The organism is Microbacterium gallinarum (genome assembly GCF_014837165.1).
Classification (GTDB): domain Bacteria; phylum Actinomycetota; class Actinomycetes; order Actinomycetales; family Microbacteriaceae; genus Microbacterium; species Microbacterium gallinarum.
In genome coordinates this window covers 270820-327196 of the sequence record NZ_JACSPM010000004.1, presented here as the reverse complement: position 1 = coordinate 327196, position 56377 = coordinate 270820, and the positions used below count along the sequence as shown (strand labels likewise).

The window sequence follows — 56377 nt, the reverse complement described above, 5'->3', positions numbered from 1 at the left end:
GGCCGTCCGGCGCGTGGTGCACGTCGGCGGCGCCGGCCGGACCACCTGGGAGCACGACATAGCGGATGTCCGGACCCACCGCGAGGGCGAAGTTCGTCGGGAGCGTCCAGGGCGTCGTCGTCCACGCCAGCGCCCGGACGCCGGTGAGTCCGAGCGCCTCGGCCTTCATCCCGACGAGGGGGAAGGTCACGGTGACCGACGGGTCCTGGCGCATCTTGTAGACGTCGTCGTCCATGCGCAGCTCGTGGGTCGACAGCGGCGTCTCGTCGCGCCAGCAGTACGGCAGCACGCGGTGCCCCTCGTACGCGAGGCCCTTGTCGTGCAGCGTCTTGAACGCCCACAGCACCGACTCCATGTAGGACGGGTCGAGCGTCTTGTAGCCGCGCTCGAAGTCGACCCAGCGCGCCTGACGCGTGACGTAGTCCTCCCATTCGCGCGTGTAGGCGAGGACCGACTCGCGGGCCTTCGCGTTGAACGCCGCGACGCCCATCTCCTCGATCTGGGTCTTCTCGGTGATGCCGAGCTGCTTCATCGCCTCGAGCTCCGCGGGCAGGCCGTGCGTGTCCCACCCGAACACGCGGTCGACCCTCTTGCCCAGCATCGTCTGGAAGCGCGGGAACAGGTCCTTCGCGTAGCCGGTGAGCAGGTGGCCGTAGTGCGGCAGACCGTTCGCGAACGGCGGGCCGTCGTAGAACACCCACTCCTGCGCGCCTTTACGCTGCGCGATGGATGCGCGGAAGGTGTCGTCCGCCTGCCAGAACGCGAGCGTGTCGCGCTCGATCTCGGGGAAGCGCGGGCTCGGCACGACGGAGTCGGCGGCGGGTCCGAACGAGGACTTGGGGTAGGTCATGTCACTCCAGCAGGTTGCGATGCTTCCTGCGAGGACGACCCTTGCGAGCCGCGGTACCACCCCGCGTGACCCCCGCCGAACGGCGGGGACCCACTCTCACTGCGGCTGTGACGGGCCTGACCCGCTCGGTTCTAGTGGGGACCGGAGTCCTGTTCTTCCGAGAGCTCCCCGGTGATGGCCGGATCGATGCTGCTGCGAAGAGTCTACGCGGGTGCCGCACCCTGCGCACGCGGCGGCAGCGAGCGAGCCGCAGCGAGCAGCTCTCGCGTGAACGGATGCCGCGCCCCGGCGAACACCTCCGCGGTCGCACCCTGCTCGACCACGACACCGTCCTTCATCACGACGACCTCGTCCGCCACGGCCGCCACCACATCGAGGTCGTGCGAGACGAAGACGAGCGTCAGCCCGCGGTCGCGCTGCAGTCGGGCGAGCAGGGCGAGGACCCGCTCGCGCACGAGGGGATCGAGAGCCGAGACCGGCTCGTCGAGCACGAGCACCTCGGGGTCGGGCGCCAGAGCGCGGGCGATGGCGACGCGCTGGCGCTGCCCGCCCGAGAGCTCCGACGGGCGTCGCCGGGCCAGCGCCGGGTCGAGCTCGACCTCGGCGAGCAGCGCGAGCGCCTGCTGTCGCCGGGCGGCGCGCGGCACACCGCCCGCCTCGAGCGCCTCGGCGATCGACCGGCCGATGCGCCAGCGGGGGTCGAGGGCGCCGGCAGGGTTCTGGTGCACGAGCTGGATGCGGCGCAGCGCCGCCGCCGTCGGGATCTCACCGTCGAGGAGCACCTCGCCAGAGTCCGGACGCTCGATGCCCACGATCATGCGGGCGACGGTCGTCTTGCCCGACCCCGACTCCCCCACGATGCCCAGGGTGCGCCCTCGCGGCACGGCGAAGCTCACGTCGACGGCCGCCGGAACGTCGAACGCCTTGGACAGCCCGCTCACGCTGAGCCGCGTGGGCGAGACGTCGCCCGACGTCGGCCGCGGCTCGTGCGCGGCGGCGGCGACCAGACTGCGCGTGTACGGATGCTGCGGGTCCTCGAACACCGCCTCGGTCGCGCCGCGCTCGACGACGCGCCCGCCACGCATCACGAGCACGCCGTCGGCGACCCCGCGCACGGCCGAGAAATCGTGGCTGATGAACACGACGGCGACGCCGCGGTCGGCGATGGCGCGCAGGAGGACGAGGATGCGCGCCTGCACGGTGGCGTCGAGCGCGGTCGTGGCCTCGTCCGCGACCAGGATCGCCGGCGCGCCGGCCAGCGCCGAAGCGATGAGCGCCCGCTGCCGCAGCCCGCCGGACAGCTCATGCGGATACTGCCGCGCCCGCCGGGCGGGGTCGGGCATCGCGACCTCGCTGAGGAGGGCGTGGACGCGATCGCGGAGCACGGGGCGCGGCATCCGCTCGCCGTGCAGTCGGAGGGGCTCGGCGACCTCGGCCTCCACGCGGCGCAGCGGGTCGAGCGACACCAGGGCATCCTGCGAGACGAGGGCGATGCGGGATCCGCGCAGCCGGCGCCAGGCCCGTTCGCTCAGGGCGCGCGCGTCGACGCCGTCGATGTCGAGCGCGTCGGCGCGCACCGTGGCTCCTGCCGGGGACAGTCCGAGCAGCGCGCGGGCGGTGAGGGACTTGCCCGCGCCGGACTCGCCGATGATCGCAACGCACTCCCCCGGGGCCACCGCGACGTCGAGATCGTCGACGGCTCGCAGGTCGCCGATCGAGACGCTCAGCCCGCGCACGGTCAGTCCGGTCATCGTGTGCGCCCCTCCGCCCGGGCTCGCAGGACGCGACCCACGATCGTCGCGGCGATCACCGTGAGCGTGATCGCCGCACCCGGGAACGCCGACACCCACCATGCCTGACCGATGACGTTGCGCCCGCCGGCGAGCATCAGCCCCCACTCGGGGCTCGGTTCGGTCGGCCCCAGGCCGAGGAAGCTGAGCCCGGCCGCCGCGAGGATGCTCGAGCCGATGCCGATGGTGGCGAGCACGCTCAGCGCGCCCACGACGCCGGGGACGACGTGACGAGTGAACGCCAGCGGCGCCGAGACGCCGAGGATGCGCGCCGCTTCGACGTGCTCGGCCAGCCGGAGCGAGCGGGTCTGCACCCTCGCCAGACGGATGTATATCGGGACGGCGGCGAGCGTCACAGCGATCGCGACGTTCACCGGCCCCGGCCCGAGCACGGCGACCACGACGAGGGCGATGAGGAACTCGGGGAACGCCAGCAGGATGTCGGTGGCGCGCATGGCGACGGCGTCCACGACGCGCGGCGCCACACCCGACAGCGCGCCGACCGTCAGGCCGACCGCGAACGCCAGGGCTGTCGCCAGCACGCCGATGCCGACCGATCGGCCCGTGCCGTAGACGACGCGCGAGTAGACGTCGCGTCCGCTCTGGTCGGTGCCGAAGAAGTGCTCGGCGCTGGGCGGCAGCAGAGTCGCGCGCACGTCGGTCTGGAGAGGGTCGTGCGTGGCGAAGAGCTGGGGCGCGACGGCCAGCGCGGCGATCGCCACGAGCACGACGAGCGCGGCGAGCATGCCGACCCGGCGGGACGCGCTCATGCGACCACCTGCTCTCGCGCGACGCCGGCGCCCGGTGCGCGCCGCAGCCGCGGGTCGAGGAGCGGATAGGTGAGTTCGACGACGAGGTTGACGATGACGAAGACGACCGCGCTCAGAAGGATGATGCCCGTGATCACGGGGAGGTCGCGGTCGGTGATGGCCGCGAGGGTGACGCGGCCGAGCCCCGGGCGGGCGAAGACGGTCTCGACGAGCACCGCACCGCCGAGAAGGGACCCGACGAGATAGGCGGCGAGCGTGAGGGCGCCGGTGGCCCCGTGCCGGAGCGTGTGGTGGAGGGTGAGCCACGTCGGCCCGGCACCGCGGGCGCGCACGGTGGTGGCGAACGGCTGACGCTCGGCGGCTTCGATGCCGTCGCGGAGGACCTGGCCGAGCAGCGCCGCGATCGGCAGGGCGAGCGTGACGGCCGGGAGCACGATGGTCGCAGGATTCCGCGAGCCGGCGACGGGGAACCACCCGAGCCCGAACGCGAAGACGCTCAGCAGGAGCAGCCCGATCCAGAACACCGGCGACGAGAGGACCACCAGCTCGACGCCGGCGACCACGCCGCGCGACGCCCGGCCGCGCGCGAGCAGTGCCACGGCGAACGCCACCGCGACGGCGATCAGCAGCGCGAGCGCGGAGAGCTGCAGTGTCGCGCCGAGCTGACGGCCGATGACCTCGGTCACCGGCATCCGCAGCTGATACGACTCGCCGAGATCGCCGCGCAGCAGCTGACCGAGATAGCCGATGTACTGCTCCAGCGGCGGGCGGTCGAGGCCGAGCTCGGCACGGATCCCGTCCTTCACCGCGTCGCTCACCTGCGCCTGCGGGCCGAGCATGACCTCGACGGGGTCGCCCGGGATGATCCGAAGCGCGAGAAAGGCGACGGTCGCGGCTCCCCACAGCACGATGACGATGGATGCCGCGATCCCCGCGGCTCGCGCCGCGAGGCGCGCGAGACCCTCCCGCCGTGCCGTCATCTCGTGCTGCGCCCTGCCCTTCCCGGGCGCCGGGTCAGCCGACGCTGACGTCGTAGAACAGCGGGCGCCCGTACAGATCGTAGGCGAGCCCCTCCACCGTGTCGCCGACGGCGGTGATGAGCGACGGGCTGTACAGCGGGACGATCGCGACGTGCACGGCGTTCCACTGCTGCACCTCGCCGTAGATCTCGCCGCGCTCGGCGGTGTCGGCTGTCGCCACACCGCGCTCGAGGAGCGCATCGAGGTCGGCGTCGCTCACCTGCGAGGCGTTCTGGAAGCCCTCGGTGTGGAGGTGGCTGCGCAGCAGATCGGGATCCACCCCGGAGAAGCCCCAGTCGGTGAGGTCGAAGGTCTTCGGCCCGTACTGCTCGTTGTACGCGCCGGGCTCGAGCACCTCGCGCACGACCTCGAAGCCGACGGCCTTGAGGTCGGACTGGATCGCATTGGCGAGTGCGGCTCGGTCGTCCGGCACGGGCGTCCACGCGATCCAACGGGCCGAGAGGCGCTCGCCGTCCTTCGTGCGGTAGCCCTCGGCGTCGCGCGCCGTCCACCCGGCCTCGTCGAGGAGCGTCTCGGCCGCGCTGGCGTCGAACGGCCACGAGCCCTCCAGCGACGCGTCGTACGTCGGGGTCGTGGATCCGAGCACCGACCATGCGCGGGGGAACTGGCCGAAGAAGATCTCGTCGACGGCCGTGTCGATGTCGATGGCCTGCGCGAACGCCTGTCGCACCTTCTGGTCGGCGAAGACGCCGTGCTTCTCGTTCAAGTACAGCGAGTACGGAAGACCCGGGTACTCCTTCGAGTCGACGGTGAGCGAGTCGTCCAGGTCGGCGGCCAGGTTCGGGGGCAGCTGGCTGGCCAGGTCGGCCTCGCCGCTCTCGACGACTCCCACCCGGACGGATGCCTCGGGAAGGATCTCGACGCGCAGCGTCTCGAACTGCGCCGCGCCGGAGTCATGCGGCCCCCACGCGTAGTCGTCGTTGCGCGTGTAGACGATCTCCTGGTCCGGCGTGTACTCGGTGAGCTCGAACGGACCGGTGCCGACCGTGATGCCGGGACCGCCCGCCTTGAGCTGATCGGCCGACGCCTCGAGGACCGCCGGCGAGTAGAACCCGAGCAGTGCAGTGCTCGCCGCCTGCAGGAACGGCGAGTACGGCTGGGTGAACGAGACGCGCACCGTGTGCTCGTCGACGACCTCGGTGCCCGCATAGAACTCGCCGCCGAGCATGCTGGCCGCCTGGGCCGATGCGGTCTCAGGGTCGGCGATGCGGTCGAAGTTCGCCTTCACCGCCGCCGCGTCGAAGGGCTCGCCGTCGTGGAATGTCACGTCGTCGCGAAGGGTGAAGACGTAGGAGGCGCCGTCGTCCTCGATCTCCCAGCTCTCGGCGAGCCACGGTGAGAATGAGCCGTCGGCCTCCTGGAACACCAGCGAGTCCAGCGCGGCGCGCTGCACCATCGACGACACGTCGAGCTGGCTCGTCTGGGGATCCATGTGGCCGGCCGACAGGTTCGCGCCCTCGATCGCCCACACCACCTCACCGCCGCCGTCGCCGGCGTCGGTCGTGGCGGCCGCGCACGAGCTGAGCACGAGCGCGGCGATGAGCGGAGCGGCGGCGACGGCCAGGCGTCGGCGCAAGGGGGAAACGGGCATGGCTGACCTCGGGAAGTCTGAGACGGGGATGTCTCTACGCTATCGGTTTGTGGACGCGGTCGATAAACGCTCCCCTCGCCCCGATTGTTCCCGCGCCTCGCGACGGCGGCTCCCGCACGTCGGCACAGCCCTTCGATAGCGTCGTCGCATGGCCCGTCCCCCGGCGTATCCGCAGCCCCCGCGCGTCTCCGCGCCCGATCTCCCCCGCGAGCTCACCGACGTCATCGGACTCGAGCGGCGCGCAGATCATCTGCAGGCGAGCATCGGCGGATTGGACGGGGAGGTGGATGCCTCGCACGCCGCGCTCACCGAGTGCACGGTCGCCGCGGCATCCGTCGATCGTCTCGACCTCACCGGAGCGACCCTGGTGGATGTGGAGTTCGACGCGCTGCGCGCGACGAGTGTGCACGGCGCCGACGCGCGACTCCGGCGCGTGCGGCTGACCGGCGGTCGCATCGGGACCCTCGATCTGGGAGCGGCCGGCATGGACGAGGTCGAACTGCGCGGCATCCGCATCGACTATCTCTCCCTCGGCGGGGCGAAGGTCGAAGACCTGCTCGTGGCCGACTGCACGATCGAGACCCTCGACCTGCCGCAGGCCACCCTCACACGCGTGCGCTTCGAGAACACCCGGGCCGGTGAGGTCGACACCCGCGGGATGCGCGCGGACAGCGTGGACTTCCGAGGGCTCGACGCCGCGGCGTACCTCGACGTGGCATCGCTGCGCCGGGTGACGCTGACCCCGTGGCAGGTCGAGCAGCTCGCGCCGGCGTTCGCCGCGGCGCTCGCCATCGACGTCCAGGACTGAGCCGCCGGGCTCGGCCGGCCGACCCGGTAGAATCGTGCGGCAACCCACACTCAGGCACGCTCACACAGTGCCGCACATATCGAACGAGGAGACCCCTATGGCCGACGCGCTGATTCCCGACAAGCCCGCACTCGAGGGTCTCGAAGACAAGTGGGACGCCGCCTGGACAGAGCAGGGCACGTACCTGTTCGACCGCATCCGCGCCGCCGAAGTCGGCCGTGCCGGCATCTTCTCGGTCGACACTCCCCCGCCCACGGCGTCGGGGAGCCTCCACATCGGCCACGTGTTCAGCTACACGCACACCGACGTGAAGGTGCGCTTCGAGCGCATGCGCGGCAAGACCGTCTTCTACCCGATGGGCTGGGACGACAACGGCCTGCCGACCGAGCGGCGCGTGCAGAACTACTACGGCGTCCGCTGCGATCCGTCGCTGCCGTACGACCCCGACTTCACGCCGCCGTTCGAGGGCGGTGACAACAAGAGCAGCCGCGCCGCCGACCAGGTGCCGGTGAGCCGCCGCAACTTCATCGAGCTCTGCGAGAAGCTCACCGTCGAGGACGAGAAGCACTTCGAGGCGCTGTGGCGCTCGCTCGGACTCAGCGTCGACTGGACGCAGACCTACCGCACCATCTCGGACGATACCCTGCGCACCAGTCAGTTGGCGTTCCTGCGCAATCTGGAGCGCGGCGAGGCCTACCAGGCGATGGCCCCGACGCTGTGGGACATCGACTTCCGCTCGGCGATCGCCCAAGCCGAGCTCGAGGACCGCGATCAGCCCGCCGCCTATCACCGGGTCGCCTTCCACAAGGCCGACGGCTCGGGCGACGTCCACATCGAGACGACGCGTCCGGAGCTGCTCCCGGCGTGCGTCGCCCTCGTGGCGCACCCCGACGACGAGCGCTACCAGCCGCTCTTCGGCACCACCGTGCGCACCCCGCTGTTCGACGTCGAGGTGCCCGTGCTCGCGCACCCGCTCGCCCAGCAGGACAAGGGCTCCGGCATCGCGATGATCTGCACCTTCGGCGACGTGACCGACATCATCTGGTGGCGCGAGCTCGACCTGCCCAACCGCACGATCCTGGGCCAGGACGGCCGCGTCATGGCCGAGGCCCCCGACGTGATCGCGTCGGATGCAGCCAAGGCCGCGTACGCGGAGTTGGCGGGCAAGACGGTGTTCAGCGCGAAGAAGCGCATCGTCGAGCTGCTGCAGGAGTCAGGCGAGATGGAGGGAGCGCCCCAGCCCTTCACCCACGCCGTCAAGTTCTACGAGAAGGGCGACCGCCCGCTCGAGATCGTGTCGACCCGTCAGTGGTACATCCGCAACGGCGCGCGCGACGAGGCTCTCCGCGACAAGCTCATCGCGCTCGGGCGGGAGGTCTCATGGCACCCCGACTTCATGCGCGTGCGGTTCGAGAACTGGACCAATGGGCTCACCGGCGACTGGCTCGTGTCGCGCCAGCGATTCTTCGGCGTGCCCATCCCGGTCTGGTACGGGCTCGACGAGAACGGCGACCGCGACTACACCCGGGTTCTCACGCCCGACGCCGCCTCGCTCCCCATCGACCCGACCACCGACGTGCCGTCCGGCTACACCGAGGACCAGCGCGGCGTACCGGGCGGCTTCGACGGCGAGGCCGACATCTTCGACACGTGGGCGACCTCCTCGCTGACGCCGCAGCTCGCCGGCGGCTGGGAGCGCGATCCCGAGCTGTGGAACCTCGTGGCGCCATTCGACGTGCGCCCCCAGGGCCAGGACATCATCCGCACGTGGCTCTTCTCGACGATGCTGCGCAGCGCGCTGGAGGACGACTGCGCGCCGTGGACGGATGCCGCGATCTCGGGGTTCATCGTCGACCCCGACCGCAAGAAGATGTCGAAGTCGAAGGGCAACGTCGTCACGCCCGCCGACATCCTCGCCCAGCACGGCTCCGACGCCGTCCGCTACTGGGCGGCATCGAGCCGCCTCGGCACCGACGCCGCCTTCGACCCGCAGAACCCGACGCAGATCAAGATCGGACGGCGTCTCGCGATCAAGGTGCTCAACGCGGCCAAGTTCGTGCTCTCGTTCCCGGTTCCCGAAGGGGCACAGGTCACGCACGCGCTGGACGCGTCCATGCTCACCACGCTCGACGGCGTTGTGCGCGATGCGACCAAGGCGCTGGAGTCGTTCGACCACGCCCGCGCCCTCGAGGTGACGGAATCGTTCTTCTGGACGTTCTGCGACGACTACCTCGAGCTGGTCAAGGAGCGCGCGTACAACCAGACCGATGTGGGCCAGGCGTCCGCGGCGCTCGCGCTGCGCACCGCCCTGTCGACCATGCTGCGGCTCTTCGCGCCGGTGATCGCGTTCGCCGCCGAAGAGGCGTGGTCGTGGTTCAACGAGGGGTCCGTGCACACCTCGTCGTGGCCCGAGCCGCTCGGGACCCAGGGCGACACCGCCGTGCTGAAGGTCGTCGGCGAGGCGCTGATCGGCATCCGCCGCGCGAAGACCGAGGCGAAGGCCTCGCAGAAGACGCCCGTCACGCGCGTCGCGATCGCCGGGCCCCCGGCATCCCTCGACGCCCTCCGCCTCGCCGAAGGCGACCTCAAGGCGGTCGGCCGCATCGCCGAGATCGTCTACGCCGAGGCCGACGAGCTCGCCGTCACCGACATCGAACTCGCCCCCCAGGAGGCCTGACATGCAGCTCGGCACACGCTGGACGTCGGGCGACGAGCCCCCCAAGTCCGTCCCGGCTGCGCTGCGGACCGGGATCGAGGCGGTCGACGCCACGATCCCGGTCGATCAGCTCGGTCAGCCGCGCCCCCGATGGACGCTGACCTGGCTCGAGGGGAGGCCGATCGCCGAGCTCGACACCGGCATCATCGTGTCGCTCGACGACAACGGTCAGGCCGTCGCGCGCAACGACCCCGAGGACGGCTTCGGCTGATCGGCGCTCACTCCTCGGGCTCGCTGTGCTTCGACGCCTCGAGGAGCAGCTTCGACGCGACGAGTGCGGCGAGCAGCGTCGCCACCGCGGCGATCACATAGGGCAGACGCAGGTCGTAGCGCGCCACCCAGCCGCCGAGCAGCGTGGCGAACGGGAACAGCCCCCACGTGAACGTGCGGATGATCCCGAGCACCCGGCCGAACAGGTGGCCCGGCACGATGGCTTGGCGCAGGGCGCCCCACGGCACGTTCCACACCGAGACCGCACACGCCATGAGGCCGTAGGCGATCGTGCCGGTCACGACCTCGGGTGCCGCCCACACAGCGGCGAGGGATGCCGCGGCCACGATGTTCGCGCCGAGCATGACCGGACCGCGGCCGAAGCGCTCGACCAGCGTGGACGCGACGAGCGAGCCGGCGAGGGCGCCGAGTCCGATACCGGCGGTCACGAGACCGATGGCGGCCGGCGCGACGGCGAGCTCGTCGAGGAAATAGAGGATGGTGGGGGCCTGGGCGAATGAGAATGCCGAGCCGACGACCGAGGTGAAGACCACCATCGACCGCAGGAAGCGGTGGTGCCACAGGTAGGAGATCGCCTCGCGGGCGGAGACGCTCACACCGGGCGTCGACGGGGCGGCCGCCCCAGCCTGCTCGGCAGCCTGCTCGGCGAGGCCTTCGGCTGCAGCGAGCGGTTCGCCGGCGACGACGGCAGCCGCCGGCTCCGGGGCGTCCTGCCGCTGTGCAGCCGGGGCGTCGCGCAGCGGACGGGCGGCCGACAGCGGCAGCATCACGGCGAGGGCGATGGGGATCAGGTAGCCGGCCGCGCCCACCCAGAGCGGGAGCGCCAGTGATACGGCGAACAGCACGCCGCCGATCGGCGTGGCGATGAAGTTGTCGATCGTGATCTGCGCGGCCTGCAGGAATCCGTTCGCGCGGTCGAGGGAGCGCCGCTCGACGAGCGACGGGACGATCGCGTTCGTGGCGTTGTCGAACAGCGTTTCGCCGAAGCCGAACACGAGGGTCGCGGCGAAGAGCCACCAGATGTCGAGCGCGCCCGTGACCGTGAGGACCGCGAGCCCGACGGCCGCCAGACCGCGCAGTGCGTTGGCGAGCGCCATGATGCGCCGGCGGTCGTAGCGGTCGACGATCATCCCGGCGGGCAGGCCGAACACGAGCCACGGCACGAACGCCAGCGCACCGAGTGCGGCGATCGCGAGGGGGTCGCGGGTGAGCGTCGTGGCGATGAGCGGAACGGCTACGCGGCCCACTCCGTCGGCGAGGTTGCTGAAGGCTGCCGCCGTCCAGAGCTTGCCGAAGTCGGCGCCCAGCCGGGGCTTCGCGGCGGGTCGGCCGCCCGATGAGGCGACGGGCTGAGGGGGCCGGCCCTTGCGCCCGGCCCCCTCGGTCTGGTCCGCGGTGCCCACGGTGTCGGTCATCGCGGGAGCATCCCCACGGCGCCCATGGCCAGGGCGTCCGAGCGGGTGTCGCCGGCGGCGGTCTGCGCGACACGGGGGCCGTCGGTCGTGCCGCGACGCTCGACGCGGGTCGCGACGAAGCGGTCGAGGCCGGCGGCGGTGGTCAGCAGCATCCGCTCGAATCCGGTGGCGCGGACGACGGCGTGCGATGCAGTGAGAGCGGTCATGACTGTCCTCCAATTTCGGGGAGCGGGAAGAGGTCGGCGCGGATGGTGACCGGCCGCACGTTCTCGCCGCTCTGATTGCGGTAGTTGTCCACGGCCTCATCGATCAGGGCCATGATCTTGAGCGCGAGCTCCTTGCTCTGCTCGGGCGTGAGCCGGGCGGTGGCGGTGGAGATCAGCGTCCCCTCCTGCCACATCGCGTCTTCACCGCCGATGCCGCGGTTGACGAACTCGAGGAGCTGGTCGTTGCGGTTGCGCAGGAACTCGGTCATCACGACCTGCGTGGCCGCGCGGCCGGCGGGGGTCGTCATGGCGTCGGGGCTCGCGAACGAGACTCCGCCGATGGGACGCTCCCACCAGCGCTCGCGGCCCGTGCCGCGGTCGGCGGCCTCCTGGATGAGGTCGTGCTTGGCGAGCGCGCGCAGGTGATAGCTGGTGGCGCCGCTCGACTCCCCCAGCCGCTCGGCCAGGGAGCTCGCGGTCTGCGGGCCGTACTGGCTGAGGATGTCGTAGATCTTGACGCGAAGCGGGTGCGCCAGCGCCCGAAGAGCACCTGAGTCGAGAACACGGTCCTCGTTGTGGCGCTGCTCGGCCCGGGCCATGGCCTCGGCCTGGTCGCTGGTCTCGTTCTCTGCCATGCGTTCAGAGTAGCCATGCAAAGACTTCTTTGCAAGTGTTTCTTTGCAACGGACTATTTGCAAAGGAATGGCGGCATCGGCAGTCGTCCTGACTAGGCTGTACGCCATGCCCAACGAGAACCCGCTGCTCTCTCCCGCCACGCTCCCCTACGGTCTGCCTGACTACACGGCGATCCGGCCGGAGCACTACCTGCCCGCCTTCCAGGCGGCGTTCGAGGAGCACACGCGCGAGATCGCGAACATCACGCGGGTGCGCTCGGTGCCGACCTTCGAGAACACCCTCCTGCCGCTCGAGGAGAGCGGAAGGCTTCTCGGCGACGTGGCCCGCACGTTCTACACGGTGTCGTCCGCCGACGCGACGCCCGACATCCAGGCGATCGAGGAGGAGCTCGCCCCGCTGATGTCGGCGCATCAGGACTCGATCCAGCTCGACGCGCAGCTCTACTGGCGCATCAAGACCGTGCACGATCAGCTCGACTCCCTCGGCCTCGGGCCTGAGCAGCGCTATCTCGTCGAGCGCCACTTCCGCGAGATGACCCATGCCGGTGCCGCGCTCGACGACGCCGCCAAGGAACGCCTCACCGCTCTCAACCAGCGCCTGTCGACCCTGACGACGTCGTTCGAGAAGAACCTCCTGAACGACACGAACGACCTCGCCGTGGTCTTCGACAGCGTCGCGGAGCTCGACGGTCTCACCGAGGGTGAGCTCTCGGCAGCCGCCCAGGCTGCTGCGGACCGAGGACTCGAGGGCAAGTGGGTCGTGACCCTGACGCTGTTCACGGGGCATCCGTATCTCTCCTCACTGACCGACCGCGACAGCCGCAGGCGGATCCTCGATGCCTCGCGCGCGCGCGGATCGCGCGGCAACGATCACGACAACCGCGCCGTGCTGCTCGAGATCGTGCGCCTGCGTGCCGAGCGCGCCGCGCTGCTCGGCTACGACACCCACGCCGCGTACATCACCTCCGACGAGACCGCCGGATCACCCGAGGCCGTACACGACCTGCTCCGCCGGCTCGCTGTGCCGGCAGCGCGCAACGTCGCCAAGGAGCAGGCCGCCCTCCAGGCGATCGTCGACGCCGAGCTCGAGCCGTTCACGCTCGCGGCGCACGACTGGGCGTTCTACACCGAGAAGGTGCGCGCCGCCGAGTACGACCTCGATCGCAGCGCGCTGCGCCCCTGGTTCGAGGCCGAGCGGGTGCTGCAGGACGGCGTGTTCCGCGCCGCCACCGATCTCTACGGCGTGACGTTCGCAGAACGGCCCGACATCCCCGCCTACCACCCCGACGCGCGTGTCTTCGAGCTGCACAACGCCGACGGCAGCGAGCTGGGGCTGTTCATCCTCGACCTCTACACGCGCGACACCAAGCGCGGCGGCGCGTGGATGAACTCCATCGTCTCGCAGTCGGCCCTGCGCGGCACGCGGCCCATCGTGGTGAACAACCTGAACGTTCCCAAGCCGGCGCCCGGCACGCCGTCTCTGCTGACCCTCGACGAGGTCACGACGCTCTTCCACGAGTTCGGACACGCCCTCCACGGGCTGTTCGCGACCGTGACGTACCCGCACTTCGCCGGCACGAACGTGTTCCGCGACTTCGTCGAGTTCCCCAGCCAGGTCAACGAGATGTGGATCTACTGGCCCGAGATCCTCGACGCCTACGCCCGCCACGTCGACACCGACGAGCCGCTGCCTGCGGAGGTCGTCGAGAAGCTGCACGCGTCAGAGGCGTTCAACCAGGGCTTCGCGACCAGTGAGTACCTGGCCGCGTCCTGGATCGACCAGGCGTGGCACTCGCTGACGTCGGAGCAGGCGACGGCCGACATCGATGTGGCGTCTTTCGAGGCAGCCGCCCTTGCCGACATCGGCCTCGACAACCCCGCTGTGCCGACGCGCTACTCGTCGACGTACTTCGCGCACGTGTTCTCCGGCGGGTACAGCGCGGGCTACTACTCCTACATCTGGAGCGAGGTGCTCGACGCCGACACGGTCGAGTGGTTCCGTGAGAACGGCGGCCTGACGCGCGACAACGGCGACCGGTTCCGTCAGCGCCTGCTCGGGGTCGGCGGGTCGAAGGATCCGCTCGAGGCCTACCGCGACTTCCGTGGGCGGGATGCCGACATCCGGCCTCTCCTCGAGCGCCGCGGCCTCGTCGCCTGAGACGCGGCAGCCCGCCCGCCTACCGGCGCACCCCAGCGGACAGCCGGCACCAGCGGTCAGTCCGGGTGCGCCGTGACCCATGCGGCTGCCGCCGCGCGGGAGGAGACCCCGAGCTTCTGCCGGGCGTTCGCCACGTGACGGTGGACGGTGTGGACGCTGAGGAACAGCTCGTCGGCGATCTGCGCGTCGGTGCGGCCTCGGGCGACGAGCAGCAGGACCTGACGCTCGCGGGCCGAGATCGGACCCTCGCCGCGCGGTGCGCCGCCGCTCTCCCCCGGTGATCGCATCGCTGCGAGCTCCGACGGATCGACGCCGGCGAAGGCGAGCGCGTGCTGCAGCAGAGCGCGGCTGTCGCCGTGCCAGGGGTGGTGCGCGGTGCCGTCGAGGATGCGGAGCTCCGCGCCGGGGATCGCCGCCGCCGTGCCGGCCCCGAGCGGGAGCGGGATCGCGCGATCGCCGCGGCGGTGCATCACGAGGGTCGGCGCACGCACCGCACCGGCGGCCGCGCTCGCGTCGATGGCGTAGACCTCGGCCAGCGCGGCCGCGGCGGCCTCGGACGAGCCGCTCGCCCGCTGATGTCGCAGGTAGGCGTGCTGCTCGTCGGGCGTCGCATCGGGGAAGAACACGTCCGACATGACCCTGCCGCCCACACCCCAGCTCCTCCGCACGAGATCGACGAGCGCGTCGCGGTCGGCCTGCGGGGCGATGTCGGTGCCGCGCAGGTAGGCGCCAGAGAGGATCATGCGATCCACGCGGTCGGGATGCCGCGCGGCCAACTCGATCGCGACGGGAGCGCCCGACGACCCCGCCAGCACGGTCGCCGCGTCGACGCCCGCGGCGTCGAGCACGGCGGTGAGTGCGTCGACATGGCGCGCGACTGTGATCGCACCCCGCGGCGACCGCGTGAGGCCGGTGCCGGGCGGGTCCATCCGGATCACCCGCCGACTGCCCGCCAGCGTCTCGATGAAGTGGCGGATCGGCTCGTACTCGAGGTCGTGGACGAGGTGACTCATCCACCAGCCGCCGAGCAGGAGCGGCTCTCCCTCTCCGAGTTCGGTCCAGGCGACATCGTCGGATCCCGACCATGCGTGCCGGGTCGTCGAGGTGCCGTCCACGTGTTCAGTATGGAACACGCGCCCCGTGCCCGCGGCGCATGCGGAGAGCGTGCAGACCCTGATGGCGCAGCGCGATCCAGGTCGCATCCGCCCTCGCCACGATCTCGCCCGCCGCATCCGTCAGCGCGACCGAGGTCTCGTAGCGCCGTCCTTCGTGCGCGCGGGTCCAGCTGTGGACGACCAGCTGCTCCCCCACCCGCGGACGCCGCTCGACCTCCGCCGTCATGGTGCCGAGCAGGCACAGCTCGCGATCGCGCAGGGCCGCCGCGGGATAGCTCGCGCAGTCCATCGCCGCCCACACGGCGGGGAACGGAGCGGCACCGCCCACAGAGTCGCGGCTCCCCACGATCCACGGTGCGGCCAGCAGCTCGGGACGACCCGGCGCGAATCCGGGTGTGACGTGCATGCCGTCGGCGCGACGTGGCCCGCAGACCACGCAGTCGGAGAGCGGATGCCGCAGCCCGGCGAGCGGGTGCGCGTCGCGAGCCGCCAGCGCCTCGTTGAAGGAGGGCGGGGCGGGGATGCCGGTTTCGGCCAGGGCACCCGGACGAGCCTCGGCGACGACCCGGCGCCCGGCATGGATGAGGATCCCGCCCCCACCGTCGCGACGCGCGACGAGCAGACGCCGGAGCGGGATCGGACGCCGCAGCACGACGGTGACCACATCGGCGTCGACGTGCCGGGCGATCGTGCCGGCGGCGAATCCGCCATTCGCAGAGCGACGAGGTCCGTTCAGTCGGGCGTCCAATGAGAACACACTGTCGGGCAGCGCCGCAGGCGGGCCAGCAGAGGGCCTCAGCCCCTCGGCGGTGCCCGCGACGGGGCGGCCGAAGACCGCCGCAGCACGGTGGGTGGAGAACACGAGTCCAGTCATGGCTCGAGTCAACCGGCGAGGACGCCCTCGTCGCGTCGCGCGAATCGGCCAACTGTCCGATGGCCGGAATCGGCCATCGAGACTCGCTCGCCGACTACCGCGATGCTCAGCGCAGGCCGAGCTCCTGAGCGAAAGACCGCACGCGTGCGGCCATGGCGGCGGGTACCTCCGCGACCGTGAAGTGGCCGCCTTCCTCGAGCCGCTCGAACATGCGGAGATCCCGGTAGAAGGAGCGGGCGAGGGACTCGGGGTAGTCGCCTTCGTGACGCTGGATGAAGACCGCGGCCGGAACCTCCACCGGATCGATCGCTGCGGCCTGGTCGGCTCCCTCGTAGTACGGGCGGGCGCTGCCGCCAGGGTGTCGGGCCGGGTCGCCTGCGCATGACCGTACGCGCCGTGCTCATCATGATCCGCCGAGATGCGCGCGAAGAACGCGCGTTCGTCGGGATCGGTGAGCTCGGCACGCTCGGCTAACGACGGGAAGTGCGCGTGCGTCGCGATGACACCGGCCACGACCTCAGGATGCCGCGACGCGATGAGGTCGTTGACGTTCGCCGAGACGTCCTCGCCGTAGGTGAGTACGAGCGGTAGCCCAGCACCTCGGTCATCAGGCGGTGCATCGTCGACGCGAGTCGCCTCTCGTCGATGGTGCCGTCGCGGTACGGGCTCGAGAACGCGAAACCCGGAATGCTCGGAACGACGACGTGGAAGTCGGGCAGCAGCTTCGCGAAATCGAGCTGCAGGGCGAAGGTGTGGGGCCAGCCGTGCATCACCAGCAGCGCGGGCGCATCCGCGCGCGACGACGGCAGGTGCGCGAAGTGGATGTCGGCATCACCGATCGCGACGACGAACTGCGGATGCGTGTTCAGCCACGCCTCACGGGCCCGCCAGTCGAATGTGCGCCATGACTGCACCAGTGCGGACAGATACGCGGCCGACATGCCCGACCACGGCTTGCGAGGCGAGTCGGGCAGCAGACGGGTCCGGTCGAGCCGTTCGTGCAGGTCTGCGAGCACGGCGTCATCGACCCGGATGCGGAAAGGGGCGGGCTGCGCGGTCACGCGTGCGACGTTACCGACGGCCGACGACACCCGGGGTGCGCCGCGTACGGCTGCGTCGGCCGTGACGGGTCAGGCGCTCTTGCGCTTCTCGCGCAGCACCAGCGTCGGGGGCGCGCCCTCGTCGACGGAGGCGCGCGTGACGATCACCTTGTCGACATCGTCGGTGGAGGGGATCTCGAACATGATCGGTCCCAGCACGTCTTCGAGGATCGCGCGGAGTCCGCGGGCGCCGGTCTTGCGCTCCACCGCCAGTTCGGCGATCGCCTCGAGCGCCTCGGAGTCGAACTCGAGGGTCACGCCGTCGAGCTCGAACATGCGGTGGTACTGCTTGACCAGGGCGTTCTTCGGCTCGGTGAGGATCTCCATGAGCGCCTCGCGGTCGAGCGGCGACACCGACGCGACTACGGGAAGACGGCCGATGAACTCGGGGATCAGCCCGAACTTGTGCAGGTCTTCGGGGCGCACCTCGCTGAAGAGGCTCAGGTCGTCGCCCTTGTTGTGCAGGGGTGCGCCGAAGCCGATGCCGTGCTTGCCGACGCGCGCGGAGATGATGTCTTCCAGGCCCGCGAACGCACCGGCGACGATGAACAGCACGTTCGTCGTGTCGATCTGGATGAACTCCTGGTGCGGATGCTTGCGGCCGCCCTGCGGCGGAACCGAAGCGACCGTGCCCTCGAGGATCTTGAGCAGCGCCTGCTGCACGCCTTCACCCGAGACGTCGCGCGTGATCGACGGGTTCTCGGCCTTGCGGGCGATCTTGTCGACCTCATCGATGTAGATAATGCCGGTCTCAGCGCGCTTCGTGTCGAAGTCGGCGGCCTGCAGGAGCTTGAGGAGGATGTTCTCGACGTCTTCGCCGACGTAGCCCGCCTCGGTGAGCGCGGTGGCATCGGCGACCGCGAACGGCACGTTGAGGCGCTTCGCGAGGGTCTGAGCGAGGTACGTCTTGCCGCAGCCCGTCGGCCCGAGCAGCAGGATGTTGCTCTTGGCGATCTCGATCTCGTCGGCGCGCTGCTCGGCGGACTGGATCGTGCCGTGCGCGCGCACGCGCTTGTAGTGGTTGTACACCGCGACGGAGAGCGCGCGCTTGGCGGCCTGCTGCCCGACGACGTACTCCTCGAGGAAACCGAAGATCTCACGCGGCTTCGGGAGGTCGAAGTCGGTCACCACGCCCGAGGACGACTCGGCCATGCGCTCTTCGATGATCTCGTTGCACAGCTCGACGCACTCGTCGCAGATGTAGACGCCGGGGCCGGCGATCAACTGCTGCACCTGCTTCTGGCTCTTGCCGCAGAAGGAGCACTTGAACAGGTCGGCGCTCTCACCGATGCGTGCCATGCGGCTCCTCCTCGTCGCGCCGGGGCAGACCCCTGGCTGTCCTCCGAGCCTAATCGTTCGAGCCGACATGCGGCGGGATTGCGACACGCGTTGTGAAGTATGCGGCGTCCGCCCACAGCGAAGCCCCGCCGCCCCGCGGTGCGGGGAGACGGGGCTGCGCGGCATCCGCTCTACTTCGTCAGTGCGGCGGGGGTGCGCTTGCGGGTCGTGAGGACCTGGTCGACCAGACCGTACGCGAGCGCCTCCTCGGCACCCAGGATCTTGTCGCGGTCGATGTCCTTGTTGACCTCTGCGACGGTCTTGTTCGAGTGCTTCGACAGCGTCTCCTCGAGCCAGGTGCGCATGCGCATGATCTCCTGAGCCTGGATCTCGATGTCGCTCGCCTGGCCGTGCCCCGCCTCGCCCATCGCGGGCTGGTGGATCAGGATGCGGGCGTTCGGCAGCGCGAGACGCTTGCCGGGCGCGCCGGCCGCGAGGAGCACGGCGGCCGCGGAGGCCGCCTGGCCGAGCACCACAGTCTGGATCTGCGGCGAGACGTACTGCATCGTGTCGTAGATCGCCGTCATGGCCGTGAACGAGCCGCCGGGCGAGTTGATGTACATGATGATGTCGCGGTCGGGGTCCTGGCTCTCGAGCACGAGCAGCTGCGCCATGACATCGTCGGCCGACGCGTCGTCGACCTGCACGCCGAGGAAGATGACGCGGTCCTCGAAGAGCTTGTTGTACGGGTCCTGGCGCTTGTAGCCGTAGGCCGTGCGCTCCTCGAACTGCGGCAGGACGTAGCGGCTGCCGGGCATCTGGAGCCCCTGCGGGGCGCTGGGTCCGAAGGTGGGGGTCTGCATTGCGGGTTCTCTCTCTTTCGCCTTCGGTGCGCTCAGTTGGCGGTTCCGCCGCCGCCGATGACGTCGGTCGCGGACTCGCGGATGTGGTCGACGAAACCGTACTCGAGGGCCTCGTCGGCGCTGAACCAGCGGTCGCGGTCGCCGTCGGCGTTGATCTGCTCGACGGACTTGCCCGTCTGCGCCGCCGTGATCTCGGCGAGGCGCTTCTTCATGTCGAGGATCAGCTGCGCCTGGGTCTGGATGTCGCTCGCCGTGCCTCCGAAGCCGCCGTGGGGCTGGTGCAGCAGCACGCGCGCGTTCGGCGTGATGTAGCGCTTGCCCTTGGTGCCGGCGGTGAGGAGCAGCTGTCCCATCGAGGCGGCCATGCCGATGCCGACGGTGACGATGTCGTTCGGCACGAACTGCATCGTGTCGTAGATCGCCATGCCGGCAGTGATCGATCCGCCGGGCGAGTTGATGTAGAGGTAGATGTCCTTCTCGGAGTCCTCGGCGGCGAGCAGGAGGATCTTCGCGCAGATCTCGTTCGCGTTCTCGTCTCGCACCTCCGACCCGAGCCAGATGATGCGGTCCTTCAGCAGCCTGTCGAAGACGCTCGTCGCGACAAGTGGTTCGGCCATGTGTACTCCTGATTCCGTGGTCGTGCCATCGAATCTACCGGCGCGCCGCGGGCGACCCGCCCGTGTTCGCCCTGGGCAGATCAGTCCTGCGGGTCGACGAGATCGCGCGCGTACGCGGCGACGGAGCGGGTGTAGCGCGGCAGATGCGGCGCGAGTGCCGTGAGAGCGACGGATGCTGCGCGCACGGCCGCCCCCGATGACACCAGTGCGAGGGCGTAGAAGGCCGCGGCCGCATCGCGCAGCGGCGCGCCGGGATCCCGCTCGTACTCCGCACGCAGCAGGTCGAGCGCCTCGTCGAGCTTGCCGAGGTTGCGGATCGTGCTCGCGAGCTGGATGACCGCCTGCGTGCGCAGGTCGTCGTCGAGGCCCGCCTCGAGCGCAGCCCGGTACAGCGGCTCGGCCTCGGCCTCGAGCCCCGCCGAGTCTCGCACGCCGGCCCGCTCGAACAGCGCACGCCCGTCGTTCTCACCCCGCTCGGCGGCCAGCTCGTCGATCACCCGCACGCGCTCCGCGTCGTCCAGCCCATCGTCGGCCCATACCGCGGCCACGCGGTCTTCCCAGTCGGTCATCGTCGTCCTCCTCTGACGGAGAAGGGGACGGATGCCGCGGCATCCGTCCCCCGTTTCACTGCGATGCAGTGATCACTCCTTGTCGGCAGCGGCCTTCTTCTTGGCCGGTGCCTTCTTCTTGGCGGGCTTCTCGGCCTCTTCGGCCTCGATCACGGCGTCGGCGTCGGCCGCGGCATCCGCGATCTCCTGCGCCTCCTCGGCGACCTCGTCCTCGGCCTCAGCCTCGTCCTCGACGGCGACGAAGCCGGTGAGGTCGACGGTCTTGCCGTTCGTGTCGACGACGGTGACCTTGCCGAGGGCGACCGCGAGGGCCTTGTTGCGAGCGACCTCACCGATCATCGCGGGCAGCTGGTTCCCCTGCTGCAGCGCGTTGACGAAGTCCTGCGGGGCCATGCCGTACTGGGCCGCCGACTGCACGAGGTACTGCGTGAGCTCGTCCTGCGAGACCTGAACGTTGACCTGCTCGGCGATCTTGTCGAGGAGCATCTGCGTCTTGAACTGCTTCTCGCTGGCCTCGGCGACCTCGGCACGGTGCACGTCGTCCTCGAGGCGACCCTCGCCCTCGAGGTGGGTGTGCACCTCGTCCTCGATGAGCTGGGCGGGAACCGGGATCTCGACCTGCTCGAGCAGCTGCTCGATGAGCTTGTCGCGCGCGGCCGAGCCCTGGGTGAACACCGACTGCTCGCCGACGCGGTCCTTGAGGCTGTCGCGCAGCTCGCCGATGGTGTCGAACTCGCTGGCGATCTGGGCGAAGTCGTCGTCGGCCTCGGGCAGCTCGCGCTCCTTGACGGACTTCACGACGACCGCGACCTCGGCCTCCTCGCCGGCGTGGTCGCCGCCGACGAGCTTCGAGCGGAAGGTGGTCTCCTCACCGGCGGTCAGCGAGTCGATGGCCTCGTCGATGCCCTCGAGCAGCTCGCCCGAGCCGACCTCGTACGAGACGCCCTCGGCGCGGTCGATCTCGGCGCCGTCGATCGTGGCGACGAGGTCGAGCTCGACGAAGTCGCCCGTGGCGGCGGGGCGGTCGACGGTCACGAGCGTGCCGAAGCGGCTGCGCAGACGGTCGAGCTCCTCATCGATGGCGCTCTCGTCGACCTCGATCGCGTCGACCTCGACGGTGGTGCCCTCGAACGCGGGCAGCTCGAAGTCGGGGCGGACATCCACCTCGACCTCGACTTTGAGGTCGCCCGAGAAGTCCTTCTCGGCCGGCCACTCGGTGACCTCGGCGCTCGGACGGCCGAGGACGCGGAGCTCGTTGGCCTCGACGGCCTGGCGGTAGAACGTGTCGAGACCCTCGCTGACGGCGTGCTCGAGCACCGCGCCGCGCCCGATGCGCTGGTCGATGATCGGCGCGGGCACCTTGCCCTTGCGGAAACCGGGGATCTGGACGTCCTGAGCGATGTGCTCGTACGCGTGCGCGATCGACGGCTTGAGCTCGTCGGGCGTGACCGTGATGTGCAGCTTCACCCGGGTCGGGCTGAGCTTCTCGACGGTGCTGTTCACCATGCTTGTTCGTTCTCCTCTATCGGACCGCGCGCGCATGCGCGGCTGAAGGTCTGGGTCGGAATTCTGTGAGGGGCCGTGATGTCGGGGCGACAGGATTTGAACCTGCGGCCTCCCGCTCCCAAAGCGGGCGCTCTACCAAGCTGAGCTACGCCCCGGGCGGGTTCGCACGCACGCGTGCGCCATTCGGCCCCGAGAAGTCTAGCCGACCCGCCCGGCCGTCGCCTGCGCGGGCCCCTCTGCTACATCCGCTCGACCCACTCGGCGCGCCAGTCGGGCGCGGGGAAGGGCTTCGTCCAGTACGCCGTCTCCTGCGCGATCCGCCCGTCGCGCAGCTCGAAGATGAAGACCGACTGGTACGGATCGCCGTCGCCGTAGTCGAGGTCGGCCTGGGCGACCCACAGATCGCCGTCGCCGATCAGCCGCCGCAGCGAGATCGTCGGCAGCTGCGGGAATCGCGTGTACACCGCGCGGCGATTGTCGCCGCCCAGGATGCGCTCCCCCGACTGCGGCCACTCCATCACCGCGTCCTCGTGGAACAGGTCGTCCATTCCGCCGACGTCGCCCGCATTCAGCGTGGCGATGAGCGCTTCGACGACCTCTCGGCCCGTGCGTGCCATGATCGGCTCCCTCCGCTCTGCCGCGCGTCGGGCTGACCTGGGGAGCGGGATGACGGCCACCATGTACTACGATTGGTCGGTGCCCGTCAGCGGGCGCACGGGGATGTAGCTCAATGGTAGAGCCTCAGTCTTCCAAACTGATGGTGCGGGTTCGATTCCCGTCATCCCCTCCACAGCCCATTGCACGGATACCCCACGACCCGCACCTAGCCTGAGGGCGAAGGAGCTGGCGGCCGACACCCGAGACGGCTGACACCGCCGCGCCCGAGGCAGGGGCGGGGTGACCGCCCCGCCGCGGCCCAGCACGCACCGGCTCTCGCCTGCATCGGGTGATTTCCGCCGACCCGCTACCGGGCGGCGTGCGCGAAGGGCAGAATCCGACTCAGGACTCGATCGGACGGAACGTGAGGGAGCACCGATGAGTACGCCCACCTCGCCTGCAGGCGCGCCCAAGCCCCGCCGACTCCCGCGCCGACCGGCGTCGAGCCTCACCGAGAAGTGGACGCGGATCGACGGCGTCGACGTGTTCTTCCGCGAGTCGCCGAATCCCCCCGCCGACGCGCGCGTCATGACCCACGTGCACGGCTTCGGGCTCTCGGGGCGGTACCTTCTGCCGACAGCCGAGCGTCTCGCCGGCGAGTTCCACACCTTCGTCCCCGACCTGCCCGGGTTCGGCCGCAGCGGCAAGCGGCGCGACATGCTCGACATCCCCGATCTCGCCCATGCGGCGGCCGATTTCCTGGACGACCGCGGCGTCGAGAAGTCGACGCTCGTGGGCAACTCGATGGGCTGCCCGGTGATCATCGAGTTCGCGCATCACTACCCCGAGCGGATCGACCGAGCGGTGCTCGTCTCACCCGCCGGCGGGCTCTTCAATCAGCCGCTCCGACGTGCGATCGCGCAATTGTCGAAGGATGCTCCGCGGGAGCCGACCCGGATGGCACGGGTCGCCGTGCCCGACTACGTCCGCTTCGGCGTGCCGAGCACCATGCGGATGTTCCGCGCGCTGACGCAGTACCCGTCGCTGCAGCGCCTGCTCGAGATGCGCATCCCGACGCTGGTCGTGCTGGGGCAGCGCGACCCGCTGCTCCCCCACGCGCACCGCGTCGACGAGGTCGCCAGTCAGACCGACAGCCACGTGCTGGTCGTCCTGCTCGAGGGCGCCGCGCACGCCATCAACTTCAGCCATCCCGGGCAGCTCGCGCACGTCATCACGCTCTTCATGGACGACAAGCCGATCGAGAACGACCCCTCATGGCCCGGCCACGTGCGCCTGTACGAGGTCCACCGCGGCAAGCATCATCCGCCGCCGCGCCCGACCGAGTGAGGTGGGTCAGACGGGCCGCGCGTCGAGATGCTCCTCGATGTGGGCGAGATAGTGCGCGGCATTGGCGATCAGGCCCGCACGCTCCTCGTCGCTGAGCTCACGGCGCACCTTCGCCGGGACGCCGGCGACGAGCGACCCGTCGGGGATCTCCGAGCCTTCGAGCACCACGGCACCGCCGGCGATGAGGCAGCCGCGGCCGATCCGAGCACCGTTGAGCACCACCGCGCCCATGCCGATCAGCGAGCCGTCGCCGATCGTGCAGCCGTGCACGACGGCGTTGTGCCCTACCGAGACGTCCTCGCCGATCACGACGGGCTTTCCCGCGTCGACGTGCACCGAGACGTTGTCCTGCAGGTTGCTGCGCGCCCCCACCGTGATGGTGTCGCCGTCGGCACGCAGCACGGCGTTGTACCAGACGCTCGCGCCCGGTCCGAGGGTGACGCCCCCGATGACACGGGCGCCGGTGGCGATGAACGATGTGGCGTCGAGCGTGGGCGTCCTGCCCGCCGCGCTGAGCACTGATGCTCCGGAAGCGATCGTCATGATCCGACTCTATTGGGCCAGGGCGTTCCGGATCGCCTCGGAGTACCACGGGGCGAGAGTGTCGGCGAAGGTCACCGTGAGGTGATCCTGGTCTCGGTAGATGTTCGCACCGCCCACGACAGGACCGCACAGCTCGTCGCCGCAGAACACGTCCGTGAAGTCGAGGAGCGTGACGTCCTCGCGCTGGTCAGCAGCGTCGCGGAGCGGGTCGTCCGCCACGAGCACATCGGAGCGCAGTCCGTCGCACTCCGCGGCATCCCGCGTGCGAAGGCACTTGTTCGGGTCGGTCTCCCAGACGGGGTTGTCGACGACGGTGATCACCGGGACGCCCTGGTCGAGCATCGCGTCCCACGCGTCGACGTAGCCCGCGACCGCCGCGTCGTACGACGAGTCGAAGCCGGCGGATGAGTACGGGGTCGTCGCGATCGCCGCCGTGAACACGGCATCGAGGCCGGCGTCGGCCATCGCCGCGGTGACGCCCTCCCGCCACTCCGTGCACGCCGCACCGAAGGCACCGGGAGTGGAGAGCGGCGTGGAGTTCCACGGGCACGCGCCCTTGAACCACGTGACGAGCTGCCAGCCCTCTTCCTCGGCGATGCGCTGGAAGGTCGACAGCAGCTGGTACGCATGGCTGTCGCCGACGAGGGCGACGCGCGGTGCGTCGGGGTCGTCGGACCCGAAGGTGCACGAGACCGGGCGGGCGTCGGTGAGCTGCACGAAGCACTGCGCGTCGGCCGGGCGGTCGATGCCGGCGAATCCGGGCGCGGGGAGGATCGTGTCGCCGAAGTCGGCGTCGGCGCACGACGCGTCGAGCACCGCGGCCGCGCCGAAGCACGGCGGCGGGTCCTCCTGGAGCTGCTGGATGTCGCGCACGCCCGCGCTGTAGGCCGGCGCGTTCACGAACCACGCGGTCGCCGCGACGACCGCCACGAGGAGCATCGCACCGAGAGAACTCCACAGCGTGACGCGCGCGGGCCGTGACGTCAGCACCTTCCAGCTGCGGGCGGGGTCTTCGACGAACTTCTTGGTGAGCCACGCGAGCACGAAGCAGAGGATCAGCAACGCGACACGGTGGTAGATCGTGAGGCCCCAGAACGGCACCGACGGCGCGATGATGATGAGCGGCCAGTGCCAGAGGTACAGCGAGTAGGAGATGTCGCCGACGAACTGCGCCGGACGGATCGCCAGGATCCGGGTGGGGTACCACCAGCGCTCGGTGTTCGACGCGGCCAGCACCGCGGCTGCGCCGAGGGTCGGAATGGCGGCCATGTACCCCGGGAACGGCGTCTGCCCGTCGAACGTGAAGATCGCGTAGACGAGGACGAGCACGCCGCCCCAGCCGAGCACGAAGCTCCCGATCGCGTTGCGGACGCGGAGCAGGGGCACCAGAGCGATGAGTGCGCCGACGCCGAACTGCCACATCCGTCCGAAGGTGACGAAGTACGCCGGGGCCGGGTTCGTGATCGTGAAGACGACGCAGAACACGAACGAGACGACCGTCACGATCGCGAGGGCCGTGATGACGGCCCGGCGGCGGGCGCCGCGGAAGAACTTCACCCCGATCCATGCCGCAAGCAGCATGATCAGCGGCCACATGACGTAGAACTGCTCTTCGAGCGACAGCGACCAGTAGTGCTGCACGGTCGTCGGGTCGCCCGAGTGGTTGAGGTAGTCGGCGCTGTTGAGCGCGAGGAACCAGTTCTCGACGTAGAACGTCGACGCGAGGATCTCCTGCACCTCGTTCGGCAGCGCCGAGGTCGGTGTGAGGTACGGCGACATCGCGACGATCGCGCAGAAGAGCAGGACGAGGAGGGATGCCGGCAGCAGGCGCCGCGCGCGGCGCGCCCAGAACTGGCCGAGTCGCACACTGCCCGTGGCCGCCAGCTCGCGCATCAGGTGCCCGGTGATCAGGAAGCCCGAGATCACGAAGAAGATGTCGACGCCCACGTAGCCGCCGGTGACCCGGCCCGGCCAGAAGTGGTACAGCACGACGGCGAGCACGGCGATCGCGCGGAGCCCCTGCACGTGCGGGATGAACCGCGACGGCTCGGCGTGCTCGGGAGAGCGGTCGCTCGGCTCGCGGGTCACGGTGGCGGCGGGCGCACGCAGATTCTGCGGCCCGAGGTCGTGATCAGCGGAAGGCACCTATCGACGTTAGCCGGTGACGGCTGACAATCCGGCATGACAGGACGGCGTCTGCGACACCGGTTAGCCGAGCCTTGTCTTGCTTGCGGAATGCCAGGCGCTGAGTAGCGTTGCAGCCACCGGAGGACGCACGCCGATCGAGGCGTCCCTCCCGAAGATGGAGGCCACCGCTATGACCAAGACGAACACCACCCCCGCCACCGCTGCCGACCCCACCGTGGCCGCCGCCAGCGCCCAGTTCCTCACCCCCGTCGTGCTCGGGCTGCAAGCCCTCGCCGTCAACGGCAAGCAGGCCCACTGGAACGTTCGCGGCGCGAACTTCATCGCCATCCACGAACTCCTCGACACGCTCGTCGCCAACGCGCAGGCGGGGGCCGACCAGGCCGCCGAGCGGATCGTCGCCCTCGGCCTCCCGGTCGACGCGCGCGTCAGCACGATCGCCGGGAAGACCTCGACCGAAGTTCCGGCGGGTTTCACGCAGTGGGAGGCGCTGATCCGCAACGTGATCTCCGACATGGACGCCGTGATCGCCGACACGCAGGCCGCGATCGACGGTCTCGACGAGTTCGACCTCACGAGCCAGGACGTCGCGATCGGCATCAAGGAGACGCTGGAGAAGGACCGCTGGTTCCTCTTCGCGCACCTCGCCGAGTGACCACGCCCGCTCCCTGCCGAGCGCAGTGAGACGAAACGCCCCGGACCTCGACGAGGTCCCGGGGCGTTTCGCGTCTCGCCGGGGCTAGGGCCGCTGCAGGAACGCGAGCACGGCGAGCACGCGTCGATGCTCGGTGCCGGACTCCTCGAGCCCGAGCTTGGCGAAGATCGCGCTGATGTTCTTCTCGACGGCCCCCACTCCGATGAAGAGCCGCTCCGCGATGCTCGCGTTGCTGCGTCCCTCCGCCATCAGTGTGAGCACGTCCCGCTCGCGAGGGGTGAGCGTGCCCAGCGGGTCGGGTCGTGCCGCGATCAGGCCCTGCACGACGAGCGGGTCGAGCACGGTGCCGCGCTCGCGCACCCGGCGCACGGCGTCGGTGAACTCCTCGAGCGACGTCACCCTGTCCTTCAGCAGGTAGCCGACTCCCCCGTCGCCGCCCGCGAGCAGCTCGCGTGCGTACACGCCCTCGACGTACTGGCTGAGCACGAGGATGCCGACCTGCGGCAGAGCCGCGCGCAGCGTCAGCGCGGCACGGATGCCCTCGTCGCGGAACGCCGGAGGCAGCCGCACGTCGAGGATCGCGACATCCGCGTCGGCATCGCGCACCCGCGGGACGATGTCGTCGGCATCGCCCCATGCACCGGCGGTGACGTAGCCGGCCTCGTCGAAGAGTCGCACCAGCCCCTCGCGCAGCAGGACCGAGTCCTCGATGAGGACGACGCGCACCGGCCTGCTCTCACTGCCTGATGCCATGCCCTCAGCATAGGGAGCGCTCACGATGCGACGGGAGTCAGCGGCACGTGCGCGCCGATGGAAGTCGGGCCGCCCGCCGGGCTGTCGACGACGAGCATGCCGCGGAGGCCCGCGACCCGCTCGCGCAGACCCTCCAGCCCGTGGCCCGCCACGTACGACGCGCCGCCGCGGCCGTTGTCGACCACCCAGACGTCGAGCATCGACGGCGCACCCGACACCGACGAGCGCAGCGCCGCCTTGAGGGTCACGGCACTCGCGCCGGAGTGCTTGACGACGTTCGTGAACAGCTCGGCCACGACGAAGTAGACCGTGCGGGCGACCTCGGGGCTCGTGACGACGTCGATGGCCGGATCGATGTCGGTGTGCACCACGAGAGGGGTGGTGGCGGCCACAGCGGAAAGCGCGGCGGCGAGCCCGCGGTCCTGCAGCAGCGGCGGAGCCACCCCGCTCGAGAGGGCGCGCAGCTCGTCGAGGGCCGCCTTCGCGTGACCGCGCGCCTCGCGCGCGAGCTCGGCCGCGGCATCCGCATCGCCCGATTCGGCACGACGCTCGAGGGCCGCGAGATCCAGCTGCAGGCGCACCAGGCGCTGCTGGGGTCCGTCGTGGATGTCGCGTTCGAGGCGGCGCAGGGCGACGTCCTCGGCGTGCACGGCGGCGCCGCGGGCCGCGGCCTCGGCGCGCACCTCGGCGGCGAGATCGTCCGACCGCCAGCGACCGAGCATGCCCTGCGCCACGGCGTGGTGACCGCGGGCGAGGCCGCCGAGCACCCAGGGCATCGTGAACGTGAAGACGATGCCGGCGATCAGGTACAGCGTGACCTCGACAGCCCATGCCGACCAACCGCCGAACATCCACGGCAGCGCGTCGGCGACGTAACGGCCCCAGTCGCCGCCGTTGTCGCGCGGGATGAACCCGCCCCAGATCCAGTAGGTGAGGCCGCCGAGCCCGACGCTGAGCCAGACCGTCGTCAGCACGAAGGAGATCGTGCTGATCACCGGGTTCACGATCATGCCGTGCACGAGGTACAGCCAGTAGTGGGCGTTGCGGATCGGCCGCGTGAGCGTCATCCAGAATCCACCGGTGCCCGGCTTGTCGCGGTTCCACTCCGGCTCGGCGATCGGGGGCAAGCCGGTGAGCCGCAGGAGCCCTCGATCGGCAAGGCCGAACCCGCGGGCGACGTACAGCGTGCCCACGACGATCGGCAGCCCGACGATGACGACGAGCAGCCCGACCCCGGTCCAGAAGAGCGACGCGAGCAGGCTGACCGAGACCATCGCCAGCACGAAGACGGTCAGCAGGTAGATGGCGCTGCCGGGTGTGCGGGTCCAGGCGCGACCGTAGTCCGCCCAGAAGCCCTCCCTCGTCGCGCCGGAGGCAGCGGTGACTCCGTCAGTGGTCATCGTGGTCATCGGAATCTCCCTCGGGACGTCGCAGGTCGGGCTCGTGGCCCGGTTCGACGACCAGGAACTGTCCCATCATGCCCTGGTCCTCGTGCCACAGCAGGTGGCAGTGATACATGTACGGAGTGGTCGGGTCGGCGTAGTCCTCGAACCGCACGAGCAGGCGGTACTCGCGGCCCTGCTCGAGAGCGATCGTGTCCTTCCAGCCCGACAGCCGCGCAGGCGGCGCCTCGCCGTCCACGTCCAGCACCCGGAACTGCGTGTCGTGCACGTGGAACGAGTGCGGCAGCGGGTTGCTGTTGCGCACCGTCCACACCTCGCTCGTGTCGACAGTGGCGACGACGTCCGCACGACCGAGGTCCATCTGGCGGTCGTTGATGCTGTGCCCCGACATCTCGAAGGCGCGGCGGGCTGCGGCATCCGACTCGTCCGCCTCCGGAAGATCGGCCAGCGTCGCCGGCAGCCCAGGAGACGGCGTGAGGGATGCCGCAGCCCGCAGCTCGAGGACGTCGAACGACGCATCGCCGGCGTGAAGAGCGGGGTCGGGCGCCTGCGATTGCAGGACGACGCGCTCGCCGGGCGACACCGCCACCACGATCTCGGCGCGCTCCCCCGGTGACAGCGGCACGCTCGTCGAGACGGCGGGTGCCTCGAGGAGGCCGCCGTCGGTGCCGATGAGGGCGAACTCGCGACCGTCCGCGAACGTGAAGTCGTACATGCGCGCACTGGACCCGTTCAGCAGGCGCAGGCGCACGTGCTCTGTCGTCACGTCGAGGTACGGCGCGACGGTGCCGTTCACGAGGATCGTGTCGCCGAGCACGCCGTCGAACTGCATGCCGATGCTTCCGGAGAAGGCGCCGTCGGCGCTGAAGGACCGATCCTGCACGATGACCGGGATGTCGTCCACGCCGTACTCGCGCGGCAGCGGCAGGGCCGCCTCCTCCTCATCCTTGATGAGGAACATCCCCGCGAGGCCGGCATCGACCTGCTCGCGAGTGCGCCCGTGGAGGTGCGGGTGGTACCAGAGGGAGGCGGCGGGCTGGTCGACGGTCCACTCCGGCTGCCAGGTCGCCCCGGCAGCGATCGGCGTGTGCGGCCCGCCGTCCATCGCGGCGGGGAGATGCATGCCGTGCCAGTGGACGGTCGTGCTCTCGGCGAGGCCGTTCGTGACCTCCACCCGCACGTCTTCGCCGCGCGACGCGACGAGTGTCGGTCCGAGATACGACCCGTTGTAGCCCAGCGTGGGCGTCTCGCTCCCCGGGAGGAACGAGGTGCGTCCCTCGGCGGCGTCGAGCTCGAAGACCCGCACGCCGTCCTCGATCGTCGACGGCGCGAGGTCGGGGATGTGCAGCGGGCGGTCGAACGTGAGCTCGCCCGCCGCGGGCGGCGTGGCGCGCGCGCTGTTCGCGCCGAACCAGATCGCACCGGCGGCGATCATCACGATCACGGCCGCGAGCGGAACGGCGACGAGGATCGCCAGCAGCCGCCGCCGGCGGCGCTGCGGAACGGCGGTCGAGGGCGCGGGGGGCGGCGGCGGAGGGGGCGGCGAGGGCGGAGCGGAAACCATGCCTCCAGCCTCGCCAGAGCGCGCGGATGGCGGCATCCGACCCCCTCCCGGACCGCGACGGGGGCTGTCCCCCGGATCCGAGGGCGGGCCGCCTACGCGAGGTGGGTCAGCCGTCCGCCGAGGAGGGTGGCGACGACCGCCATGTCGCGCAGCTGCTCGTGGTCCGCCCCGAGCGGGTCGTGCGCGCACACGGCGAGGTCGGCGCGCGCGCCCGGCTCGATCCGGGCGGGGGCGGCCGAGCCGCCGTGGGTGGACGCGCCGAGGGCGACCTCGGCCGGCACGCGCTGCGCAGCCTGCCACGGCTCGCGACCGTCTCGCGTGCGGAAGACCGCCGCCGCCATGGCCGCCCACGGGTCGAGCGGCGACACGGGCGCGTCCGATCCGAAGAGCAGGTTCGCGCCGGAATCGGCGAGCGACCGCAGCGGATAGGGCTGCGCCGTCTGGTCGGCCCAGATCGTGTCGGTGAGGTCGCGATCGTCGATCGCGTGCTCGGGCTGGACGCTCACTCCGACGCCCAGCCGGGCGAACCGCGGGATGTCGGCGTGCGCGACCAGCTGCGCGTGCTCGATCGTGCCCCAGGCGCCGGTCGCCGCGAACGCGTCGAGGGCCGCCGAGTTCGCGACGTCGCCGATCGCGTGGATCGCCGAGGCGATCCCGGCTCCGGTCGCGCGGGTCATGAGGTCGACGAGCGTCGCGCTGTCGACCGTGAGCATCCCATGGTTGTGCGGGTCTCCCGGGTAGGCGTGCGAGGTCGCCGCCGTGCGGGTTCCGAGGGAGCCGTCGGTGATCACCTTGAGCGGTCCGACACGGGCGAGATCGGATGCCGCGCCCCGCGCCGCATCGCCCGTCTGCAGTCCCTCGGCGACGGCGCGGTCGAGGAACTCCGGGTAGATCCCGAACTCCACGCGCAGCGTGTCGAAACCCCGGGCGATCCGGCGTGTCCAGGCCTCCTCGTTCCACGCCATGTCGAGGTCGACCAGTCCGACGACGCCGCGGGCGGCGGCATCCCGGGCCATCTTCTCGACCAGCGGGTCCGCGACGTGCGCCGGCACGGCATTGAGGCGTCGCGAGATCTCGAACGCCGGGTCCTCGCGCAGGATGCCGGTGCCGTCCGGCTCGAAGCCCTCGCGCCGCAGCGCCGCCGTGTTGAGCCACACGCTGTGGACGTCGGCATTGATCAGGTAGGTCGGCACCTCGCCGGTCGCGGCGTCGAGCGTCTGGAGCGTGGGAAGGTCGCCCCACAGCGCGTCACGGAACCCCGTGCCGACGCGTCGGCCGTCGGGCAGTGCGGCCGCGGCGCCCATGATCGCGGCTGCGTGAGCAGCCGAGGTCGCTCCGCCGAGGGGCTCTCGCTGCGCGGCCAGCGCCCACTGCACGACATGCACGTGGTGGTCCCACAGCCCGGGGATCAGCCACGCCCCGCGGGCGTCGAGCACGTTGCCGTCCCGGGCCAGCGCGCCCGCGGGCGCGATGTCGACGACGAACCCGTCGGCGAGGTGCACATCGACCGGCTCGTCGAGGAAGGGGTCGGTGCGCTCGGCACCGCTCAGGCGGACGTTCGCGAGGACGTCCGGGCTGTCGCCGCGCCGAGCGGTCATCGGGCGGCCTTCCGGGTGTCGAGGTCGCGCCGCATCTCACCGGCGAGGCGCGGGTCGGCGTAGGGCCCTGCGCCCGCCTCGAGTTCGGCGATGATCGTCTCGACCACTTCGTCGGGACGGTTCTGGCTGAGCTTGCGCTTGGCGACGACACGGGTCGGCGTGAGGCGGAATCCGACGGTGCCGCGCTCGAGTTTGGTGACGTAGTCCGCGTCGTTCGGCGGCTCCCACAGGAGGCGGGGCTGCGGCATCCCGCTCTCGAAGCGTGCGACCAGGCGGTCGAGCACCTCGAGGTTCTCCTGCGGACTGAGGATCTCCGGCACACCGGTCAGGTGCGCCGAGACGAAGTTCCACGTCGGCACATTGGGTCCGTCCGCGTACCAGCCCGGCGAGATGTAGCCGTGGGCTCCCTGCACGACCACGAGCAGCTCGCCTTCACCGAGACTGTGGATCAGGTCATCGGGCCGGCCGACGTGACCCACGATCGTGAGGTCGTCGCGGCCCTCGTCGAGCAGCACGGCGTAGTGCGAAGCGACGAGGCCTGCATCCGTCTGGCTGACGAGGGTGACCCACGGGTTGAGCTCGACGAGGCGACGCAGCTCGCCGACATCCGTCATGGCGAAGCTCGGGTTCTGACGCATGGGCTCCAGCCTACGGTCGGCTCAGCGCTGGCAGTTCGGGCACCAGTACAGCTTGCGGGTGGCGACCTCTTCGACGACGATCTCGGTGCCGCAGATGCGGCACGGCAGCCCCGCGCGGTGGTACACCCAGTGCCGGTCGTCGCGGCTCGCCATCGCCCGTCGATAGGCGGCGGGTTCGAGGTCGTCCATCGTCATCATCTGACCGGTCTCGACGCCGATCGCGAGCAGGCGCACCCAGTCGCGCCAGAGTTCGCGCACCGTCTCTTCAGGCACGTCGCGGCCGGGGGTGTGGGGGTTCTGCCGCGCCCGGAAGAGCAGCTCGGCGCGGTACACGTTGCCGATGCCGCTCACGACGGACTGATCCATGAGCAGCAGGCCGATCGACGTGGGCTTGCGCCGCACCACCGTGGTGAACCGCTCCTCCCCCTCCGTCACGTCGTCGACCAGCGGATCGGGGCCCAGCTTCGCGATGGTCGCGGCCACTTCATCCGGGGTCTGCAGCTCGCACGCCGTCGGCCCCCGCAGGTCGGCGGCGGTCGATTCCGTGAGCAGGCGCAGGCGCACCTGGCCGACCACCGGCGGCGGCCAGACATCGCCGTCATCGGCCAGTCCGGTGGTCTGCTCCGACATGCGCACGTGCACGCGGGTGCGCCGGGGCGCCCCGATGGAGGTGAGCGAGTTCTCCCCCGCATCGTCCAGGATCGGATCGTCGTCCGCGAGGTCGGTGCCGCGCTGGTTCGTCTGCCCCATACGGCCGTTCGCCGAGGCGATGGTCGGGTCGACGAGGATCTCGCCCGCGAAGTCCCACGCTCCGTAGAGGCCGAGATGGACGCGCAGCGTCAGGTCGTCGTCGAACTCGAGGAACATCTGCTTGCCGACGGCGCGAACGGCGGTGGCCGTGCGTCCGTCGATCACCGCCGCACCCTCGGCGAAGCGTCCTTGCGGGCTCGACGCCGCGACGGCACGACCGACGAAGTTGCGGCCGAACTGACGCGCGATGCGATGGACGGAATGGCCCTCGGGCACGCTCGGTCAGCCTGCCTCGGGGTCGAACGAGCTGTCGTCCGCAGCGAGCACGTCGGGCTGTCCTGTGCTCGCGCGAGGGTCGGGCTGGAGCGCACCGTCCTCTTCGTATGCGGCGAGCTGCGCGATGCGGCGCGCGTGGCGCTCCTCGCCCGAGAACGGCGTGGCGATGAAGCGGTCGATGAACGAGGCCGCCTCCTCGAAGGTGTGCTGACGGGCGCCGATCGCGATGACGTTCGCGTCGTTGTGCTCGCGGGCGAGCTCGGCGGTGGCGATGCTCCAGGCGAGCGCGGCGCGGACGCCCACGACCTTGTTCGCCGCGATCTGCTCGCCGTTGCCGGAGCCGCCGAACACGACGCCGAGAGTCTCGATGCCCGCCGCCTGATCGCGCACCACCGCCTGCGCCGCGCGGATGCAGAACGCCGGGTAGTCGTCGAGCGGGTCGTAGTCGATCGGCCCATGGTCGACGACCTCGTGGCCGGCCGCCGCCAGGTGGTGCTGCAGCTGGGTGGAGAACTCGAGGCCGGCGTGATCGGTCGCGATATGGATGCGCATGGGGTCAATCCTAGGGAGCGGCGCGGGGGCGCTTCGCGCAGATTGCGCGGACCGTCAGGGCGCGACGCCGGCCGCGGCGGGCTTGAATCCGGCGCGCACGTTCTCGCAGCAGGCAGGGCGGCAGACGTCGAACCACGGACCGAGGTCGGTGAGGTGCGGGCGGTCCGCCGCGACTGTGCCCCGCAGTCGCTCCTCGACGAGGTCGACCAGACCCGACACGAACGCCGGGTCGACGCCGGGGGTCGGCGTGCGCACCGAGCGCAGGCCCGCCTCGGCAGCGGCATCCGTCGCCTCGGTGTCGAGGTCCCAGAGCACCTCCATGTGATCGCTCATGAAGCCGAGCGGCACGATCGCGACCGCCTGCACGCCCGCTCCCGGGAGCTCGGCGATGACGTCGTTGACATCGGGCTCGAGCCACGGCTGGGTGGGCGGGCCGGAGCGCGACTGGTAGACGAGCTCCCAGCCGACGCGGGCGGCGGCGGGGATCTCGGCGGCGACGGCCGACATGACGACCTCGGCGACGGCGAGGTGCTGCGCGGCGTAGGCCCCTCCTTCGCCCCACTCGCGGTGGTGCGGGTCGCCCTCGCGCGGGCCGGAGAGCTCGGCATCGGCCGTCGGAATGCTGTGGGTCGAGAAGAGCACGCGCACGGACTCGGGCGGCAGACCATCGGCCAGGAAGCCGCCGACGGCGTCGCGCACACCGTCGATGAAGGGCTGCACGAACCCGGGGTGGTCGAAGAACTGACGGACCTTGTCGATCGTCACGGACTCCGCCAGGCCTGTGGCGTCGAGGACGCGTGCGAAGTCCTCGCGGTACTGACGACAGCTCGAGAACGACGAGTAGGCGCTGGTCGCCAGCGCGAGCAGATTCGAGTGACCGGATGCCGCGGCATCCTGCACCGCCTCTTCCAGGTACGGCGCCCAGTTGCGATTCCCCCAGTACACGGGCAGGTCGACGCCGCGGGATGCGAGCTCGGCTTCGAGCGCGGCCTTGAGCGCGCGGTTCTGGGCGTTGATGGGGCTGATGCCGTCGAAGTGCCGGTAGTGGTGGGCGACCTCTTCCAGTCGCTCGTCGGGGATGCCCCGGCCCCGCGTCACGTTGCGCAGGAACGGGATGACGTCATCCTGCCCCTCGGGACCCCCGAAGCCTGCGAGGAGGATCCCGTCATAGGCGACGGGAACCTCTATGTGCGGGGCCCCGGATGCCGCGGCCTGCGATGCGAACGGGACGGTCGGGGCGTGCTCGCTGAGCGGCTCGGCAGGTGTCACCCCTCCATCCTGACACCCCGACCGGACGACCCGACCCGTCGGCGCGATATGATGGTTCCATCATGCCACTATCCCCTCAGCAGCGACCGCTGTACGAAGTGAAGGCCGGCCTCTTCAAAGGCCTGGCACACCCGTTCCGGATTCGCATCCTCGAGCTTCTCGCCGCGTCCGCCGAGGTGAGCGTCGCCGCCCTGCAGGACGCGACGGGGCTCGAGGCATCCCACCTCTCACAGCACCTCGCCGTCCTGCGCCGTCATCGCCTCGTCGAGTCGGAGCGCCGCGCGAGCCACGTCTACTACCGCCTCGCCGATGAGAAGGTCGCCGAACTGCTCTCCGTGGCACGAGCGCTGCTGCGCGACATCGTGCGCAGCGACGGCGCGCGCGCGGCCGACGTCGACGAGCTCCCCGAGCTGGCCCCGTCGACGACGCCTCGCCGGAGAGACGCCGGCTCATGATCGTTCCCGCGTCCCGCTCACCCCGACGGAGCCGGCTGCGCGCGGCGACGCTGGCGCTCCTTCCCTCGGCGGCCGACTATCGGCTCGTCCGCCGCACCTGGCGCGGCGACCTGATCGCGGGCGTCACCGTCGGCATCGTCGCCCTGCCGCTCGCGCTCGGATTCGGCGTCAGCTCAGGTCTGTCCGCGGAGGCCGGCCTCATCACGGCCGTCGTCGCGGGACTCATCGCGGCCGTCTTCGGCGGTTCGCATGTGCAGGTGTCGGGCCCGACGGGGGCGATGGTCGTCGTGCTGCTGCCGATCGTCGCGGCTCACGGCGCCGCTGCCGTGGCCGCCGTGAGCGTGCTCGCAGGCATCGTCGTCCTCGCGGCCGGAGCCTTGCGGCTCGGACGCGCGGTGTCGTTCATCCCGTGGCCGGTCATCGAGGGCTTCACCCTCGGCATCGCGGTGATCATCTTCCTCCAGCAGGTTCCCCTGCTCGTCTCCCCCAAGACGCCCGCGGCCGACGAGCACAGCTCCAACCCGGTGATCGCCGCCGTGCAGGCCCTCGCAGGCGCCGACTGGGCGTACGTGCCGTGGGCGCTGGGCGCGCTCGCGATCGTGGCCGTGTGCATGATCGTCGCCCCGAAGCTCCACCCGTCGTTCCCCGGCTCGCTCATCGGCATCGTGCTCGTCGCCGCACTGGCCGGGCTGCTGTCGGCACCGCTCGCGCTGATCGGCGTCCTGCCGTCGTCCCTGCCCGCCCCGGCGCTCCCCGTCGTCGAGCCGGCCACGCTCGTGGCGCTCGCGCCGGCGGCGCTGACGGTCGCCGCACTCGCCGCCATCGAGTCGCTCCTGTCCGCACGCGTCGCGGCATCCCTCGCCGACACCGGCGCGTACGATCCCGACCGGGAGCTGGTCGGCCAGGGCCTCGCCTCGATCGGGTCGGGACTGTTCGGAGGGATGCCCGCCACCGGCGCCATCGCGCGCACTGCGGTCAACGTGCGGTCCGGCGGTCGCAGCCGCCTGGCTTCGATCACCCACGCGATCGTGCTGCTGCTGATCGTCCTCGTGGCGGCCGGTCCGGTCGGGATGATCCCGCTCGCCGCGCTCGCCGGCGTGCTCATGGTGACGGCCACCCGCATGGTGCACACCGCCACCGTCCGCTCGATCCTGCGCTCCACGCGCGCGGATGCGCTCGCGTTCGTCATCACCGCGGTGATCACCGTCTCGTTCGATCTGATCGTCGCCGTGGCGATCGGCGTGCTCTGCGCAGGCGTGTTCGCCGTGCGCAACCTCTCGCGCGCCACCGGCGTCAGCCGAGAGCCCCTGCCCGATCCGGCGCAGCCGGGCGACGACCGCATTGCGATCATCCGATTCGACGGCCCGCTGTTCTTCGCCGCGGCCGACCGCGTCTTCGACGCCGTCACGCGCACGGAGGGGGCTTCCGTCGTGATCCTGCGGATGTCGCAGCTGGAGCTCGTCGACGCGACGGGCGCCCACATCCTGAGCGACATCGTGCAATCCCTCGAGCGGCGCGGGGTGACCGTGCTGATCAAGGGGGTGCAGCCCGGCCACGAGGAGCTCTTCCGCACGGTGGGCGTGCTGAGTTCGCTGCGGCACCACAAGCACCTCTTCACCGATCTGCCCGATGCGATCGAGCACGCACGAGTCCACATCCGTCGAGAAGCGCAGAAGGACAGCGCGTAGGCTAGGACGGTTGTCGCCGGCGCCATCAGCCCTGCGACCAGCGGATCGAGTGCGGCCCCGGCTGCGTATCGAGATCACCGACCCTCACCCACGGGAGCAGAGCAGTGCCTGGAGAGAACCTCACCCGCAGCGAGGCGCAGGAGCGTCGCGCCATCGTCGACACCCACTCGTACGAGGTCGCGCTCGACCTGACGAAGGGCGCTGAGGTGTTCGCCTCACGCACCGTCGTGCGCTTCTCGGCGACGCCGGGAGCGGATACGTTCATCGACCTGATCGCCCGCGAGATCCGTGAGATCACGCTCAACGGCCGTTCCATCGACCCCGCGACCGCGTTCGCGGAGTCGCGCATCGAACTCACCGGGCTCGAGGCCGAGAACGAGCTCGTGATCGACGCCGACTGCCTCTACACCAACACGGGCGAGGGCCTCCACCGCTTCGTCGACCCGGTCGACGACGAGGTGTACCTCTACTCGCAGTTCGAGGTTCCCGACTCGCGCCGCATGTACGCGGTCTTCGAGCAGCCCGATCTGAAGGCGACGTTCCAGTTCACCGTCACGGCGCCCGAAGCCTGGAAGGTCGTCTCGAACTCCCCCACTCCCGAGCCCCAGGCGCACGACGACGGCAGCGCCACGTGGGCCTTCGAGGCGACCCCCCGGATCTCGTCGTACATCACGGCCCTCATCGCCGGTCCGTACGAGGCGACGTTCTCCGAGCTGACCAGCTCGTCGGGGCGCGTGATCCCCTTGGGCGTCTACGGACGCAAGAGCCTCTGGCAGCACCTCGACGCCGACTACATCTTCGAGAAGACCCGCCAGGGCTTCGCGTACTTCGAGGACAAGTTCGACTACGCGTACCCGTTCGCCAAGTACGACCAGCTGTTCGTGCCGGAGTTCAACGCGGGCGCCATGGAGAACGCCGGCGCGGTGACCTTCACCGAGTCCTACGTCTTCCGCTCGAAGGTGACCGACGCCGTCAAGGAGCGTCGCGTCGTCACGATCCTGCACGAGCTCGCCCACATGTGGTTCGGCGATCTCGTCACGATGAAGTGGTGGAATGACCTCTGGCTCAACGAGTCGTTCGCCGAGTGGGCGTCGACGATCGCGACGGCCGAGGCCACCGAGTGGACCGAGGCGTGGACCACGTTCAACGCCATGGAGAAGACCTGGGCCTACCGCCAGGACCAGCTCCCCTCGACCCACCCCGTCGTCGCGCAGATCAACGATCTCGAAGACGTCCAGGTCAACTTCGACGGCATCACCTACGCCAAGGGCGGCTCGGTCCTCAAGCAGCTCGCGGCCTGGGTCGGCATCGAGCAGTTCTTCGCCGGCGTCGCGGCGTACTTCAAGAAGCACGAGTGGTCGAACACCGAGCTCTCCGACCTGCTGGCGGAGCTCGAGACCACGAGCGGCCGTGAGCTCTCGACATGGTCGAAGAAGTGGCTCGAGACCGCGGGCGTGAACACGCTCTCGCCCGAGATCGTGACCGACGTCGACGGCGCCATCACGCGCTTCGCGATCGTGCAGACGGCGCCCGCCGATTACCCGACCATCCGCCCGCACCGCCTGGGCGTGGGCTTCTACAACGTCGAGGGCGACGCGCTCGTGCGCGTGCACCACGTCGAACTCGACGTCGACGGCGACCTGACCGAGGTGCCCGAGCTGAAGGGCCGGCAGCGCCCCGACCTCGTGCTGCTCAACGACGAAGACCTGGCGTACGCCAAGATCCGCCTCGACGAGCGCTCGCTGCAGACGGCCATCGACCACCTCGGGAAGATCAGCGACCCGCTCGCCCGCTCGCTGGTGTGGGGAGCCGCGTGGGACCAGACGCGCGATGCCGAGGCATCCGCTTCCGACTACGTCGACCTCGTGCTGCGCAACATCGGCGCCGAGACCGAGTCGACCACCGTGCGCACCACCCTCGCGCAGCTGCAGCTCGCCGCCAACGCGTACGTCGCTCCCGAGAAGCGCTCGGCCACACGCGAGAAGGTGGCCGACGCCCTGTGGGAGCTCGCTCAGGGCGCCGCGGCCGGCAGCGACAGCCAGCTGCAGTTCGTCACCGCGTTCGCGAGCGCGGCCGCGACCTCTGCGCAGGTCGAGAAGGTGCGCCAGGTGCGCGACGGCGAGGTGTCGTTCGACGGCCTCGAGATCGACACCGACCTGTCGTGGCAGCTGCTCGTCGCACTCGCCGCAGGAGGAGTCGTGACGGCGGCCGAGGTCGACGCCGCGCTGGAGGCCGACAACACCGCCAAGGGCGGTGAGTTCGCCGCACAGGCGAAGGCCGCTCTGCCCACCGCCGAGGCGAAGGCGGCCGCGTGGTCGTCGCTCGTCGACAGCGACGACCTGCCGAACACGATCGTGCGCTCGGCCGCACTCGGCTTCGTGCACCCGGCCGGCCGCGAGCTGCTGGGCGACTACATCGAGCCGTACTTCGCCTCGCTGCTGCCGGTGTGGGAGTCGCGCACGTACAAGATCGCCGAATACCTGATCTTCGGGCTCTACCCCGCACCGCTCGCCGACATCCGGCTGCGCGACGCGACCCGTGCGTGGCTCGAGGCGAACGCCGACGCGGCGCCGGCGCTCCGCCGCCTCGTGGCGGAGAACCTCGCGGGTGTGGAGCGCGCCCTGGCAGTCCAGGAGCGCGACGCGCAGTAGTACCGCGGTACCACCCCGCTCCGCGAAGACCCCCCTCTCGGCCGATGTGCCGGAGGGGGGTCTCTCCGTAGCGTCGAAGCATGATCGTCGCAGAGAACCTCAGCAAGAGCTTCGGCGCCAAACACGCCGTCGCCGATGTCAGCTTCACCGTCAGCCCCGGCAAGGTCACCGGCTTCCTGGGCCCGAACGGCGCCGGAAAGTCCACCACCATGCGCATGATCGTGGGACTGGACCGTCCCACCCGAGGCTCGGTCACCGTGAACGGCCGCGACTACGCGGGCATGCGCTCGCCGCTCACCGAGGTCGGCGTGCTCCTCGACGCCAAGGCCGTGCACTCGGGCCGCAGCGCGCAGAATCACCTCCGGGCGATGGCGGCCACCCACGGCATCCCCGGCAGCCGCGTCGACGAGGTGATCGACATCACCGGCCTCGCCTCGGTGGCGCGCAAGCGCGCCGGCGGCTTCTCGCTGGGTATGGGGCAGCGACTGGGCATCGCCGCAGCTCTGCTCGGCGACCCGCACACGCTGATCCTCGACGAGCCCGTGAACGGCCTCGACCCGGAGGGGGTCATGTGGGTGCGGCGCTTCGTGCGGTACGCGGCATCCGAGGGCAAGACCGTCCTGCTGTCGAGCCACCTCATGAGCGAGATGTCGCTCACGGCCGACCACATCATCGTGCTGGGGCGCGGCCGCGTGCTCGCCGACGCCCCCGCCGACGAACTCGTGCGGCAGTGGACGCGCGCCACGGTGCGCGTGCGCAGTCCCCGCGCGACCGAACTCGCCGACGTCTTCGCCCGCGACGGCGTGAGCGTCACCCACCTGGCCGCCGACCTCATCGACGTCGAGGGCGCGCTCGCCGCCGAGATCGGCGACACCGCCGCTGCCCGAGGCATCCCGCTGCACGAGCTCACCCCCACATCCGGCACCCTCGAAGACGCCTACCTCCGCCTCACCGGCGACGACGTCGAGTACAAGACGAAGGACCTCTGATGACCACTGCAACCGTTCCCGCCCCGTCGACCCGCGCCGACGCGCCGTCCGCGTCCTCGGCATACCGGCTCTCGTTCGGCCACCTCCTGCGCTCGGAGTGGATAAAGCTCACGACCCTGCGCTCGACGTGGTGGTCGATCGGCCTCGTCGCGCTCGTCTCGATCGGGCTCAGCCTGCTCATGGCCACTTCGCTCGCCAGCTTCGCCGGTGATGTGCCGCCGATGCCGGTCGTGGAGGCCAACCGCCAGGCGGTGCAGGTCGTGGTCTTCAGCACCGTGCTCACGCAGCTGCTCGCCATGATCCTCGGCACGATCACCGTGACCGGCGAGTACTCGACGGGCATGATCCGCTCGACCCTGACGGCGGCGCCCGGACGCGTGGCCGCGCTGTTCGCGAAGGCGATCGTTCTCGCGGTGACCATGTTCGTCTCCAGCGTCGTGGTCTTCACCGCCGCCGCCCTCGTGTCGGGACCGATCCTGCCGACCGGACCGCTCGACCTCGGCTATCCCGACAGCTCCGTCCTTCCGGTGCTCGGCGCCGCGCTGTACCTCGCGCTCATCGCGGTGATGGGCGTGGGCGTGGGGTTCATCATCCGCAACGGCCCGGGAGCGCTGGCGGCGGGCATCGGGCTCGTGTTCGTCGCGCCGATCCTGGTGATGTTCTTCCCTCGAGTGGAGTCCTTCCAGTGGATCCACGACGCGGCGGGATACCTGCCGTCGAACGCAGGCCAGTCGCTCTTCATGGGTTCGCCGATGACCGGCATCACGCTGGAGCCCGCCCCCGCCCTGGTGACGGTCCTCGCATGGACGGCGGTCGTCATCGCCGGGGGCATCGCGGTGCTGAAGACTCGCGACGCGTAGAGTCGGCGAGGTGCGCAGGACTCCCTCTACCGTCCTCGGCCGGGGCCAGGCCCCGACCGAGGACGACCTGCATCTGCCGCGGCCGCCGGGCGTCATCCGACGCTTCTGGGCGCGGCATCCGCTGACCACCGACATCGTCATCGCGGTCGCCGCACTGCTGCTGTCGTTCCCCGCCGTCGCGGCCAGTTCATCGGTCGCCGACGGGCTCAGCGGATGGGGCGTGGGGATCGCGATCGGCCTGTCGGTCATCGCCTGCGTCGGGCTCGTGTGGCGACGCCGCATCCCGGTCCGGGTGTTCGTCCTGGCGATGCTCCCGACGCTCGTCGTGGAGGTCGGCTTCGCCGCGGCCGTGAGCGGTCCGGCATCCCTCATCGCCCTGTACTCGATCGCGGTGTACCGCAGCGTCCGAGCCTGCTGGACCGCGCTGGGCGTCGCCGCCGGCGTCCTCGCCGTGAACGCGCTCGGCTATTCGCTCTTCGACCCGGCGCGCGCCGGCGTCTACGTCAACCTCGCAGGCAGCACGATCGTCGGGCTGCTCGTCGCCGCCCTGATCGGCGTCAACATCGGCAATCGCCGCCGGTACCTCGACGCGCTCATCGACCGCTCGCGCCAGCTGGTGATCGAGCGCGACCAGCAGGCGCAGCTCGCCTCGGCCGCAGAGCGCACTCGGATCGCACGCGAGATGCACGACATCGTCTCGCACTCGCTGACCGTCGTCGTGGCGCTCGCGGAAGGGGCGGCGGCGACCCCCGACGCGCAGAGGGCCCGAGAGGTCAGCCGCACGGTCGCGGCGACCGCCCGCGACGCCCTCACCGAGATGCGCGTCATGCTGGGCGTGCTGCGCAGCGACGACGGCGACGCCGACGCACCCCTCGGCCCGCTGCTGGACGCCTCGCTCCACGACATCGTCGAGGCGGCACGCGGTGCCGGCGCCCCCGTGACGCTCACCGTCTCAGGGCAGCCCACCGTCCCCACGGCGCACCGCCTCGCCGTGCTGCGCATCGTGCAGGAGGGCATCACCAACGCGATGCGCCACGCACCCGACGCGACCTTCATCCGCGCGACCACGGACTACACGGGCGAGGGCATCCGCATCACCGTCGAGAACGACGGTGTGCGCGCGGATGACCTCGATGGCGACGGCGGCTGGGGTCTGACCGGACTGCGGGAGCGCGTCGCCAACCTCGGCGGCACGCTGGCGGCCGGCCCGAGCTCACCCGCCACGTGGCGCCTGACCGCCGAGATCCCGCCGGAGGGACCCCATGCCTGATCCGATCCGCGTCGTGCTGGTCGACGACGAGAAGCTCATCCGCCTGGGGTTCCGCCTCGTCCTGGAGGCCGAGCCAGATCTCGAGGTCGTCGGCGAGGCGTCCGACGGTGCGCAGGCGATCGAAGAGGTGCGGATGCTGCGCCCCGACGTCGTGCTGATGGACGTCCGCATGCCGCGCATGGACGGCATCGAGGCGACGAGGCAGCTGGTCGCGCAGCATCCGGTCACCCGCATCGTCGTGCTCACCACGTTCGACCTCGACGAGTACGCGTTCGCCGCGCTGCGCGCCGGTGCCAGCGGGTTCCTGCTCAAGGACGCCCACCCGCACGAGTTGACGGCCGCGATCCGGGCGGCTCACGGCGGCGACGCCGTGCTCGCGCCACGGGTCACTCGACGGATGCTCGAGATGTTCGGGGACCGCCTGCCAGACACCGTGCCCGCCGGAAGCCCCGGAGTCGACCTCCCGAGCGCTCTCACGGAGCGGGAGCACGAGGTGTTCGTGGCGATGGCTCGGGGACTCACCAACGCCGAGATCGGTGCAGAGCTCTTCGTGAGCGAGTCGACGGTCAAGACACACGTCGGCCGCGTTCTGGCGAAGCTGGGCGCCCGAGATCGCGTGCACGCGGTGATCCTCGCCCACCGGATGGGCATCATCCCCGACGATGCATCCTCCGGAGTCTGAGCGTGCAGCCCGGCGGGTGCCGCCGATGCGTCGCCACGCTCGGCGGACGCACGGGCGACGGTCGTTAGGATCGTCTCGATGATCCACCTCGATGTCATTGAGCCGGAAGTGCCCGCGGAGCCGACGGTGTGGACCCAGTTCCTGGACTTCCTCGTGAGCGCCGGCTGGGCCGCGCTCAGCGTCGTCGGCATCCTCATCGGCGCCGTCATCGTCGTGTGGATTCTGCGCTTCGTCATCCGCCGCGTCGTCAACCGCATCGTCAACGGGGCGAAGTCGAAGGCAAACGTCGACGACACGCAGGCGCTGGAGCGCTCTCCGCTCGCGTCGGTGCGACTCGTGCAGCGCACCCGCACGCTCGGCTCGATCCTGCAGAACATCGTGAATGTGACGGTCGTCATCATCGCGCTGCTGCTGATCGTGAACGTCCTCGCGCCGAACGCCCTCGGCTCGCTCACGCTGCTCACGGCGGCCGTCGGCGCCGGCCTCGGGTTCGGCGCGCAGAACATCGTGAAGGACGTGCTCAACGGCATCTTCATCGTCGCGGAGGACCAGGTGGGCATCGGCGACGTCGTCGACCTCGGGCTCGCCTCGGGCATCGTCGAGTACGTCAGCGTCCGTGTCACCCACGTGCGAGACGTCAACGGCACGCTCTGGTACGTGCGCAACGGCGAGATCACGCGCATCGGCAACCTGTCGCAGGGGTGGTCGCGCGTCATCGTCGACCTGTCGATCCCGGTGGACGCCGACATCGACGAGGTCGAGCACCTCATGCTCAGCACCGCCAAGGGCCTCGCGAAGGACGCGAAGTGGCGCACCCGCATCCTCGAGCAGCCCGAGGTGTGGGGACTCGAGTCGATCTCGGGCGACGCGCTCGTGATCCGCCTGGTCATGAAGACCCGCGCCAACGCCAAGGACGACGTCGCGCGCGAGCTCCGCGTGCGCCTCAAGAAGGCGCTCGACGAGGCGGGCATCACCCTGCCGGCGCTCAACACGATCATGCCTTCCGGCATCGAGGGCGCCCTGCGCGTGCGCGGTGCCAACCCCCCGAAGACCAAGCCGACCGCGGTCACTCCCCCGCCCGCCGCCTCGCGCCCCGTGTGGAAGCCGAAGCGCACACCCAAGACGCCTCCGCCGGAGACGCCCGACGACGACACGAAGGGCACCCCATGACGGATGCCGCGCCCCTGAGCTTCTACGACGAGATCGGCGGCCACGACGCCTTCGTGAAACTCGTCGACGTGTTCTACCAGGGTGTCGCCGGTGACGATGTGCTGCACCCGATGTACCCCGAGGAGGACCTCGGCCCGGCCAAGGTGCGCCTGACGATGTTCCTCGAGCAGTACTGGGGTGGGCCGACGACCTACAGCGAGCAGCGCGGCCACCCGCGCCTGCGCATGCGCCACGTGCCGTTCCACGTCAACCCCGACGCCCGCGACCGCTGGCTCGCGCACATGCGCACGGCGGTGGACGAGCTGAAGCTCTCGCCGCTGCACGAGGCGACGCTGTGGGACTACTTGCAGCGCGCCGCCCATGCGATGGTGAACACGTTCGAGCCGACCGGCATCGGACCTGCCGCGAACGGGCGGGACGCGGCATCCCGTCCCGACTCCCCCGACGCGGGCGCCCCGCGCTCGGCCATACCCCTCACCGCCGAGCCACCCGCGCGCGGCGGCGGGACCCCCTGACCCGAATCCCGCACCACCTCGCACCCGACGAAGGAGTCGACATGCCCGCTGCGCCCGCCACCCACTCCGCGGACGTCCTCGTGATCGGCTGGGGCCTGGCCGGCCTCGTGGCCGCGAGCGAGGCCGTCGCCGCCGGCAAGCGGGTCGTGATCGTCGATCAGGAGCCCCGCTCGAACCTCGGCGGTCAGGCGTGGTGGTCGTTCGGCGGACTGTTCTTCATCGACTCACCCGAACAGCGGCGCATGGGCATCAAGGACTCCCTCGAACTGGCCCGCCAGGACTGGTTCGGCAACGCCGGCTTCGACCGCGAGGAGGACGCCTGGCCGAAGCGCTGGGCCGAGGCGTACCTTCAGTTCGCGCACGAGGAGAAGCGCAGCTGGCTACGCGAGAAGGGCGTGCGGTTCTTCCCCGTCGTCGGGTGGGCTGAGCGCGGCGGCTACACCGCCACCGGTCCCGGCAACTCCGTCCCGCGGTTCCACATCACGTGGGGCACGGGCCCGGGCATCGTCGCACCCTTCCAGTCCGCCGTCGAGGCCGCAGAGACGCAGGGGCGGATCACGATCCTGCCTCGCCACAAGGTCACGTCCCTCACCGTCGCGGGAGGCGTGGTGACGGGGGCCGAGGGTGACGTGCTCGCGCCGTCCGGTGCCGCGCGCGGGTACGCCTCGTCGCGCGAGGTGGTCGGCTCGTTCGCCGTGACCGCCGGTGCCACGATCGTCTCGTCGGGCGGCATCGGCGGCAACCACGAGCTCGTGCGAAGGTGGTGGCCGGAGCGTCTCGGCACTCCGCCGCGGACGATGGTCACCGGCGTCCCCGCGTACGTCGACGGCTCGATGCAGGAAGTGTCCTCTGCGGCCGGAGCGAACCTGATCAACGGCGACCGCATGTGGCACTACGTCGAGGGCATCCAGAACTGGGATCCGGTGTGGCCGGATCACGGCATCCGCATCCTCCCTGGCCCGTCCTCGGTGTGGCTCGACGCGACCGGCCAGCGTCTGCCGGTGCCGCTCTTCCCCGGCTTCGACACCCTCGGCACGCTCGCGCACCTGCGTGCGACAGGCCACGACCACTCCTGGTTCGTGCTGTCGCAGAAGATCATCGAGAAGGAGTTCACCCTCTCGGGCAGCGAGCAGAACCCCGACCTCACCGGCAAGGACGTCAGGCTGCTCGCGAAGTCGCGTCTCGGCAAGGGCGCCGCAGGGCCGGTGCAGGCCTTCATGGACAAGGGCGCCGACTTCGTCGTGCGCGACGACCTCGACGATCTGATCGCCGGCATGAAGGCGCTCCCCGGCGGCGAGGTGCTCGACGGAGACCGTGTCCGCTTCGAGATCGAGGCGCGCGATCGCGAGATCGACAACGACTTCACCAAGGACGCGCAGATCGCCATGCTCCGCTCGGCGCGGGCGTACCGCGGCGACAAGCTGATCCGCACCGCGAACCCGCACCGTATCCTCGACCCCGCGTCGGGGCCGCTGATCGCCGTGAAGCTGCATGTGCTCACCCGCAAGTCGCTCGGCGGCATCGAGACCGACTTGTCCGGGCGCGCGCTCGGCGCGGGCGGCGAGCCGATCCCCGGCCTCTTCGCGGCGGGCGAGGCCAGCGGCTTCGGCGGCGGCGGCGTCCACGGCTACCGCGCTCTGGAGGGCACGTTCGTGGGCGGATGCCTCTTCTCCGGCCGCGTGGCCGGACGGGCGGCCGCAGCCGGGGTCTGAGCCGATCAGCTGTCCCGGGCTCCGGTGCGCCGCACCGGCGTGAGCCCCATGACCGCGGGACCGCGGACCACGACGTGGCCGCGCTCCAGGCTCAGGCGGGTCCACGGCCCGTTGACGCGTACGCGCGCGGTCTCGGCACCGCTGATGAAACCCATGCTGAGCGCCGCGTAGGCGACGCCGAGGGGCAGTCCGCCCAGTTCGTCATCGGGCTCGCCCCACACCGTCGCGCGGATCGCGCGCACGACGTCTTCGCCGGCGTCGGTCGGAACCGCCCCGGCGACCCGGGCGATGCCGCCCTGCGCCTTCGCGGCGAGCACCGACGCATCGATGCCGTCGCGCTCCGTCCAGCCGCCGCGCGGCGGAGTGATGCCGGCCCACGCCGGCGAGAGCGCCGTCTCCGGCAGCTCGACAGCCGACGGCTCGCCGGGGAGAGCACGCAGAGCGGATGCCTCGACTGCCAGGTCGCACACGAGCTCGGGGTCGGCTGCGACCGTTCTCATCGCGAGCACCGTCGGGGTCGCGTCGCCTATTCCGCGCGGAGCCAGCGGGGCCGCGGTCATCACCAGCACCCCGTCCGCCGCCTGAAGCCGCACGGCCTCATCGGTGAAACGGTCCGATCGGCCGGCGAAAGTGAGGACGTCGGCCGCCGACTCGGCGTCGGCGAGGATCAGGCGAGGAGGCATCGCCCCTAAGCTACCAAGCGGAACGACGGGCGCCGTGCGCGTCTGGAAGGGAGTCGCGTGGAACAGGCCGAGTGGGAGCCCGACCCCGATCCCGTGGCATCGATGCTGTCCGTGCTGGACCTCGCGGGATCGGATGCGCGCACGGAGGAGGACATCTTCACGGGCGTCTCGCAGTCGATGCCGCTGGGCCGCGTCTACGGCGGCCAGGTGCTGGCGCAGTCCTTGGTGGCCGCGGCCCGCACCACGCCCGCCGACCGCCACGTCCACTCGATGCACGGCTACTTCCTCCGTCCCGGTGATTCGGCGAAGGGCATCACCTTCGCCGTGGACCGCATCCACGACGGACGGTCGTTCTCGACCCGGCGTACCCAGGCGTACCAGGAGGGTGTGCCGATCTTCTCGATGATCGGGTCCTTCCAGGACGAGGATCCCGGGATCAACCACCAGGCGCCGATGCCCGAAGGCGTCCCGGCGCCCGACGAGCTTCCCGACATCGAGTCGCACCTGCACGGACTGCATCCGATGTCGAAGCGCCTGTTCACCGACCGTCCGGTGGACCTGCGTCACGTGCCGTCGCCGATCTACCTCACCGTCGAGGGTGAACGCACGCCCAGCCAGGCCGTGTGGATGAAGGTGCGCCGGCCGATCCCCGACTCACCGGCGATCCACCGCGCAGCTCTGGCCTACCTGAGCGATCTGACGATCCAGGAGTCGATCCTGCGCGCGCACGGCATCGCGTGGGCGACCCGGGGCCTCAAGGTCGCCAGCCTGGACCACGCGATGTGGTACCACCGCTTCGGTCGAGTGGACGAGTGGATGCTGTACGTCCAGGAGTCCCCGTCCGCGCGCGGCGGGCGCGGACTGGCCACCGGCCGCGTGTACTCGCACGACGGATCGCTGCTGGCGAGCGTCGCGCAGGAGATCATGGTGCGCGTGCCCGAGGCGGGCTGAGCGCGCCGTCCCGGGCGCAATCCCGTTGCCGCCGGCTCAGCGGCGGTGGGCGTAGGCGACCGGCTGACCGAGGTACGGCATCCAGGCCGCCCGTTCTTCTGCGGACAGCCGCAGCGGGCGTCCGCTCTCGGCGTCGACCTTGACGACGACCGTCGTCGCGCGGGCGTACACCGTCTGGGCGCCGTCCACGGCCATCTCGGTGGGGCTGCGCACCTCATAGCAGACCTCGATGCTCGACCCGCCGAGCTTCGCGAACCACATCTGCACGTCGAGCGGGTGCCGCTGGTACGGCACGGGCGCGAGGTACTCGATCTCCTGACGGGCGATCAGCGTGAGCACTCCGCTGAAGATGCTCGAATCGAGCACGGCGGTGTCGGGGGCGTCCTCCCCCGGCTCGGGGACCCAGAAGGCGCGCACGCGCGCCTCCTCGAGCAGCTTGAGCATCGAGGTGTTGTTGACGTGATTGAACGCGTCGAGATCTCCCCACCGCAGGTGGATGGGGATGTGGAGGCGCCGCCCCTCGGCGGCGCCTGCCGACGGATCGTCAGTCACGGGTGAGCTTGCGGTACGCCGAGCGGTGCGGCTTGGCGGCATCGGGTCCGAGGCGTTCGATCTTGTTCTCCTCGTATGCCTCGAAGTTGCCCTCGAACCAGTACCACTTGTCGGGGTCCTCGTCGGTGCCCTCGTACGCCAGGATGTGCGTGGCGATGCGGTCGAGGAACCACCGGTCGTGCGTGATCACCACGGCGCAGCCGGGGAACTCGAGGAGCGCGTTCTCGAGCGACTGGAGCGTCTCGACGTCGAGGTCGTTGGTCGGCTCGTCGAGGAGCAGCAGGTTGCCGCCCTCCTTGAGCGTCAGCGCCAGGTTCAGGCGGTTGCGCTCACCACCGGACAGGACGCCGGCCTTCTTCTGCTGGTCGGGTCCCTTGAATCCGAACTTCGACACGTACGCCCGCGAAGGGATCTCGGTCTTGCCCACCGTGATGATGTCGAGGCCATCGGAGACGACCTCCCACAGCGTCTTGTTCGGGTCGATGCTGGCGCGCGACTGGTCGACGTAGCTGATCTTGACCGTCTCGCCGATCTTCAGGTCACCGCCGTCGAGCGGCTCGAGCCCCACGATGGTCTTGAACAGGGTCGTCTTGCCGACACCGTTGGGGCCGATCACGCCGACGATGCCGTTCGGCGGCAGGCTGAAGCTCAGACCGTCGATGAGGGATCGGCCGTCGAAGCCCTTCTGCAGCTTCTTGGCCTCGATGACGATGCTGCCCAGGCGCGGGCCCGGCGGGATCGTGATCTCCTCGAAGTCGAGCTTCCGCGTGCGGTCGGCCTCCGCCGCCATCTCCTCGTAGCGCGCGAGACGGGCCTTCGACTTGGCCTGCCGGCCCTTCGCGTTGGACCGGACCCACTCCAGCTCTTCGGCCAGACGCTTGGCGAGCTTCGCGTCCTTCTTGCCCTGGATGGCGAGGCGCTCGCCCTTCTTCTCGAGGTAGGTCGAGTAGTTGCCCTCGTAGCCGATCAGCCGGCCGCGGTCGACTTCAGCGATCCATTCAGCGACGTTGTCGAGGAAGTACCGGTCGTGCGTGATCGCGATCACGGCGCCGGGGTACTTCTGGAGGTGCTGCTCGAGCCACAGCACGCTCTCGGCATCGAGGTGGTTGGTGGGCTCGTCGAGGAGCAGGAGATCGGGCTTCTGAAGAAGCAGCTTCGTGAGCGCCACGCGACGCTTCTCACCGCCGGAGAGCGGGGCGATCTGCGCATCGCCGGGCGGGGTGCGCAGTGCGTCCATGGCCTGCTCGAGCTGCGAGTCGAGGTCCCACGCGTCGGCGGCGTCGATCTCCTCCTGAAGCACGCCCATCTCGGCGAGGAGGGCGTCGAAGTCGGCGTCGGGGTCGGCCATGAGCGCCGAGATCTCGTTGAAGCGGTCGAGCTTCGCCTTGATCGCGATGCCGTCCTGGATGTTCTCTAGCACGGTCTTGGATTCGTCGAGCTCGGGCTCCTGCATGAGGATGCCGACGCTGAAGCCGGGGCTCAGCTTCGCCTCGCCGTTCGAGGGCGTGTCGAGGCCGGCCATGATCTTGAGGATCGTCGACTTTCCGGCGCCGTTCGGACCGACCATGCCGATCTTGGCCCCGGGGAGGAACGCCATCGTGACGTCATCGAGGATGAGCTTGTCTCCGACCGCCTTGCGGGCGCGGACCATCGAGTAGATGTATTCAGCCATGTCTTGTGAACGTTCTCCTAAGCCTGACGACGTCAGCGTCCCAGCCTACCGGCCGTACGCCGCCGCCGAGGCCCGCCGCCGTGCGGCACGCGCCGGGCGCAGGTGCGCTCACCAGTCGATCGGACGCGTGTCGCCCACGAGGCAGGTCCCCTCGGCGAGGACGGGGACGACCACCGTGTAGGGGTCGCCCGTCGCCGGGCCGACCTGCCCGACGAGGCACTCGTCCTGCCACCGGACGGCGAACTGGATGCTCTCGGCCGGGTTGCCCACCGTGGAGGTGTCGTGGGTGACCTCCATCGCCGCCTTGTCGAAGCCACCCTCGACGAGCGCGTCGATATAGGCGCGACCTGCGGCTCGATCCTCCGTCGCCCACACGCGATCGACGATCGATGAGAAGAACGCCAGGTTCTCGGCGGCCGAGGCGTCGGGGAGAAGCACCGGCGTCGATGACGGCGGGCCAGCCGTCGAGGTTGCGGTGGGCGTGGCAGCGCCGGTCTGCACCCGGTCGGTCGGCGCGGTCGGCGCGGCTGCCGTGCACGCCGTCAGTACGCAGGCAGCGGCGACGACGAGCGCGAGATCGGCCATACGGGGGCCCATCTGCGTCCGCGCGCGGCGGACGGAACGCTCGCGATGTCGGGCCACGGACAGAGTCTAGGGCCCGGCATCGCGAGTTCCGCTGAGAGTCAGAAGGGCGTCTCCATGTCAGCGGGCTCCCGTGGCCCGACCTCCGCGCCGGGGGTGCCCCACGTCGGGTCGGTCGCCGGTGCATCGGTCGCGTCGCCCGCAGGGGTGCCGGGCGCCACCCACGTGTCGGCAGCAGCGGCGTCGCCGGACGGAGCCGAGGCGGCACGGGCGGCCTTCACGAAGGTCGTCGTACCCCACATCAGGTCGTGACCGATTGCGTCGGCCTCGATCTCGACGTCGGTGCCGCTCTTCGTGCCGTTGTCCCAGTTGCGTACGCGCAGCCTGCCGTTGAGGATCACCCGCTCGCCCCTGCGCAACGACTGGAACGCGTGCTCGGCGAGTCCCCGGAAGGCGGACACCGAATAGAAGTTCGTCTCCGAATCGACCCATGCGTCGCTGGCGCGGTCGTAGCGTCGCTGGCCGCTCGCCACCCGGAAGGTCGTGATCGGCACGCCCGCCGCGGTTCGCTTGTGCTGCGGCTCGGTCGCGATGTTGCCGGTGATGGTGATGCTGTCGTTCATGGGCGGTCTCCTCTCGATCCGGAGACGGTCTCCGGTGCCCGCCGGCGCCTGAGTGCCCGCCAGGCGCCGGCGGTGTCACCAGGCTGGGGGGCGGGACACGAGGACGCGCACGCCAGCCTCCGTTCTGGGGATCAGCTTCGCATCAGGGGTTCTGTGGAGGAGCGGTGGCACGTGCTCGACGAGAGCGATGTCGGAGGTCGCACATATGTTCGAGGGGAGAGGAGTTCGATGAGACTTTCCGAAGAGCGCCAGATCGCCGCACCCACCCCCGCGCCGGGGGTTCCCGTACGCCTGGCGCCTGCAGCACCGTCGCTGTGGCGGGTCATCGACCGCGGCGGCCGTGTGATCGGCCATCTCCAGGCACTCACCGAGGGATCGGGCATCCGGTATCGCGCACGGCGTTTCCAGGCGGCGACGCGCGCCTTCCTCGAACTCGGCGAGTTCTGGTCGGCCGACGACGCGATCGACTGCATCCGCTTCGCCCGGTGACGGGCGCCCGGGCCGCAAGAGCGCCACGGCCGCGGCGTCGCGGCCGCACGGGGGCTGCCCGTCAGACGACCGACTCGAGCTGTTCCACGATCGACACAGGGGCACCGGCCTTCACGCGTCGCCACGATTCGGCCAGCGCCGTCACAGCGCGCACGAGCTCGTCGGGCGGCGCCGTGAACGGCAGGCGCAGGTGCCTGTCGTGCCCGCCCTCCACCGAGAAGCGCGGGCCCGCCGAGAGCAGGACTCCCCGCGATCGCACGTCCATCACGAGAGCCGAGCTCAGAGCGGCGTCCAGTTCGATCCACAGCGAGACCCCGCCGTGCGCCGTCGGCACACGCCACTCCGGCAGCTCCGACCCCAGCGCGGCGACGAGCGCATCGCGACCCGCGCGCAGCAGCGACGACCGCTGTGCGGTGATTCCGGCGAAGTCCGATAACAGGGCGGCGGCGACCGCCTGCTCGAACTCCGGCGTTCCGAGGTCGTGCGCGGGGCGCGCCGCCACGAAGCGGCGGACGAGATCGCCCTCGGCGCGGATCCACCCGACGCGCAGGCCTCCCCATACCGTCTTCCCCAGCGACCCGATCCGCACCACGCTCGAGGGATCTCCTCCGGTGAAGCCGGCATCGGCCGGCCCGCGATCGATGTCGAGGTCGGCCGTCGTCTCGTCGAGCACGAGCACGGAGCCCGCCCGCTCCCCCGCGAGCAGGAACGCGTCGCGCTCGCCAGCCGACATCGATCGCCCCGTGGGGTTCTGGAAGTCGGGCATGAGATACGCCATCACGGGCAGCGTGCGCGCGAAGGCCTGTTCCGCCCGGTCGAGGTCCCACCCGGCATCGGTCGTCACAGGCACGCCGACGAGGCGCGCACCCGCTCGTCGCAGGGCATCGACGGCGTGCGGGTAGGTCGGAGTCTCGACCACGACGCGATCGCCGCGCCCGAGCAGCACCGAGGCGACGAGGTGGATCGCGCTCTGCGCGCCGGTGGTGACGAGCACCTCGCTCGGCGAGGTCGGCACACCGCGTCGCTCGTAGTGCGCGGCGATCGCCTCCCGAAGCTCCACGCTCCCGAGCACGTCGTACCCGACCCGCGACACCAGCGAGGCTGCCCCGCCTGCGACGTCCGCCATGATCCCCGCCAGGCCAGGCCAGGCGGGCGGGCTCGCCTGCTGGAGGTCGATGGCGCCGTCCGCGGCCGAGGCCCTCCCCGGATCGCGGCGCTGCAGCGGAAGCGTCACGCTTCCCGAGCCTCGGAGGCTCGCGATGTGGCCGGTCTCGCGGAGGCTCCGGTATGCCGCGGCGACGGTGCTCCGGCTCAGGTGCAGAGCGCCCGCGAGCTCTCGCTCGGCCGGTAGAGCCGTTCGCGGCGCCAGCCGGTTGTCGAGGCAGAGAAGGCGGATGCCGTCGGCCAGCGCCTCGTAGGCGGGTTCACGCGTGCGCCAGCCACCGAGGGCCACGCCGAGCGCACGAGCGGAGATCCTCGAGTCCATGAGAGCCAGATTACGCATATTGGACTGTTACGTACATGCCAATCCTGCGATTGGATGGAGCTATGAGTCGTCGTGTGATCCAGCTCTTCGTCGGTCTCGTGCTGTACGGGGTCGGCTGCGCGATGACCGTCGAGGCCGGGCTCGGGGTCGACCCCTGGACCGTTCTCGCCGAGGGCCTGTCGATCCACACCGGCATCGGCATCGGGTGGATCGCCAACATTCTCGGCTTCTTCGTGCTCCTGCTCTGGATCCCCCTCCGCCAGAAGCCCGGCGTCGGCACGATCGCGAACATCCTGCTCGTGGGAACAAGCATGCAGGTCGCACTGTGGGTGTTCCCGCCGATCTCGGGCGTCGTCGCCCAGTTCGCCGTGCTGCTCGGCGGCATCGTCACCGTCGCGATCGCGTCGGGTCTCTACATCGGCGCGCACTTCGGGCCAGGGCCCCGCGACGGACTCATGACGGGGATGCACAAGAGGCTCGGGTGGCCGATCTGGACGTGCCGCGCGCTCGTCGAACTCACCGTCCTCGGTATCGGCTGGCTGCTCGGCGGCACCGTGGGCATCGGCACCGTGCTGTTCGCGTTCCTGATCGGGCCGCTCGTGCACATCGCCCTGCCGCTGCTCGACACGCGCCGGACGACTCCGTCCGCAGAGCGAGCGCCAGACCCGGCGACGCCGGTCGGCTCTCCCTCGAACAACTGACAGGCGGTGGGAGCGGCATCCACTCCCACCGTCCTCAGCGTGCCGTGACGGTCAGTGCTCCCGGAACTCGGGCCAATCGCTGCCCGGCGTCATGCGCGAGTGCAGAGCGCTCTTGGCGATCTCCATCGAGGGGTAGGTGCCCGCGACGGAGTCGGCGCCCGCCATCGTGACCGTGTAGCCTTCGTCGTCCTTGCGGATGCTGCCGACGACACCTGACGGGCCGTAGGCCACCCACAGCGGGTGGTGCGTCTCTGTGGTGCTCATGGTGAACTCCTTTCGATGCGTCCGATGCCGACGCTACGCCCGGACACGCACGGATGCCAGCATCAGGCACGCGATCCCGCGAACCGATAGCCTGGTGGCACCCTTCCCTCCGTAGCTCAGGGGACAGAGCGAGCGGTTTCTACCCGCCAGGTCGGGGGTT

At 70.5% G+C, this 56377-nt stretch carries 54 protein-coding genes and 3 tRNA genes (2 of these 57 running past the window's edge); 21 read left to right on the top strand and 36 right to left on the bottom strand.

All coding sequences use genetic code 11. The features are described from left to right. The 5 genes from ileS to H9622_RS13335 form a co-directional block, all read right to left on the bottom strand. A protein-coding gene (ileS, locus tag H9622_RS13355) for an isoleucine--tRNA ligase (protein ID WP_191766895.1) crosses the window boundary here: on the bottom strand, nucleotides 1-850 show its 5' end (the start). Its footprint begins 2510 nt before the window's first position; only the first 850 of its 3360 coding nucleotides appear in the window; its start codon is at nucleotides 848-850; its stop codon lies off the left edge, out of view. Between the two features lie 203 nt (nucleotides 851-1053). Continuing rightward, entirely contained in the window at nucleotides 1054-2601 is a 1548-nt protein-coding gene (locus H9622_RS13350; RefSeq protein WP_191766894.1) for an ATP-binding cassette domain-containing protein, read from the bottom strand. Next, nucleotides 2598-3410, bottom strand: coding sequence for an ABC transporter permease (locus tag H9622_RS13345; protein ID WP_191766893.1), 813 nt, complete (start codon nucleotides 3408-3410; stop codon nucleotides 2598-2600). The genes H9622_RS13350 and H9622_RS13345 overlap by 4 nt, the downstream gene beginning before the upstream one ends. Next, nucleotides 3407-4390, bottom strand: a complete 984-nt coding sequence (locus H9622_RS13340) for an ABC transporter permease (protein WP_191766892.1) — start codon at nucleotides 4388-4390, stop codon at nucleotides 3407-3409. Before H9622_RS13340 ends, H9622_RS13345 begins: the two co-directional genes overlap by 4 nt. Before the next feature lie 34 nt (nucleotides 4391-4424). Beyond that, the gene (locus H9622_RS13335; RefSeq protein ID WP_191766891.1) at nucleotides 4425-6041 is read right to left on the bottom strand and encodes an ABC transporter substrate-binding protein; all 1617 of its coding nucleotides are present in this window, start codon (nucleotides 6039-6041) and stop codon (nucleotides 4425-4427) included. Nucleotides 6042-6189: 148 nt separating this feature from the next. Between H9622_RS13335 and H9622_RS13330 the strand changes: the two genes are divergently transcribed. The 3 genes from H9622_RS13330 (at nucleotide 6190) to H9622_RS13320 (ending at nucleotide 9776) form a co-directional block, all read left to right on the top strand. Beyond that, entirely contained in the window at nucleotides 6190-6849 is a 660-nt protein-coding gene (locus H9622_RS13330; RefSeq protein ID WP_191766890.1) for a pentapeptide repeat-containing protein, read from the top strand. 97 nt (nucleotides 6850-6946) lie between these two features. Next, on the top strand, nucleotides 6947-9526 hold the full coding sequence (gene valS, locus H9622_RS13325) for a valine--tRNA ligase (protein ID WP_191766889.1): 2580 nt from the start codon (nucleotides 6947-6949) through the stop codon (nucleotides 9524-9526). 1 nt (nucleotide 9527) lies between these two features. After that, a complete protein-coding gene (locus H9622_RS13320) occupies nucleotides 9528-9776 on the top strand; it encodes a hypothetical protein (RefSeq protein WP_191766888.1) in 249 nt (82 codons plus the stop codon). A gap of 7 nt (nucleotides 9777-9783) precedes the next feature. On the opposite strand, the gene H9622_RS13315 is transcribed toward H9622_RS13320, so the two are convergent. From H9622_RS13315 to H9622_RS13305, 3 genes are read right to left on the bottom strand one after another with little or no spacing between them, the layout of a single operon-like run. Beyond that, nucleotides 9784-11211 carry an MFS transporter gene (locus H9622_RS13315; protein ID WP_191766887.1) on the bottom strand — a complete coding sequence of 476 codons (1428 nt, stop codon included), beginning with the start codon at nucleotides 11209-11211 and terminating at the stop codon, nucleotides 9784-9786. Further along, complete coding sequence (locus H9622_RS13310; RefSeq protein ID WP_191766886.1) at nucleotides 11208-11417, bottom strand: hypothetical protein; 210 nt, start codon at nucleotides 11415-11417, stop codon at nucleotides 11208-11210. Before H9622_RS13310 ends, H9622_RS13315 begins: the two co-directional genes overlap by 4 nt. Further along, the gene (locus H9622_RS13305; RefSeq protein ID WP_318247123.1) at nucleotides 11414-12052 is read right to left on the bottom strand and encodes an ArsR/SmtB family transcription factor; all 639 of its coding nucleotides are present in this window, start codon (nucleotides 12050-12052) and stop codon (nucleotides 11414-11416) included. Before H9622_RS13305 ends, H9622_RS13310 begins: the two co-directional genes overlap by 4 nt. 106 nt (nucleotides 12053-12158) lie before the next feature. Between H9622_RS13305 and H9622_RS13300 the strand changes: the two genes are divergently transcribed. Beyond that, nucleotides 12159-14210, top strand: a complete 2052-nt coding sequence (locus tag H9622_RS13300) for a M3 family metallopeptidase (protein WP_191766885.1) — start codon at nucleotides 12159-12161, stop codon at nucleotides 14208-14210. 56 nt (nucleotides 14211-14266) lie between these two features. Here the strand turns inward: H9622_RS13300 and H9622_RS13295 are convergent, their stop codons facing one another. The 11 genes from H9622_RS13295 to H9622_RS13250 all read right to left on the bottom strand — a co-directional run bounded on the left by H9622_RS13295 (nucleotide 14267) and on the right by H9622_RS13250 (nucleotide 22749). Then, complete coding sequence (locus H9622_RS13295) at nucleotides 14267-15325, bottom strand: alpha/beta fold hydrolase (protein WP_318247122.1); 1059 nt, start codon at nucleotides 15323-15325, stop codon at nucleotides 14267-14269. Between the two features lie 4 nt (nucleotides 15326-15329). After that, on the bottom strand, nucleotides 15330-16199 hold the full coding sequence (locus H9622_RS13290; RefSeq protein ID WP_191766883.1) for a hotdog family protein: 870 nt from the start codon (nucleotides 16197-16199) through the stop codon (nucleotides 15330-15332). A 106-nt stretch (nucleotides 16200-16305) separates the two neighbouring features. After that, the gene (locus tag H9622_RS15890) at nucleotides 16306-16497 is read right to left on the bottom strand and encodes a hypothetical protein (RefSeq protein WP_225222059.1); all 192 of its coding nucleotides are present in this window, start codon (nucleotides 16495-16497) and stop codon (nucleotides 16306-16308) included. Between the two features lie 172 nt (nucleotides 16498-16669). Then, on the bottom strand, nucleotides 16670-17260 hold the full coding sequence (locus H9622_RS15885; RefSeq protein ID WP_318247121.1) for an epoxide hydrolase family protein: 591 nt from the start codon (nucleotides 17258-17260) through the stop codon (nucleotides 16670-16672). Between the two features lie 69 nt (nucleotides 17261-17329). Next, nucleotides 17330-18598: an ATP-dependent Clp protease ATP-binding subunit ClpX gene (gene clpX / locus H9622_RS13280; RefSeq protein ID WP_191766882.1), complete on the bottom strand. Its 1269-nt coding sequence runs from the start codon at nucleotides 18596-18598 to the stop codon at nucleotides 17330-17332. 170 nt (nucleotides 18599-18768) lie between these two features. After that, nucleotides 18769-19440, bottom strand: coding sequence for an ATP-dependent Clp protease proteolytic subunit (locus H9622_RS13275; protein ID WP_191766881.1), 672 nt, complete (start codon nucleotides 19438-19440; stop codon nucleotides 18769-18771). Nucleotides 19441-19472: 32 nt separating this feature from the next. Continuing rightward, a complete protein-coding gene (locus tag H9622_RS13270; protein ID WP_191766880.1) occupies nucleotides 19473-20057 on the bottom strand; it encodes an ATP-dependent Clp protease proteolytic subunit in 585 nt (194 codons plus the stop codon). Nucleotides 20058-20137: 80 nt separating this feature from the next. Next, nucleotides 20138-20626, bottom strand: a complete 489-nt coding sequence (locus H9622_RS13265) for a tetratricopeptide repeat protein (RefSeq protein WP_191766879.1) — start codon at nucleotides 20624-20626, stop codon at nucleotides 20138-20140. A gap of 72 nt (nucleotides 20627-20698) precedes the next feature. Next, nucleotides 20699-22132: a trigger factor gene (tig, locus tag H9622_RS13260; RefSeq protein ID WP_191766878.1), complete on the bottom strand. Its 1434-nt coding sequence runs from the start codon at nucleotides 22130-22132 to the stop codon at nucleotides 20699-20701. A gap of 81 nt (nucleotides 22133-22213) precedes the next feature. Further along, nucleotides 22214-22287 (bottom strand) — tRNA-Pro (locus tag H9622_RS13255). An 84-nt stretch (nucleotides 22288-22371) separates the two neighbouring features. Further along, nucleotides 22372-22749 carry a nuclear transport factor 2 family protein gene (locus H9622_RS13250; RefSeq protein WP_191766877.1) on the bottom strand — a complete coding sequence of 126 codons (378 nt, stop codon included), beginning with the start codon at nucleotides 22747-22749 and terminating at the stop codon, nucleotides 22372-22374. Nucleotides 22750-22848: 99 nt separating this feature from the next. Between H9622_RS13250 and H9622_RS13245 the strand changes: the two genes are divergently transcribed. After that, a tRNA-Gly gene (locus tag H9622_RS13245) sits at nucleotides 22849-22922 on the top strand. 245 nt (nucleotides 22923-23167) lie between these two features. Beyond that, a complete protein-coding gene (locus H9622_RS13240) occupies nucleotides 23168-24076 on the top strand; it encodes an alpha/beta fold hydrolase (protein WP_191766876.1) in 909 nt (302 codons plus the stop codon). 6 nt (nucleotides 24077-24082) lie between these two features. On the opposite strand, the gene H9622_RS13235 is transcribed toward H9622_RS13240, so the two are convergent. Further along, complete coding sequence (locus H9622_RS13235; RefSeq protein WP_191766875.1) at nucleotides 24083-24619, bottom strand: gamma carbonic anhydrase family protein; 537 nt, start codon at nucleotides 24617-24619, stop codon at nucleotides 24083-24085. A 9-nt stretch (nucleotides 24620-24628) separates the two neighbouring features. After that, nucleotides 24629-26764, bottom strand: coding sequence for an acyltransferase family protein (locus H9622_RS13230; RefSeq protein ID WP_191766874.1), 2136 nt, complete (start codon nucleotides 26762-26764; stop codon nucleotides 24629-24631). A 172-nt stretch (nucleotides 26765-26936) separates the two neighbouring features. Between H9622_RS13230 and H9622_RS13225 the strand changes: the two genes are divergently transcribed. Then, the gene (locus tag H9622_RS13225; protein ID WP_191766873.1) at nucleotides 26937-27419 is read left to right on the top strand and encodes a Dps family protein; all 483 of its coding nucleotides are present in this window, start codon (nucleotides 26937-26939) and stop codon (nucleotides 27417-27419) included. Nucleotides 27420-27503: 84 nt separating this feature from the next. On the opposite strand, the gene H9622_RS13220 is transcribed toward H9622_RS13225, so the two are convergent. The 8 genes from H9622_RS13220 to H9622_RS13185 all read right to left on the bottom strand — a co-directional run bounded on the left by H9622_RS13220 (nucleotide 27504) and on the right by H9622_RS13185 (nucleotide 36222). Then, entirely contained in the window at nucleotides 27504-28172 is a 669-nt protein-coding gene (locus H9622_RS13220; protein WP_191766872.1) for a response regulator transcription factor, read from the bottom strand. Nucleotides 28173-28192: 20 nt separating this feature from the next. Beyond that, nucleotides 28193-29572, bottom strand: a complete 1380-nt coding sequence (locus tag H9622_RS13215) for a sensor histidine kinase (RefSeq protein WP_225222058.1) — start codon at nucleotides 29570-29572, stop codon at nucleotides 28193-28195. Beyond that, complete coding sequence (locus H9622_RS13210; RefSeq protein ID WP_191766870.1) at nucleotides 29562-31139, bottom strand: multicopper oxidase family protein; 1578 nt, start codon at nucleotides 31137-31139, stop codon at nucleotides 29562-29564. Before H9622_RS13210 ends, H9622_RS13215 begins: the two co-directional genes overlap by 11 nt. Nucleotides 31140-31231: 92 nt before the next feature. Then, on the bottom strand, nucleotides 31232-32737 hold the full coding sequence (locus H9622_RS13205) for an amidohydrolase (RefSeq protein ID WP_191766869.1): 1506 nt from the start codon (nucleotides 32735-32737) through the stop codon (nucleotides 31232-31234). Next, a complete protein-coding gene (locus tag H9622_RS13200) occupies nucleotides 32734-33375 on the bottom strand; it encodes an FMN-binding negative transcriptional regulator (protein WP_191766868.1) in 642 nt (213 codons plus the stop codon). The genes H9622_RS13205 and H9622_RS13200 overlap by 4 nt, the downstream gene beginning before the upstream one ends. A gap of 21 nt (nucleotides 33376-33396) precedes the next feature. Then, nucleotides 33397-34401 (bottom strand): Fpg/Nei family DNA glycosylase, encoded by a 1005-nt coding sequence (locus H9622_RS13195; protein ID WP_191766867.1) that lies wholly within the window; start codon nucleotides 34399-34401, stop codon nucleotides 33397-33399. Nucleotides 34402-34407: 6 nt separating this feature from the next. Then, complete coding sequence (locus H9622_RS13190; RefSeq protein ID WP_191766866.1) at nucleotides 34408-34953, bottom strand: ribose-5-phosphate isomerase; 546 nt, start codon at nucleotides 34951-34953, stop codon at nucleotides 34408-34410. A gap of 54 nt (nucleotides 34954-35007) precedes the next feature. Continuing rightward, the gene (locus H9622_RS13185) at nucleotides 35008-36222 is read right to left on the bottom strand and encodes a ferrochelatase (protein ID WP_191766865.1); all 1215 of its coding nucleotides are present in this window, start codon (nucleotides 36220-36222) and stop codon (nucleotides 35008-35010) included. Nucleotides 36223-36284: 62 nt separating this feature from the next. Between H9622_RS13185 and H9622_RS13180 the strand changes: the two genes are divergently transcribed. The 10 genes from H9622_RS13180 to H9622_RS13135 all read left to right on the top strand — a co-directional run bounded on the left by H9622_RS13180 (nucleotide 36285) and on the right by H9622_RS13135 (nucleotide 48214). Beyond that, nucleotides 36285-36677, top strand: coding sequence for an ArsR/SmtB family transcription factor (locus H9622_RS13180; protein ID WP_191766864.1), 393 nt, complete (start codon nucleotides 36285-36287; stop codon nucleotides 36675-36677). After that, nucleotides 36674-38365 carry a SulP family inorganic anion transporter gene (locus tag H9622_RS13175; RefSeq protein WP_191766863.1) on the top strand — a complete coding sequence of 564 codons (1692 nt, stop codon included), beginning with the start codon at nucleotides 36674-36676 and terminating at the stop codon, nucleotides 38363-38365. Before H9622_RS13180 ends, H9622_RS13175 begins: the two co-directional genes overlap by 4 nt. A gap of 104 nt (nucleotides 38366-38469) precedes the next feature. After that, nucleotides 38470-41016 (top strand): aminopeptidase N, encoded by a 2547-nt coding sequence (gene pepN / locus H9622_RS13170; protein WP_191766862.1) that lies wholly within the window; start codon nucleotides 38470-38472, stop codon nucleotides 41014-41016. A gap of 80 nt (nucleotides 41017-41096) precedes the next feature. Beyond that, entirely contained in the window at nucleotides 41097-42005 is a 909-nt protein-coding gene (locus H9622_RS13165; protein ID WP_191766861.1) for an ABC transporter ATP-binding protein, read from the top strand. Beyond that, nucleotides 42005-42865: an ABC transporter permease gene (locus tag H9622_RS13160; RefSeq protein ID WP_191766860.1), complete on the top strand. Its 861-nt coding sequence runs from the start codon at nucleotides 42005-42007 to the stop codon at nucleotides 42863-42865. Before H9622_RS13165 ends, H9622_RS13160 begins: the two co-directional genes overlap by 1 nt. Nucleotides 42866-42875: 10 nt before the next feature. Continuing rightward, complete coding sequence (locus H9622_RS13155) at nucleotides 42876-44135, top strand: sensor histidine kinase (RefSeq protein ID WP_191766859.1); 1260 nt, start codon at nucleotides 42876-42878, stop codon at nucleotides 44133-44135. Then, a complete protein-coding gene (locus tag H9622_RS13150) occupies nucleotides 44128-44817 on the top strand; it encodes a response regulator (RefSeq protein ID WP_191766858.1) in 690 nt (229 codons plus the stop codon). Before H9622_RS13155 ends, H9622_RS13150 begins: the two co-directional genes overlap by 8 nt. Before the next feature lie 78 nt (nucleotides 44818-44895). Further along, nucleotides 44896-45987 carry a mechanosensitive ion channel family protein gene (locus H9622_RS13145; protein ID WP_191766857.1) on the top strand — a complete coding sequence of 364 codons (1092 nt, stop codon included), beginning with the start codon at nucleotides 44896-44898 and terminating at the stop codon, nucleotides 45985-45987. Next, nucleotides 45984-46502, top strand: a complete 519-nt coding sequence (locus tag H9622_RS13140; RefSeq protein ID WP_191766856.1) for a globin — start codon at nucleotides 45984-45986, stop codon at nucleotides 46500-46502. Before H9622_RS13145 ends, H9622_RS13140 begins: the two co-directional genes overlap by 4 nt. Before the next feature lie 41 nt (nucleotides 46503-46543). After that, nucleotides 46544-48214 carry an FAD-binding dehydrogenase gene (locus H9622_RS13135; protein ID WP_191766855.1) on the top strand — a complete coding sequence of 557 codons (1671 nt, stop codon included), beginning with the start codon at nucleotides 46544-46546 and terminating at the stop codon, nucleotides 48212-48214. A gap of 5 nt (nucleotides 48215-48219) precedes the next feature. On the opposite strand, the gene H9622_RS13130 is transcribed toward H9622_RS13135, so the two are convergent. Then, on the bottom strand, nucleotides 48220-48897 hold the full coding sequence (locus H9622_RS13130; RefSeq protein ID WP_191766854.1) for a hypothetical protein: 678 nt from the start codon (nucleotides 48895-48897) through the stop codon (nucleotides 48220-48222). A gap of 102 nt (nucleotides 48898-48999) precedes the next feature. Between H9622_RS13130 and H9622_RS13125 the strand changes: the two genes are divergently transcribed. Further along, complete coding sequence (locus H9622_RS13125) at nucleotides 49000-49848, top strand: acyl-CoA thioesterase (RefSeq protein WP_191766946.1); 849 nt, start codon at nucleotides 49000-49002, stop codon at nucleotides 49846-49848. 36 nt (nucleotides 49849-49884) lie between these two features. Here the strand turns inward: H9622_RS13125 and H9622_RS13120 are convergent, their stop codons facing one another. The 4 genes from H9622_RS13120 to ssb all read right to left on the bottom strand — a co-directional run bounded on the left by H9622_RS13120 (nucleotide 49885) and on the right by ssb (nucleotide 53277). Continuing rightward, nucleotides 49885-50400, bottom strand: a complete 516-nt coding sequence (locus tag H9622_RS13120) for an acyl-CoA thioesterase (protein ID WP_318247120.1) — start codon at nucleotides 50398-50400, stop codon at nucleotides 49885-49887. Then, complete coding sequence (gene ettA, locus H9622_RS13115; protein WP_191766852.1) at nucleotides 50393-52072, bottom strand: energy-dependent translational throttle protein EttA; 1680 nt, start codon at nucleotides 52070-52072, stop codon at nucleotides 50393-50395. The genes H9622_RS13120 and ettA overlap by 8 nt, the downstream gene beginning before the upstream one ends. A gap of 108 nt (nucleotides 52073-52180) precedes the next feature. Continuing rightward, nucleotides 52181-52714, bottom strand: a complete 534-nt coding sequence (locus tag H9622_RS13110; RefSeq protein ID WP_318247119.1) for a DUF6993 domain-containing protein — start codon at nucleotides 52712-52714, stop codon at nucleotides 52181-52183. A 41-nt stretch (nucleotides 52715-52755) separates the two neighbouring features. Further along, complete coding sequence (gene ssb, locus H9622_RS13105; RefSeq protein ID WP_191766851.1) at nucleotides 52756-53277, bottom strand: single-stranded DNA-binding protein; 522 nt, start codon at nucleotides 53275-53277, stop codon at nucleotides 52756-52758. 228 nt (nucleotides 53278-53505) lie between these two features. Between ssb and H9622_RS13100 the strand changes: the two genes are divergently transcribed. Further along, entirely contained in the window at nucleotides 53506-53766 is a 261-nt protein-coding gene (locus H9622_RS13100; protein ID WP_191766850.1) for a hypothetical protein, read from the top strand. A 61-nt stretch (nucleotides 53767-53827) separates the two neighbouring features. On the opposite strand, the gene yczR is transcribed toward H9622_RS13100, so the two are convergent. Beyond that, nucleotides 53828-55252: a MocR-like transcription factor YczR gene (yczR, locus tag H9622_RS13095; protein WP_191766849.1), complete on the bottom strand. Its 1425-nt coding sequence runs from the start codon at nucleotides 55250-55252 to the stop codon at nucleotides 53828-53830. Nucleotides 55253-55314: 62 nt separating this feature from the next. Between yczR and yczE the strand changes: the two genes are divergently transcribed. Next, entirely contained in the window at nucleotides 55315-55953 is a 639-nt protein-coding gene (gene yczE, locus H9622_RS13090; RefSeq protein ID WP_191766848.1) for a membrane protein YczE, read from the top strand. Between the two features lie 51 nt (nucleotides 55954-56004). On the opposite strand, the gene H9622_RS13085 is transcribed toward yczE, so the two are convergent. After that, nucleotides 56005-56217 carry a methyltransferase gene (locus tag H9622_RS13085; RefSeq protein WP_191766847.1) on the bottom strand — a complete coding sequence of 71 codons (213 nt, stop codon included), beginning with the start codon at nucleotides 56215-56217 and terminating at the stop codon, nucleotides 56005-56007. A gap of 105 nt (nucleotides 56218-56322) precedes the next feature. Between H9622_RS13085 and H9622_RS13080 the strand changes: the two genes are divergently transcribed. Further along, a tRNA-Arg gene (locus H9622_RS13080) sits at nucleotides 56323-56377 on the top strand (it continues 18 nt past the right edge of the window).

Coding starts and splice junctions, on each gene's coding strand:
- H9622_RS13350 (WP_191766894.1), bottom strand. CDS start 2,601: ATGACCGGACTGACCGTGCGCGGGCTGAGCGTCTCGATCGGCGACCTG.
- H9622_RS13345 (WP_191766893.1), bottom strand. CDS start 3,410: ATGAGCGCGTCCCGCCGGGTCGGCATGCTCGCCGCGCTCGTCGTGCTC.
- H9622_RS13340 (WP_191766892.1), bottom strand. CDS start 4,390: ATGACGGCACGGCGGGAGGGTCTCGCGCGCCTCGCGGCGCGAGCCGCG.
- H9622_RS13335 (WP_191766891.1), bottom strand. CDS start 6,041: ATGCCCGTTTCCCCCTTGCGCCGACGCCTGGCCGTCGCCGCCGCTCCG.
- H9622_RS13330 (WP_191766890.1), top strand. CDS start 6,190: ATGGCCCGTCCCCCGGCGTATCCGCAGCCCCCGCGCGTCTCCGCGCCC.
- valS (WP_191766889.1), top strand. CDS start 6,947: ATGGCCGACGCGCTGATTCCCGACAAGCCCGCACTCGAGGGTCTCGAA.
- H9622_RS13320 (WP_191766888.1), top strand. CDS start 9,528: ATGCAGCTCGGCACACGCTGGACGTCGGGCGACGAGCCCCCCAAGTCC.
- H9622_RS13315 (WP_191766887.1), bottom strand. CDS start 11,211: ATGACCGACACCGTGGGCACCGCGGACCAGACCGAGGGGGCCGGGCGC.
- H9622_RS13310 (WP_191766886.1), bottom strand. CDS start 11,417: ATGACCGCTCTCACTGCATCGCACGCCGTCGTCCGCGCCACCGGATTC.
- H9622_RS13305 (WP_318247123.1), bottom strand. CDS start 12,052: ATGGCAGAGAACGAGACCAGCGACCAGGCCGAGGCCATGGCCCGGGCC.
- H9622_RS13300 (WP_191766885.1), top strand. CDS start 12,159: ATGCCCAACGAGAACCCGCTGCTCTCTCCCGCCACGCTCCCCTACGGT.
- H9622_RS13290 (WP_191766883.1), bottom strand. CDS start 16,199: ATGACTGGACTCGTGTTCTCCACCCACCGTGCTGCGGCGGTCTTCGGC.
- clpX (WP_191766882.1), bottom strand. CDS start 18,598: ATGGCACGCATCGGTGAGAGCGCCGACCTGTTCAAGTGCTCCTTCTGC.
- H9622_RS13275 (WP_191766881.1), bottom strand. CDS start 19,440: ATGCAGACCCCCACCTTCGGACCCAGCGCCCCGCAGGGGCTCCAGATG.
- H9622_RS13270 (WP_191766880.1), bottom strand. CDS start 20,057: ATGGCCGAACCACTTGTCGCGACGAGCGTCTTCGACAGGCTGCTGAAG.
- H9622_RS13265 (WP_191766879.1), bottom strand. CDS start 20,626: ATGACCGACTGGGAAGACCGCGTGGCCGCGGTATGGGCCGACGATGGG.
- tig (WP_191766878.1), bottom strand. CDS start 22,132: ATGGTGAACAGCACCGTCGAGAAGCTCAGCCCGACCCGGGTGAAGCTG.
- H9622_RS13250 (WP_191766877.1), bottom strand. CDS start 22,749: ATGGCACGCACGGGCCGAGAGGTCGTCGAAGCGCTCATCGCCACGCTG.
- H9622_RS13240 (WP_191766876.1), top strand. CDS start 23,168: ATGAGTACGCCCACCTCGCCTGCAGGCGCGCCCAAGCCCCGCCGACTC.
- H9622_RS13235 (WP_191766875.1), bottom strand. CDS start 24,619: ATGACGATCGCTTCCGGAGCATCAGTGCTCAGCGCGGCGGGCAGGACG.
- H9622_RS13225 (WP_191766873.1), top strand. CDS start 26,937: ATGACCAAGACGAACACCACCCCCGCCACCGCTGCCGACCCCACCGTG.
- H9622_RS13220 (WP_191766872.1), bottom strand. CDS start 28,172: ATGGCATCAGGCAGTGAGAGCAGGCCGGTGCGCGTCGTCCTCATCGAG.
- H9622_RS13215 (WP_225222058.1), bottom strand. CDS start 29,572: ATGACCACTGACGGAGTCACCGCTGCCTCCGGCGCGACGAGGGAGGGC.
- H9622_RS13210 (WP_191766870.1), bottom strand. CDS start 31,139: ATGGTTTCCGCTCCGCCCTCGCCGCCCCCTCCGCCGCCGCCCCCCGCG.
- H9622_RS13205 (WP_191766869.1), bottom strand. CDS start 32,737: ATGACCGCTCGGCGCGGCGACAGCCCGGACGTCCTCGCGAACGTCCGC.
- H9622_RS13200 (WP_191766868.1), bottom strand. CDS start 33,375: ATGCGTCAGAACCCGAGCTTCGCCATGACGGATGTCGGCGAGCTGCGT.
- H9622_RS13190 (WP_191766866.1), bottom strand. CDS start 34,953: ATGCGCATCCATATCGCGACCGATCACGCCGGCCTCGAGTTCTCCACC.
- H9622_RS13180 (WP_191766864.1), top strand. CDS start 36,285: ATGCCACTATCCCCTCAGCAGCGACCGCTGTACGAAGTGAAGGCCGGC.
- H9622_RS13175 (WP_191766863.1), top strand. CDS start 36,674: ATGATCGTTCCCGCGTCCCGCTCACCCCGACGGAGCCGGCTGCGCGCG.
- H9622_RS13165 (WP_191766861.1), top strand. CDS start 41,097: ATGATCGTCGCAGAGAACCTCAGCAAGAGCTTCGGCGCCAAACACGCC.
- H9622_RS13160 (WP_191766860.1), top strand. CDS start 42,005: ATGACCACTGCAACCGTTCCCGCCCCGTCGACCCGCGCCGACGCGCCG.
- H9622_RS13150 (WP_191766858.1), top strand. CDS start 44,128: ATGCCTGATCCGATCCGCGTCGTGCTGGTCGACGACGAGAAGCTCATC.
- H9622_RS13145 (WP_191766857.1), top strand. CDS start 44,896: ATGATCCACCTCGATGTCATTGAGCCGGAAGTGCCCGCGGAGCCGACG.
- H9622_RS13140 (WP_191766856.1), top strand. CDS start 45,984: ATGACGGATGCCGCGCCCCTGAGCTTCTACGACGAGATCGGCGGCCAC.
- H9622_RS13135 (WP_191766855.1), top strand. CDS start 46,544: ATGCCCGCTGCGCCCGCCACCCACTCCGCGGACGTCCTCGTGATCGGC.
- H9622_RS13130 (WP_191766854.1), bottom strand. CDS start 48,897: ATGCCTCCTCGCCTGATCCTCGCCGACGCCGAGTCGGCGGCCGACGTC.
- H9622_RS13125 (WP_191766946.1), top strand. CDS start 49,000: ATGCTGTCCGTGCTGGACCTCGCGGGATCGGATGCGCGCACGGAGGAG.
- ettA (WP_191766852.1), bottom strand. CDS start 52,072: ATGGCTGAATACATCTACTCGATGGTCCGCGCCCGCAAGGCGGTCGGA.
- ssb (WP_191766851.1), bottom strand. CDS start 53,277: ATGAACGACAGCATCACCATCACCGGCAACATCGCGACCGAGCCGCAG.
- H9622_RS13100 (WP_191766850.1), top strand. CDS start 53,506: ATGAGACTTTCCGAAGAGCGCCAGATCGCCGCACCCACCCCCGCGCCG.
- yczR (WP_191766849.1), bottom strand. CDS start 55,252: ATGGACTCGAGGATCTCCGCTCGTGCGCTCGGCGTGGCCCTCGGTGGC.
- yczE (WP_191766848.1), top strand. CDS start 55,315: ATGAGTCGTCGTGTGATCCAGCTCTTCGTCGGTCTCGTGCTGTACGGG.
- H9622_RS13085 (WP_191766847.1), bottom strand. CDS start 56,217: ATGAGCACCACAGAGACGCACCACCCGCTGTGGGTGGCCTACGGCCCG.